A 57193-nucleotide genomic window follows, 5' to 3' on the forward strand; every position below is an offset into this window, starting at 1 on the left:
CGCCATGTGCTGCATCGTCACCGGGGCCGAGAACGTCAAACGTGCCCTGTTCACCGACGGGGACGTCTTCCGCGTCGGCTACCGCCGTCCCCTGCTCCTGACCGGTATCGACGTGGGAGTCATCCGGCCCGACCTCGCAGAACGGCTGTTGCCCCTGCGGCTGGAACGCCCCCGCGTCCGGCGCACCGAGGCGGAACTATGGTCGGACTTCGCAGAGGTGCTGCCCGTCATCCTCGGCTCGCTGCTGGATCTCACGGTGCAGGTGCGGGCGGCTGAGGCGGACATCCCGACCGACCTGCGTATGGCCGACTTCGCGCACCTGTGCGCGCAGCTCGACGCGGCCACCGGCCTGGGAGCGCTCGCCGCCTACCGGGCCAGCCTGGACGACCTCAACGACGACGTCATCGAGGGCGACCTGTTGGCACAGACCGTGCTCAAACACGCCGCCAGCATCACCCCGGGGACCGAGGAGCGGATGACGTCGGCCGAGTGGCTGCACTGCCTCACCGGCCTCTACAGCGGCGAGGACTTCCGTCCCCTGCCTAAAGGGTGGCCGACCACCGGCAAGGTGCTCTCAGACCGCCTCAAGCGACTTCAGCCGACCCTCGCAGCCCGGGGCGTCCTCATCGACTGGGGGCGCACCAAGACATCCCGCTACATCGAAATCGCGCGTCCGGCCATCGCACCGCCCCCGCCCGAGCAGGAAGCAGCCTTCTGACCGCGCGGCCCCACCGGCCGCACAAGCAAGAGGAGCACCCGCCCCCGCGTGCTCCTCTTGCTGTTCGGCGGCGGCGCCGCCCTACGAGCGGGCGCGCCGCGAAGCGGCCCGTTCTTCATTCTCTGAGCCCGCAACACACAACAGACACCCCCTCTCTGTCCGAAGTAGAAAGACGCTGCGTCACCTGCGTCACCTACACCCCGGAAGCGGCGCGTGACCTGCCGAAACAGCGGTGACGCAGACGGCCGATTCCTGCGTCACCCCGCGTCACCCGCGTCACCCGATGACGAAGGTCTGTGTCACCGGTGACACAACCTCCCGACCCTGCGTCACCCCGAAACCGCAGGTCAGAGCCGCGAATGACGCAGATGACGCGGGTGACGCAGAAATCCGCACCTCGGACAGACGTGGGCCCCGGCAACAGCACCCCGGCGCACGGAGGATCCGCCATGAGCACCGCACGTGAACAGCCAGACCCGCGCGCCACCCTCCGGGGTGCCTCCCCGACCGCTACCTCACCCCCGACGACATCGCCGAGGTCTTCGAGGTGCCTCTCGAAACCGTCTACCAGTGGCGCAAGAAACGGACCGGCCCGCCCGGCTTCCGCATCGGCAAGCACCTCCGCTACGACCCCTCCGACGTGCGCGCTTACGTCACCCAACGCAAGGCCGCGGACGCCGCCGCGTAAGCCAGCACCCACCCCACCCACGCAGCAGGGAGAGCCTCCACGCGGCTCTCCCTGCTGTGTGTCGAGAAAGGACTACTGCCAGATGGCAGGTCACATCCAAGACCGGTGGTACAAGACCGAACCCGACGCCGCAGGCAAGCCCCGGCGGATACGGACGGACCGCTACGGTCTGGGCCTGCGCTACCGCGCCCGCTACATCGGCCCGGACGGGACAGAGAAGAGCAAGTCATTCCCCGACGGACAGAAGCGACTGGCTGACCAGTGGCTTGCCCACATCGAGGCCGACATGTCGCGCGGTCAGTACGTCGACCCTGCGGCCAGCCGCGTTACGTTCCGGCAGTACGCCGAGAAGTGGCTGAAGACGCAGACGACCGAGATGACCACACGAGAGTCAGTCGAGTCCTCGATTCGCGGCCACGCGATTCCCTACCTCGGGTCACGACCGCTGGGTTCCTTCAAGCCGGAACACATCCGGGATTGGCTGAGCGAATTGGAGAGGGCCGTCCCTGCGTCGTCGTACCGGCGCGTGATCTACAACAACGTTTCGACGGTCCTCAATGCGGCTGTCGACGACGGTCACCTGTCGAAGAACCCTTGCCACGCGCAATCCGTGCGGCCTCCTGCGGCAGGAAATGGCCGCGTTGTGCCGTGGAGCGCAGAGCGGGTTTTCGCCGTACGGGCAGCTCTGCCGGAGCGCTTCCGCGCGACGGTCGACCTCGGGGGCGGATGTGGACTCCGCCAAGGGGAGATCTTCGGGCTTCCTGTCGACGAAATCGATTTCAACTCCGGATGGCTGCATGCACATCGCGAATCAGGTAAAGGTGACGAAGCAGGGTCTCGTGTTCTCCCCGCCGAAGCGGAACAAGGTCCGCGACGTTCCCTTGCCGGACCGCGTGGCTCACATCCTCAAGAGCCATATGGAGTCGTTCCCCCCAGTAGAGATCACCCTGCCGTGGCTCCGGCCGGACGGTCCGCTCATCACGAAGCGGCTGCTGTTCACCCGCCTCGATGGCGCGGGTGCGGTCCGGCGGACCGACTTCAACGACCGCGCTTGGAAGCCCGCTCTTGTCGCGGCTGGGGTGATCCCTCCGCCAAGGCCGGGCGAGCGGCACCAGGCCGCCCGCGAACACGGCATGCACGCCCTCAGGCACTTCTACGCCTCGGTGCTGCTGGACGCCGGCGAGAACGTCAAGGCGCTGAGTCACTACCTCGGGCACAACGATCCGGGGTTCACGCTCCGGGTCTACACGCACCTCATGCCGAGTAGTGAGGCGCGAGCTCGGAAGGCCGTGGACGGCTTGTACGAAGAAGTTCGGGCCCCTTGACCATTCAACTGATTCGCACGCCACAGGTCGGTTGAAATGCCCCGAATTGAGGTCTAGCCTTGAAGTACGCCAACCCTTTCAGCTCGACGTCCCACCGGTTGTGAAAGCCCTCAGAGTCGGCGTGGTGCGCCTGGCGTAGAACGTCGGCCTGACATCAATCGATGCCAGGCGAGCTAATGAGAGGGTGGTTAGGATGGCTAGGAAGAAGACCAAGGGCCAAGGTAAGGCAGATTTCAAGATAAGAGCAAGATTCAATTTCAGGTTCAATTACCGGATGCTTCTTGTTGTTATCTCTGTTCTTATTTTTGGTGGAATCCTTACAGTCTCCTAGTTAGGAAATCCGGGGATCCAGCCACGCCACGGCTGGATCCTTCCCTGGGGTGCTGCGGTCCAGTCCAGGTCGGTTAAAGCCGACCGCCCAGCTATGACCGTTCCGCCTCAGGCCGCCGACGATCCCTCCGGCTCCCAGCAGAGCCGGGAACGTCCCGGAGCAGCACATGCCTCAAGGTGACTCCGGCGCGGAGATCTGCCCGGACGGCCCAGAGACGGCCCAGACGCCGTTAGACACGAAGGGGCCAACGGTCCGCGACCGTTGGCCCCACCCGCCGAATCAGCGGGAAACCCGCCCTGAACTGCGCTTACAGCACCGGCAGGTTCTTCCGCAGCTCGAAGGCGGTGACCTCGGAGCGGTACTCCTCCCACTCGCTCTTCTTGTTGCGCAGGAAGAAGTCGAAGACGTGCTCGCCGAGGGTCTCGGCCACCAGGTCGCTGCGCTCCATCAGGGTCAGCGCCTCGCCGAGGTTCTGCGGGAGGGGCTCGATGCCCATCGCGCGGCGCTCGGCGTCGGAGAGGGCCCACACGTCGTCCTCGGCGCCCGGCGGCAGCTCGTAGCCCTCCTCGACGCCCTTGAGGCCGGCGGCGAGCAGCATGGCGTACGCCAGGTAGGGGTTGGCGCCGGAGTCCAGGGAGCGGACCTCGATGCGGGCCGAGCCGGTCTTGCCGGGCTTGTACATCGGGACGCGGACCAGCGCCGAGCGGTTGTTGTGGCCCCAGCAGATGTACGAGGGGGCCTCGCCGCCGGCGCCGGCGGTGCGCTCGGAGCCGCCCCAGATGCGCTTGTAGGAGTTGACCCACTGGTTGGTGACGGCCGAGATCTCCGCCGCGTGCTTGAGCAGGCCCGCGATGAAGGAACGGCCGACCTTGGAGAGCTGGTACTCGGAGCCCGACTCGTAGAACGCGTTGCGGTCGCCCTCGAAGAGGGAGAGGTGCGTGTGCATGCCGGAACCGGGGTGCTCGGAGAACGGCTTCGGCATGAAGGTCGCCTGGACGCCCTGCTCCAGCGCGACCTGCTTCATGACCAGGCGGAACGTCATGATGTTGTCGGCGGTGGAGAGTGCGTCGGCGTACCGCAGGTCGATCTCCTGCTGGCCGGGGGCGCCCTCGTGGTGGGAGAACTCGACCGAGATGCCCATGGACTCCAGCATGGTGATCGCCTGGCGGCGGAAGTCCATGCCGATGTTCTGCGGGGTGTGGTCGAAGTAGCCGGAGTTGTCGGCGGGGGTGGGGCGCGAGCCGTCGAGGGGGCGGTCCTTCAGCAGGAAGAACTCGATCTCGGGGTGGGTGTAGAAGGTGAAGCCCAGGTCGGAGGCGCGGGCGAGGGCGCGCTTGAGCACGTACCTCGGGTCGGCGAAGGAGGGCGAGCCGTCCGGCATGAGGATGTCGCAGAACATCCGGGCGGTGCCGGGGGCCTCCGCGCGCAGGGGAGGACCTGGAAGGTGGACGGGTCCGGCTTGGCGATCATGTCGGATTCGTACACCCGGGCGAAGCCCTCGATGGCGGAACCGTCGAAGCCGATGCCCTCGTCAAACGCCTGTTCGAGTTCCGCCGGGGCCACGGCGACGGACTTGAGGAAGCCCAGCACGTCCGTGAACCACAGGCGTACGAACCGGATGTCGCGCTCCTCCAACGTCCGGAGCACGAACTCCTGCTGCTTGTCCATCTTCCGCTTCCCCATCCTTGCTGGTCAGGCCGCCTGTCTCCCGCATCGCGGGAGGCGGTCGGGCACCTGAGCATCCCACCACAACACCATTTCATGCGCGTTGCGCACCTTGATCGTCCGGCCGACCTCAGGGTGAATGCCTCACGCACGACAGGTGTACCGCTCCCCGCCCATCTTGCCTGCTCGGACTGACATCCGTAATGCCCGGCCCCCTCCACCTCCCGATCCACCTCGCGACCGGTCCTCCGGCACCCCTCCGGCGTGCCGGTTGCCGGGCCGCGGGCTGTCCGCCGCGCTCGGCGCCGAACCCGGTGCCGAACCCGGTGCAGTCGCGCCGCCTCGGGACAACCAGCAGGACCCCGTCGCCGTCGTAAGGACGAACGAACCCGCCCGCCGGCCCCTTCCCCCGCGAACCCCTCGAGTCGTGTGCCCGAGAGACGAGGTGGATCCTCTCGTCGTGGTGGGCGCGGTCCGGCTCGAAGTCGTCCGGCCGTGAGGAAGCGGGCCGCCTCGTCGTGCCGGCGCACGGATGCGGCCCGCGAGGCCGTGTGGATCCCCGACCCCGCCGGTGGCCCCGTCAGACCCGCGCGGAGGTCGCCCGCAGCAGCGGCGTCCACCGCAGGGCGCCGCGCGGGCCGTAACCGGAGTGCGGTGGGCGAGAGGGGGGCACCCTCGCGGTCGACGACGTCGCCGTCGCCCCCGAAGGCGCGGACCACGGCGCCCACCCACGCCGTACGGCCCCTCTCCGTCAGGGCGAGGCCGCCGCCGCCCCGGCCGTGGCGGGCCTCCGGCGGACCCACGGGCTGACGTTCGGCGACGACCTTGGCAGCATGGGTGGGGTTACCTCCATGGCGACCGCCACGTCACGGGTCGTTCGCGTGGTCCCACCGCGCCTCCGCGCCAACCGCTCACGGCCTTGGCTGTGACCTGCCTACGAGTTCGCCCAGTTCCCCCATTACGATCAGCGGAACCGAACGACTCGAACAACCCGGGCACGACACGAGCACTGCACCGCCCCGCACGCCCCGCACGCCCCGACCGTTCCGCCCCCTTTCTCCAGAAGGACAGGCCCCATGGGTTCCGCCAAGAAGAACACCAGCGCGGCGCGCAAGGCGCGCATAGAGGAGATGCGTCGTGCGGAGCAGTCGCGCGAGCGGCGCGGCCGGATCCTGACGATCACGGCCAGCACCCTCGTGGTGGCCGCCCTCGTCGCCGGCACCGTGTTCCTGGTGCAGTCGCAGTCGGACGACGAACCCGCCGCCGACGCCAAGACCTCGGGCAGCTTCGTCACCGGCTCGGACGGCGTGAAGACATGGAAGGGCACCCTGGGGCGCACCCACGTCACCAAGTCGGTGGCCTACCCGATGGAGCCGCCGGTCGGCGGTGACCACCACCAGGCGTGGATGAACTGCAACGGCGACGTCTACACCAAGGCCCTCGACAACGTGAACGCGGTGCACTCGCTGGAGCACGGCGCGGTCTGGGTGACGTACAACAGCAAGGCGCCGAAGGCCGACGTGGACGCGCTGGCGGCGAAGGTGAAGAAGACGCCGTACACGCTGATGAGCCCGGACGACAAGCAGGCCGATCCGATCATGCTGACCGCGTGGGGGCACCAGCGGACGGTGACCGGGGCGAGCGACCCGAACATCGACACGTTCTTCGAGAAGTACGTGCAGGGCGAGCAGACGCCGGAGCCGGGCGCCGCGTGCACGGGCGGTCTGTCGAAGTGAGGTACGCGGGAGTCGCCGTGGCCGTGGCCGGTGTCCTGGTCGCGGCCGGCGCGATCAGCTACTCCGTCGCCGGGGACAACGGGTCCGACGTCCCCACCGTGAACTCCGCGGACGCCGGCTTCGCCCGGGACATGGCGGTGCACCACCAGCAGGCCGTCGAGATGTCGTACATCGTGCGCGACCGCACGAAGGACGAGGAAGTGCGGCGGCTCGCGTACGACATCGCGCAGACGCAGGCCAACCAGCGCGGCATGCTGATCGGCTGGCTCGACCTGTGGGGCCTGCCCAAGGTGTCCTCGGACGGGCCGATGTCCTGGATGGGCATGTCCGGCATGGCCTCCGGCGAGGACGGCGCGCTGATGCCGGGCATGGCCACCGACACCGAGATGAAGAAGCTCGGCACGCTGAACGGCAAGCAGGCCGAGATCTTCTACCTCCAGCTGATGACGGACCATCACAAGGGCGGCGTGCACATGGCCCAGGGCTGTGCCGACAAGTGCACGGTGGCCGTGGAGAAGCGGCTCGCGCAGGGCATGGTCGAGGCGCAGCAGTCGGAGATCCAGCTGATGGCGGACCTGCTCGAGTCGCGCGGCGCCACGCCGAGTACGTAGGCGCGGGGCCGCCTTCGCCTCTCATGCGTGCCACGCACACCGCCCTGCCGCAAGGCCCTGGGGGCGTCCTGGGGCCGTCCCTGGGGCCGTCCTGGGGGCAGGGTTCCTCCTGGCCACGGCCGGGGCGGACCGGAGCGCCACCCCGGACGGTGCCGGGGGCGGAGACCCACACCTCCCGCCCCCCCCATCGCGTCGCACTGACGATTACACTGCCCCTGTGAACTTCTCGTCGATCTACCAGCACGGTTTCGCACGCGTCGCCGCCTGCACGGGTCACACCGTCATCGCGGACCCGCACGCCAACGCCGAAGCGGTCCTGCGCCACGCCCGCCGGTGCGCCGAGGAGGGCGTCGCCGTCGCCGTGTTCCCGGAGATGGTGCTGTGCGGCTACTCGATCGAGGACCTGCTGCTCCAGGACGCGCTGCTCGACCAGGTCGAGGAGGCGCTCCAGGAGGTGGTGGCGGGGTCGTCCGAGCTGCTGCCGGTGCTGGTCGTCGGGGCCCCGCTGCGCCACCGCAACCGGGTCTACAACTGCGCGGTGATCGTGCACCGCGGCCGGGTCCTCGGTGTCGTGCCCAAGTCGTACCCTCCCAACTACCGTGAGTTCTACGAGCGTCGGCAGATCGCCGGGGGCGACGACGAGCGCGGCGGGACGATCGGGGTCGGCGGGGAGGCCGTACCGTTCGGCGTGGACCTGCTCTTCGAGGCGGTGGACGTCCCCGGGCTGGTACTGCACGCGGAGGTCTGCGAGGACATGTGGGTCCCGGTGCCGCCGAGCGCCGAGGCCGCCCTGGCGGGCGCGACCGTCCTCGTCAATCTCTCGGGCAGCCCGATCACGGTCGGCAGGGCCGAGGACCGCAAGCTGCTGTGCCGCTCCGCGTCCTCCCGCTGCCTCGCCGCGTACGTCTACGCGGCGGCCGGTCTCGGTGAGTCGACCACCGACCTGTCCTGGGACGGGCAGACCCTGATCTACGAGAACGGGGTGCTGCTGGCGGAGTCCGACCGCTTCCCGCTCGACGAGCAGTACGCGGTGGCCGACGTGGACCTCGACCTGCTGCGGCAGGAGCGGATGCGGATGGGCACGTTCGACGACAACCGCCGTACGCACGCCGCGCGGACCGGGGACTTTCGGACGGTGTCGTTCGCACTCGCCCCGCCGGTCGCCGACCTGGGGCTGCGCCGCCGCGTCGAGCGGTTCCCGTTCGTGCCCGCCGACCCCGAGCGGCTCGCCCTGGACTGTTACGAGGCGTACAACATCCAGGTCGCGGGGCTGCAGCAGCGGATGGCCTCGATCGGTGGGCCGAAGGTCGTCATCGGGGTGTCCGGGGGGCTGGACTCCACGCACGCGCTGATCGTCGCGGCGCGCGCGATGGACCGCGCGGGCCGTCCGCGCAGCGACATCCTGGCCTGGACCCTGCCCGGCTTCGCCACCAGCGACCACACCAAGGACAACGCGCACAAGCTGATGCGCGCCCTCGGCGTCACCGCGGCCGAGCTGGACATCACGCCGACCGCCCGGCTGATGCTGAAGGAGATGGGCCATCCGTTCGCCTCCGGTGAGCCGGTGTACGACGTCACCTTCGAGAACGTGCAGGCGGGGCTCCGCACCGACTACCTGTTCCGGCTCGCCAACCAGCGTGGCGGCATCGTGCTGGGCACCGGCGATCTGTCGGAGCTGGCGCTCGGCTGGTCCACGTACGGCGTGGGTGACCAGATGAGCCACTACAACGTCAACTCCGGTGTGCCGAAGACGCTCATCCAGCACCTGATCCGCTGGATCATCAGCAGCGGCCAGTTCGACGAGGAGACCGGCAGGATCCTCGCCGCGATCCTGGACACCGAGATCAGCCCGGAACTCGTACCGGGCGAGGAGATGCAGTCCACCGAGTCCAAAATCGGCCCGTACGCGCTGCACGACTTCACCCTCTTCCATGTGCTGCGCTACGGCTTCCGGCCGTCGAAGATCGCCTTCCTGGCCTGGCACGCCTGGCACGACGCGGAGAGCGGCGCCTGGCCGCCGAACTTCCCGGAGGCCAAGCGGGTGGCGTACGACCTGCCGGAGATCCGCCAGTGGCTGGAGGTGTTCTGCCGTCGCTTCTTCGCGTTCGCGCAGTTCAAGCGCTCGGCCATGCCGAACGGGCCGAAGGTCTCGGCCGGGGGCTCGCTCTCCCCGCGCGGCGACTGGCGCGCACCGTCCGACAGCACGGCCGAGGCATGGCTGCGGGATCTGGCCCGCATCGACGCGGCTGTGGCGGAACGCTGACCGCACCCCGGTGCGAGACCGGGACGCCAGGGGGACTCCCCAGGTGTGGGGCGAACCCGCCGTGCCGGGGCCCCGGGGGGACGGGGGACTCCCCAGGTATGGCACGAACCGGCCGTGCCGGAACCCCGGGGCCCCGGGGGCACTCCCCAGGTATGGCGCGAACCGGCCGTACCGGGGCGCCGGCCGGAGGCGCCGATCCAGGGCCCTGCCGAGACCGCGGCTCCGGTGGTGCCCGGGGGTTGCGGAATTGTGGCCTCCACCACGGCGGACGCGGGCTCGGCCTGGTGAGATCACCGGATGCTCGGTCTACTCCTGCGGGTTCTGCCCTTCTGGGTCCGCGAACCGCTCCTGATCGCCGTCGGGTCCGTCCTGGGCGCCCGCATCACCTACCTCGCCGTCCACGAGCACGACCGGGTCGCGGCCGTGCTCGGCGCGGTGTTCCTCGTGTTCACCGCGATACGCGTCCGCGTGGTGGTCCGGGCGTTGCGCGCGCGCCGTAGCCCGGGTCCGGCGGCCTCCGCGGACGGAGCGCCGAGCGAGGCCGTCGCCCGAGCCTGGGCACAGGCACAGGTAGCGGCACCGGCACCGGCACCGGCCGGAGCCGGCCTGGCTCCCGGTCCGGTCACCGCCGGGAAGGAGCCCAACCCGTGGGGCCAGGCCGTCGCGGCCGTGGCCGTGTTCGGAGCGATCGCGGCCGCGCTGTGGCTGGCCCCCGACGTGCTGCCGGCAGAAGACGACACCCCGCGGCCCGCCTCGTGTTCGGACACGGAGGACGAGGCGCTGCCGGCGGTCTACGAGAAGACGCCCCGCGCCGTGACCGGTGACGAGCTGTGCGAGGCGCTCAACCGGCCCGACCTGGCGCGGCTCCTCGGAACGCCCACGGAGATCGCGACCTCGGCTTCCGGCACCAGCAACACCGCCGCCCTGACCGACGGGAAGGTCGCCCAGCCGGAGGCCGAGGTCACGTTCGACACGTACACCGTGAATCTTTCGGCCACGTACGACGGGCTGTCGACCGCCCAGTACGTCGAGCTGGTGAAGATCGCGGGGAACGAGGGCGAGAAGAACCTCAGGACGCTCACGGTCCTCGGCCGGCCCGCGCTCCTCTCCTCGGAGCACACCATGAAGATCGAGATCAGTCTCGGGGGTGAGGGGTCGAGCGGGCCGGTGCAACAGGGCCCCCTGGCCAGGACGTTGTCCGTGGCGCTCGACAGCAGGGACCGGGGCGGCTTTTACGACATCACCGTGTGGAGCGAGTCCGGGGCCCTCCCGGACGACGGCGTCCTCCTCGGCATCGCCGAGAAGGTCCTTCCGACGGTCCCCGAACGGAGTGTCCGCTGAGACGTCTCGCCGCCGGCCTCGGCCGAGCCGGGTGAGGACGCGGCCGCGGAGAGGTCGAACGAGGGCCGGCGCCCGGACGTCACCTCGTCGCGCCTAGCGGACCGCCGTCCGATCGGTGGCCACCTCGAAGAGGCTCAGTGGTGCAGTACACCCGCCCGCTCAGGCGTGTGGGTGGCGACCACGTGGCCCGCGCCGGCGGACTCCCGTCGCCGGTCCACCGCGTACGCCACGGCGGCCACCCCGAGGCCCAGGGCCGCCAGCACCGCACCCGCCGACGCGGGCGACGTCACGCCGAGGCCCGTCGTGAGGGCCAGGCCGCCGGCCCAGGCACCGCCGGCGTTGGCCAGGTTGAACGCGGCCTGGTTGGCGGAGGAGGCCAGCGACGGGCCCGCCGCCGCCTTCTCCATCACCATCATGGTGAGCGGCGAGCCCGTCACGAACGCCGCCACGCCCAGCAGGAACACGGCCAGCGCACCGCCCCAAGCCGTCGTCATCAGCAGCGGAAACAGGGCCAGGACGGCCACCAGGGACGTCATGCCGCCGAACAGGGTCGGCCGCATCGCGTGGTCGGCGAGCCGCCCGCCCAGCAGGTTGCCGATCGTCGCGCCGACGCCGAACAGCGCCAGCAGCAGGGTCACGCTGGAGTCGGCGTACCCGGCGGCGTCCGTCAGCATGGGCGTGATGTAGCTGTAGGCGGAGAACAGCGCGCCGAACCCGGCGACCGTCGTGCCGAGCGCCAGCCACACCGGCAGTGAGCGCAGGGCGGCCAGTTCGCCGCGCAGACCGGTCGTGGGGGCGGCGGCCCGGTCGCGCGGGATCAGCAGGGCCAGCGACGCTATCGCCACCAGGCCGATCGCGCTCACGCCCAGGAAGGTCGCCCGCCAGCCGAGGCGCTGGCCCATGAGGGTGGCGACCGGGACGCCCGCGATGTTGGCCACCGTCAGGCCGAGGAACATCAGCGACACTGCGCGCGCCTTGCGCTCGGGCGCGACCATGCTCGTGGCGACCACCGCTCCCACGCCGAAGAAGGCGCCGTGCGGAAGGCCGCTGAGGAAGCGGGCGGCGAGCAGGGATTCGTTGCCGGGCGCGAACGCGGACAGCGCGTTGCCGGCCACGAACAGCACCATGAGGGAGATCAGGACCGTACGGCGGGGCATCCGCGAGGTGACGGCGGCGAGCAGTGGGGCGCCGATGACGACGCCGAGCGCGTACGCGGAGACCAGGTGTCCGGCGGCGGGGATGGAGATGTTCAGGTCGTCGGCGACTTCGGGCAGCAGGCCCATCATCACGAACTCGGTGGTGCCGATGCCGAAGGCACCCACGGCGAGGGCGAGCAGGGCCAGGGGCATGGTGGGACCTGTGCCTTTCGGAGAGAGTTCCGTCATCGTATGTTCAAGTACGGAACAAACTCTCTCCGGCCCGTTATTCCAGGAGGTTACGGTGTGGTGACCTTCACACGAGCCGCGACCGGCAGGTGGTCGCTGCTCGTCCGCGGCAGCGTCCACGAGGTGACCGGCTCCAGACCCGTCACCATGATCTGGTCGATCCGCGCCATCGGGAACGACGCCGGCCAGCTGAAGCCGAACCCGCTGCCCGCGGCGCCCTGCGCGGAACGCATCTGGGAGGTGACGGCGTTGAGCGAGCGGTCGTTCATCGTGCCGTTGAGGTCGCCGAGCAGGATCTTGCGGCTCAGCGGGTCGGCGGCGATCGCCTCGCCCAGCGCGTCGGCGCTCTTGTCGCGCTGATGGGCCGTGAACCCGGCCTGGAGCTTCACGCGGACCGAGGGCAGGTGGGCGACGTAGAAGCCGACCGGGCCCTGCGGGGTGGTCGCCGTGGCACGCATCGCGCGGACCCAGCCCAGCTTGATGTCGACCGCCGCGATGTCGGTCAGCGGGTACTTGCTCCACAGCCCGACCGTGCCCTGCACGGAGTGGTACCGGTACGTCGCCGCCAGCGCCTTCTCGTACACCGGCACCGCCGTCTCGGTCAGTTCTTCCAGGGCCAGGACGTCCGCGCCGGAGGCGGCCACGTCGTGCGCGGTGCCGGCAGGGTCGGCGTTGTCGGCGTTGACGTTGTGCGTGGCGACGGTGAGGTCGCCGCCGCCGCCGGTCTTGTCGCCGAGCAGTCCGCCGAAGAGGTTCAGCCAGACCACGGCCGGCAGCAGCAGGGCGATCAGCGCGGTCGCCGACCTGCGCACGAACGCCAGCACCAGGAAGACCGGGATGAGGACGCCGAGCCACGGCAGGAACGTCTCCATGAGGCTGCCGAGGTTGCCGAAGCGGTTGGGGATGCGCGCGTGCACCAGCATCACCAGCGCGAGCAGCAGCGCGAGCGCGGCGACGACGAGGCCGCGGCGCCAGATCCGCGGATCACCGCGCCAGCCGGCCGACAGGCGTCCGACCAGTCGTACGAGCAGGCTCCGGAGCCGGGTTCTGCGCGACTCGGGACCCGAGCCGCCGTTGTCCGTCTCCGTCACATACGCCTGCTGCGCCATACCGTCGCCTCACTACCTGCCGTGCATACCGTCTCTCCCCGTGCGTACGACCCTAGGGGATGATCGGCTCGAATCCCGCCGTCCCATGACGGCCCGACGGGCACGAGGACGAGCGGAGTGCCGCCGGGGGTTCCGATCGCGGACCGTCAGGGATGTTCTGTGACGGAACGCGCACATCCGGGCGGGCCCGCCGGGGAACTGACGGACCGTGGGGCGGCGGCCCCGCCGACGGGCCGCGCACCTGTGGGCCGCAGACCGTCGAGCAGGGTGTCCACGATCCGTTCCGCGAGGCCCTCGGTCAGGTCGGCGTCGGGCCGCAGGACGGCGCGGACCAGCATCGGGCCCATGAACAGGTCGTTGACCAGCTCGATGTCGAGGCCGGCGCGGAGTTCACCCTCGGCCTGTCCGCGCCGCAGGACCTCGATGCCCAACTTCCGCCGGGGGGCGATGACGGTGTGGTGGTACGCCTCCCAGATCCTGGGGCTGCTCTTCATCTGGGCGTGCGCGGTGCGCAGGATCGCCGAGGAGCGGCTGGCCAGTCCGCGTCGCGCTGCCACTCCAGCAGCGCCACGAGGTCGTCGCGCATGGAGGTGCCGGGGAGTTCGGGGTCGTCCGGCTCCACGGTGCGCAGGACGTCGACGAACAGTTCCTCCTTGCCCTTCCAGCGGCGGTAGATGGCGGCCTTGCCGACCCCGGCGGTGCGGGCGATCCGCTCGATCGACAGCTCACCGAGCGGCACCCCCTCTTCCAGCAGCTTCATCGTCCCCTCGACGATGGCCTGTTCCACGGCCTCGCTGCGGGGCCGCCCCCGGACGGGCTGCGCGGACCGCTCGGCGGCGGTCCCCCTGTCGGCAGAAGTCACGGCCGTCCTTTCGTCGCGCTCGGGGCATTCTCGCCCGGGGGCTGCCGAGGGCCGGCGGCGGCCGCCCCGGGTCTACGACTCGGTGTGCGCCAACTCCCCGTCCTGCGCGGTCTCCTCGGTCTCCTTCGGCCGGCCCGGCAGGAACAGGGCCACGACCACCGCGCCGACGAGGGCGACACCGGCCCCGCACAGGGCGGTGACGTGCATGGCGTGCAGGAACGCGTCGTCGGCCGCACCGACGAGGGAGTCGCCGCGCGGGCCGAGCTTCGCCGCGACGGCGAGCGTCGCCTCGATCGACTCCCCCGCCGTGTCGCGCAGCCCGGCCGGGACCGCCCCGAGCTTGTCCTCGATGCCCGTGCGGTACGCCGCCGACAGCACGGAGCCGAGTACGGCGATGCCGAGCGCGCCGCCGACCTGGCGGAAGGTGTTGCTGAGCGCGGACGCCGAGCCGGCCTTCTCGCGGGGCAGCGCCTGCATGATGACGACGCTGGTCGGGGTCATGATGTGGGCCATTCCGGCGCCCATGAAGAAGAAGACGACCTCCAGCACCCAGATCGGCGTGTTCTCGTCCAGCGTGGCGAACGCGACCAGCGTCGCCGTGATGACGAGCATGCCGCCCGTGGTCGTGGCCTTGTTGCCGAAACGGTCCACGACCAGCCGGGCGCGCGGCGCGAAGACGAGCTGGGCGACGGCCAGCGGCAGCATCAGCAGGCCGGTCTGGAGCGGCGAGTAGCCGCGCACGCTCTGGGTGTAGAAGACGGCGAAGAAGGTCACGCCCATCAGCGCGAAGAAGACCAGCGCGATGACGCCGATCGCGGCCGCGAACACCTTGTTCCGGAAGTGGCCGACGTCGATGGAGGGATGGTCGCTGCGCTTCTCGAACACCACGAACGCGGCCAGGACCACGAGTCCGCCGACGATCGTCGCCAGCACGGTCGGATCGGTGAAGTCGGCCAGTTCGCCGCCCTTGATGATGCCGTAGACGAGGAGGACCAGGCCGACGACGGAGAGGACGACGCCGATGGGGTCGATCCGGCCGGGGGCGGGGTCGCGCGAGTCCGGCACCAGCCACACCATCAGCACGATGGCGGTGATCACGATCGGCACGTTGACGAGGAAGACCGAGCCCCACCAGAAGTGGTCGAGGAGCAGGCCGCCGGTGATGGGCCCGATGGCGATGGCGAGTCCGACGCCGCCGGCCCAGATGCCGATCGCCTTGGGCTGCTCCTCGCGCTCGAAGACGTTCATCAGGACGGCGAGGGTCGCGGGCATCACGAACGCGGCGCCGAGGGCCATCAGCGCGCGGAACGCGATGAGCTGGGCGGGTGAGCCGGACTCGGCGGCGAGCGCGGAGCCGATGCCGAAGACCGCGAGGCCGCCGAGCAGGACCTTCTTGCGGCCGAGCCGGTCGCCCAGCAGTCCGGCGGAGAAGAGCAGGCCGGCGAAGACGAGGGTGTAGGAGTTGATGGCCCACTCCAGCTCGCTCTGGGTGGCGCCGAGGCCGACGGGGGCCGGGGTGGAGATGGTCTTGACGGCGACGTTCAGGATCGAGTTGTCGAGCACCACGATCAGCAGGCTCAGCATCAGCACGCCGAGGATCGCCCAGCGACGCCGGTGCACGGCTTCCGGTATGCGGGGGGTCGCGGGAGCGGCGGGAGTGGTCATGCTTCGAGCGTAGGGCTCATTTCGATACGGGACCGTCTCGTATCGATTCCCTTGCTGAGGTTTTACCCACAGGGGGTGCTCTGGCTCTCCCTGGCACGAGGTGCCACCATGGATGTGGTCCGGGGACGCCGTGAGGGCGCCTCGAGATGACGAAGGAGCCGTTGCAATGACGCAGCTTTCGGCTGCCCAGACGAAGTCCTCCGACGGCAGCAAGGCGCTGTACGGAGGCAAGGGCACACGCCGCATCACCGTCCGCGACATCGCCGCCGCCAAGGAGCGGGGCGAGAAGTGGCCCATGCTCACCGCGTACGACTCGATGACCGCGTCCGTCTTCGACGAGGCGGGGATCCCCGTGATGCTCGTCGGCGACTCGGCGGGCAACTGCCACCTCGGGTACGAGACCACCGTGCCCGTCACCCTCGACGAGATGACCATGCTCTCGGCGGCCGTCGTACGCGGCACCCAGCGTGCCCTCATCGTCGGCGACCTGCCCTTCGGGTCCTACCAGGAAGGTCCCGTGCAGGCCCTGCGCAGCGCGACCCGGCTGGTCAAGGAGGCCGGAGTGGGGGCCGTGAAGCTGGAGGGCGGCGAGCGGTCGCACCGGCAGATCGAACTGCTCGTCGAGTCCGGCATCCCGGTCATGGCCCACATCGGGCTCACCCCGCAGTCCGTGAACGCCATGGGGTACCGCGTGCAGGGGCGCGGCGAGGAGGCCGCCGCGCAGTTGCTGCGGGACGCGAAGGCCGTCCAGGACGCGGGGGCGTTCGCGGTCGTGCTGGAGCTGGTGCCGGCGGAGCTGGCGGCCGAGGTGACGCGCGTGCTGCACATTCCCACGGTCGGGATCGGGGCCGGGGCGGAGACCGACGCGCAGGTCCTGGTCTGGACCGACATGATGGGGCTGACCGGGGGGCGCATGCCCAAGTTCGTGAAGCAGTACGCGCAGCTCCGACAGGTCATGGGCGACGCGGCGAAGGCGTTCGCGGAGGACGTCGTCGGCGGAACGTTCCCCCAGGACGAGCACTCCGTCCACTAGAGCCATCTCGGCACCACGGGCAGCCCGCCGATCATCCCCCGTCGGCGGGCTGCCCCCTTTTTGCGCCTAGGGGCCTGTCGTTTGGATCAGGCCGCAGGAAATCCACGGTGCTGTTCAGCGCGGTGAGCGGGGCCTGGTGCGTGCAGCTGCAAGGCGGAGGAGGGAGTCGACGCGGAGCGTCGGCGAGTGACGACAACGCGGCAGATGCGCGTGCCGGGCCCCGCGTCTGCGGCGTGATCCAAACGACAGGCCCTGAACCGGCGCGCTTTCGCGGAGGTGGTTGTTCGCCGTCGTGGTACCTCGAGCGGTGGTCGCTGCGGTCGTCGGGGATCGACGGTGGTGTCGGTACGGCGTCGGCGGCTGTCGGTACTCCGTCGGCGGCTGTCGGTCGCGTGTAGGCCGTCTGTCGGTGGGGGGTGGCAGCGTCAGTGGCATGACACGCATCGACAACAACCCCGGCGGCGCGCCCCGCGCCGTCACCGTGCGGGGGCTGGTCAAGCACTACGGGGAGACCAAGGCGCTGGACGGGGTCGACCTCGACGTGCGGGAGGGCACCGTCATGGGGGTGCTCGGGCCGAACGGCGCCGGTAAGACCACCCTCGTGCGGATCCTGTCCACGCTCATCGTCCCCGACGCCGGCCGGGCGACCGTCGCCGGCCACGACGTCGTACGCGAGCCCCGCCGGCTCCGCCGCGTCATCGGCCTCACCGGCCAGTACGCCTCCGTCGACGAGAAGCTCGCCGGCTGGGAGAACCTGTACATCATCGGCCGGCTGCTCGACCTGCCCCGTAAGGCGTCCAGGGCGCGCGCCGACGAACTGCTGGAGCGGTTCTCGCTCACGGAGGCCGCCCGGCGTCCGGTGGGGACCTACTCCGGCGGTATGCGGCGACGGCTCGACCTCGCCGCGTCCATGATCGGCCGACCCGCCGTCCTCTTCCTCGACGAGCCGACCACCGGCCTCGACCCCCGCACCCGCAACGAGGTGTGGGACGAGGTGAAGTCGATGGTCGGCGAGGGAGTGACCGTCCTGCTGACCACCCAGTACATGGAGGAGGCCGAGCAGCTGGCCTCCGAGCTGACCGTCGTCGACCGGGGCAAGGTCATCGCCACGGGCGGCATCGAGGAGCTGAAGGCCCGCGTGGGCGGACGGGCCCTGCGGGTGCGCCCGGCCGACCCGGTGCAGTTGCGTCCGCTGGCCCACGCGCTGGACCAGCTGGGCATCACCGGCCTCGCCGGCACCGTCGTGGACACCGAGCGCCGCTCGGTGCTGGTGCCGGTACTGAGCGACGAGCAGCTCACCGCCGTGGTCGGCGCGGTCACCGCGCGCGGTATCACCCTCTCCTCCATCTCCACCGAACTGCCCAGCCTGGACGAGGTGTTCCTGTCCCTCACCGGCCACCGCGCCGGTGCGCCGCAGGACGCCGTCCCCACCGACCACACCCTCGAGGAGGTCGCCGTATGAGCGCCGCAACCGCCACCCTCACCCCGGCCGACCTCCAGGGCGCCGACGCGCCCATCCCGCTGCGGGCCCATCTGCGGCACACCGGCGCGCTGGTGCGCCGCAACCTGCTGTGGATCCGGCAGGACCCGGAGTCGATGTTCGACGCGATCCTGTTCCCGGTCGTCTTCACCCTGCTGTTCGTGTACGTCTTCGGCGGCTCCATCGGCCAGTCGCTGGGCGGCGGCCAGGAGGCGTACGTGCAGTACGTCGTGCCCGGTCTGCTGGCCATGACGGGGATGAACATGGCGCAGGGCGTGGGCACCGGGTTCAACCAGGACTTCAACTCCGGTGTCATGGACCGCTTCCGGTCGCTGCCGATCGGGCGCGGCTCGGTGCTGTTCGCGAAGATCGCGGTCGAGCTGATGCGGATGCTGTTCGCGACGGGCGTGCTGGTGATCGTCGCGGTGCTGGTCGGCTTCGACATAACGAGCTGGCCCGGTCTGCTGGCCTCCGTGGGGCTGTCCGCGGCGTTCGGGTTCGCGCTGATGTGGGTGTTCATCACGCTCGGCGTGACGATGAAGAGCGCGCAGTCCGTGCAGGCGATGGGCTTCCTGGTGCTGATGCCGCTCCAGTTCGGCTCGTCGATCTTCGCGCCGACCGCCTCGATGCCGGGCTGGCTGCGCGGCTTCACCGAGTTCAACCCGCTGTCGGCTCTCGCGGACGCGGCCCGCGGGCTGATGATCGGCGGTCCGGTCGCGCACGGTCTGTGGGTGACGCTGGCCTGGTCGGTGGGGCTCACCGCGGTGATGGCGCCGATCTCGATCCACAAGTTCCGCACCAAGAGCTGACCGGGTGCCTCACACCAGGGCGGCGGCCTCCTCGTAGGAGAGGCCGCGCCCTCGGCGTACGCGGCGGTGTACGCCGCCTCGCCGAGCGCGGCGCGGGCCCCGCCGGTGGCCCGCGCCCGGCACTCGGCCTCCAGGCGCGCCGAGATGTGCCGGGGCGGCAGGTGGGCGTCGGCGGCGCCCAGGCAGCGGGCGGCCGCCCCGGCACGGACGCCGTCCCCCGGTGTCGGTCCCGCTGAGGGCGACGGCGGCGATGGTCAGGTAGAAGGAGCGCAGGTGCGGGGCGATGGCCATGGACAGCGGGTCGCCGGCCTGTCGCAGGGCTTCCCGGATCGCCACCAGCGCCTGCGCGTGACGCTCTTCGACCGCGTCCAGCCACGCCTCCGCGCCGAGGATCATCGCGTCGAAGACGACGAAATGCGCGAGGCCGAACTCCTCACGCAGCAGCCTCAGTTGCTCGCGGCCCTCGGTGGCGCGGCCGGTCATGGCGAGATGACCGCAGAGGAAGATCCGGGCGCTGGGTACGGCCTCGTTGACGGCGCCGTCGACGCGGTCGATGACATCGCGCAGCAGGCGTTCGCCGCGCTCCTCCTCGCCGGCCTCCAGCAGCGCGCTGCCGAGCCGGGCCTGAAGGACCGCCGACTGGCTGCGGGCGTCGAGCCGTTCGGCGTACACCATGGCGGCCTCGTAGTCGGCCGCGGCCCTGCCGTAGGCGCCCACCCGCTCATGGGACTCGGCACGCGCGGCGAGGGCCTCGGCGGCGCCCCAGGCGTCGCCGAGGCGGCGGAAGATCTCCAGGGACTCGTCGGCGTCGCGGGTCGCGTCGCCGGCCCAGTCGGAGCGGTTGGCCAGCACGTTGGCGCGCATCTGGAGGCAGACGGCCAGCTCCCACTCGTAACCGGGGGTCTCGCGGGCGGTGCGGATGTTGGCGTCGATGATGACGCGGAGGCGTTCCATGTCGCCGGTGAGCATGACGGCGTAGAACCAGAGCAAACCGGGGCTGCGGCAGGTCTGCGGGAGGCCGGGGGCGTAGGTGTCGGTGATCGCCCGCAGTTTGGCCCGGGCGGCCGGGGTCTGCCAGGCGTCCAGCTCCGTGTCCATGCAGGCGAGGTGGGCGAGGTGGACGCCGCGCCGGGCCTCCGCGAGGACCTCGCCGGTCATCGGCGGCGGGGCGTCGGTGCAGGGTTCCACAGCGGGGGCGGCGGGGCGCACGGGCTCGGTGAAGGGGTCGGGGCCGAGGGACATCACCTCGCGGCACCAGCCGCGGGCCTCGATGCGCAGGTCGCGCATCTGCCAGTACGTGGTGAGGGAGAGGGCGAGGCAGAGCGCCTCCTGCTCGTCGCGCGCGGCGACGGCGCGGCGCAGCGCGGTGCGCAGGTTCTCGTACTCGAGCTGGAGCCGGTCGACGGCGGCGCGCTGTCCTCCGCCGCGCAGCGACGGCTCGGTGGTGCGGGCGAGTTCGCGGTAGTACGTCAGGTGCGCGCGCTCGGCCCGCGGGCGGTCGCCGGACTCGTCGAGGCGGGCGGCGGCGTACTCGGCGACGGTCTCCAGGAGCCGGTAGCGCATGGCCCCGTCGGGGGCGGGGGCGGCCACGACCAGGGACTTGTCGACGAGGGAGCCGAGCGCGTCGAGGGCGGCCGGACCGCACACGGCCTCGGCGGCGGCGAGGTCGCAGCCGCGGGCGAAGACCGACAGATGGCACAGGACCTCGCGTTCGTCCTCGTCGAGCAGCTCCCAGGACCAGTCGACGACGGCCCGCAGGGTCTGCTGGCGCGGCAGGACGGTACGGCTGCCGGAGGTCAGCAGCCGGAAGCGGTCGTCGAGCCGGTCCGCGATCTGTCGGGGGGTGAGCACGCGCAGGCGGGCGGCGGCCAGTTCGATGGCGAGCGGCAGGCCGTCCAGGCGGCGGCAGATCTCGGCGCAGGCCCCGGGGTCGTCGTCGACGCGGAAGCCGGGGCGGGCGGCGGCTCCGCGCTCGGCGAGCAGGCGCAGCGCGGCGGGTTCGGGCAGCGGCTCCACGGGGCGCAGCAACTCGCCCGGTACGCCGAGGGGTTCGCGGCTGGTGGCGAGGACCGTCAGTTCCGGGCAGCGCTTGAGCAGCTCCTCGACCAGGCGGGCGGCGCCCTCGACGACGTGCTCGCAGTTGTCCAGGACGATCAGCATCCGGCGGCGGGCGCAGTGCTCGACGAGGCGCTCCACGGGGTCGTCGAGCCGCTCGGCTACCGCCGCCCGCATCTCCTCCGCGCCGGCGCCGTAGAGCACGGTCTCGCGGGCTCCCACGGCGGTGAGGACGGCCTGCGGTACGGCGTCCGGGTCGGCGACCGGCGCCAGCTCGGCCAGCCACACCCCGTCCCGGGCGAGGTCCCCCGCGCTCTCGGCGGCCTCCTGCGACAGCCGCGTCTTCCCGGCCCCGCCGGGTCCGAGCAGCGTGACGAGCCGGGCACCGGCCAGGTCCCCCCCGGATGGCCTCGATGTCCCCTTCCCGCCCCGACGAAGGAGGTGAGCCGGGCGCGGAGGTTGCCGGGCGGCGGGGTGGACGGGCGGGGACCGCGGCGGTGGGGCTCAGGAGTTCCGCGTGGAGGGAGCGGAGTTCGGGGCCGGGATCCGAGCCGAGGCGGTCCGCGAGCAGGCGCCGTAGGGAGTCGTAGGCGGCCAGGGCCTCGGCGGTGCGGCCGGCGTCGCGCAGGGCACGCAGGCGCAGGGCCTGGAGGGGCTCGTCCAGGGGGTGGGCGTCGCACAGCGCGGTCAGCTCGGGCAGGGACTGCTCGGCGTGGCCGAGGGCGAGGGCGGCGGTGTGGCGGGCGCGTTCGGCGTCCAGGCGGCGGCCTCCCGGCGGGCCGCCTCGGCGGTGCGGTCGGGCAGGTCGGCGAGGGCCGGGCCCTGCCACAGGGCGAGGGCGTCGTCGAGGAGGACGGTCGCCCCGGCGGGGTCGCCGTCGGTGAGCGCGCGCAGACCGTCGGCGGTCAGCCGCTCGAAGCGGTGCAGGTCCACGGCGTCGGGCGGGGCGGTGAGCCGGTATCCGCCGTCCGCGGAGGCGATGGCGTCCGCGCCGACGGTCCGGCGCAGTCGGCCGACGAGTGCCTGCAGCGCGGCGGGCGCGTCGGCGGGCGGATCAGCGGCCCAGACCTCCTCCACCAGCAGTTCCACGGGCACGGTCCGCCCGGCCCGCAGCGCCAGCACGGTCAGCAGCGCGCGCAGCCGCGCCCCGCCGACGGCGACGGGGGTGCCGTCGCTCCGGAGTGCCTGGGTGGTGCCGAGGATGCGGTAGCGCACGGGGTCCATTCTCTCCGGTGGGAGCGGGAAGGGTCACAGGGTTCCGGCGGGGCGGCGTGGCAGGCCGGGTGGCGTGGCAGGCAGGCCGAACGGCGTGGGCAGGCAGGTCGGGCGGCGGGACGGCCGCCCCCCAAGGGATCGCCCCGCTCGCCCTGGAACCGATGACCGGCCGCGAGACGTTCTCCCCTCGCGCCCGGTACGGTCGGGCAGCCGGACACCCGGTCCGGACACCGCACCCCAGGAGCCTCCGCTGATGACCACCGCCCTCTCCCGCCACAGCGACCGGCGGATCAGCTCCGTCTTCCTCGGGATACTGGCCGTCACGGCGGTCACGGGCTGGGCCACCTGGACCGGCTTCGCCGAGCAGCCCGGTGTGGCCGTGTTCCTGTTCGTGACCGGCGCCTGGATCGTCTCCCTCTGTCTGCACGAGTACGCGCACGCGCGCACCGCCCTGCACAGCGGTGACATCTCGGTCGGCGCCAAGGGGTACCTGACGCTCAATCCCCTCAAGTACACGCACGCGCTGCTGAGCATCGTGCTGCCGGTGCTGTTCGTGATCATGGGCGGGATCGGTCTGCCGGGCGGCGCCGTCTTCATCGAGCGCGGCCGGATCCAGGGGCGCTGGCGGCACAGCCTGATCTCGGCGGCGGGTCCGCTGACGAACGTGCTGTTCGCCGTCGTGTGCACCGCCCCGTTCTGGCTGGACGCGCTGGACGGTGTGCCGGCCGACTTCCGGTTCGCACTCGCGTTCCTCGCCCTCCTCCAGGTCACGGCGGCGATCCTGAACTTCCTGCCGGTGCCCGGCCTGGACGGCTACGGCATCATCGAGCCCTGGCTGTCGTACGACGTGAAGCGGCAGGTCGAGCCGTTCGCGCCGTTCGGGCTGCTGTTCGTGTTCGCGCTGCTGTGGGTGCCGACGGTCAACGGCGCGTTCTTCGACGTGGTCGACTCGGCGCTGAGCGGTCTCGGCGTCGGTGACCTGGAGAGCTACTGCGGTCAGTCGCTGTACCGCTTCTGGCAGGACACGCCGGACATCTGCTCGATCAGCTCGTGACGGACCGGCGGATCTTCTCGCGCTTGAAGTAGTACCAGGTCATGTTGGACGACAGGCCCGCCAGCAGGACCCACACGACGCCCAGGAAGCTGCCCTGGACGAACGAGACGACCGCCGCCGCGACCGCGAGGACGCAGACGATCAGGGAGTAGACGGCGAGACGGGGCATGGCGCTGGCTCCTGTCGGGGGGACACTGCTGCACTGCTGGTACGTCCGGTCGCAGGTCTGGTCGTACGGCCGGTGCCGACCAGTGTCCCCCATCCGCTCAGACGTCGGTGACGCGGAGCCCGGCGTGCGCCTTGTAGCGGCGGTTGACGGAGATCAGGTTGGCGACCAGGGACTCGACCTGGTGGGCGTTGCGCAGCCGCCCGGCGAAGACGCCCCGCATGCCGGGGATGCGGCCGGCCAGGGCCTGCACGATCTCCACGTCGGCGCGCTGCTCGCCCAGCACCATCACATCGGTGTCGATCTCGTCGATCTCCGGGTCCTGGAGGAGGACGGCCGACAGGTGGTGGAAGGCGGCGGCGACGCGGGAGTCGGGCAGCAGGGCGGCGGCCTGTTCGGCGGCGCTGCCCTCCTCCGGCTTCAGCGCGTAGGCGCCCTGCTTGTCGAAGCCGAGCGGGTTGACGCAGTCGACGACGAGCTTGCCCGCCAGTTCCTCGCGCAGCGACTCCAGGGTCTTGCCGTGGCCGTCCCACGGCACGGCGACGATCACGATGTCGCTGCGGCGGGCGGTCTCGGCGTTGTCGGCGCCCTCGACGCCGTGCCCGAGTTCCTCGGCGGCGGCCTGCGCGCGGTCGGCGGCACGCGAGCCGATGATCACCTTCTGGCCGGCCTTGGCGAGGCGGTAGGAGAGGCCCTTGCCCTGCGGTCCGGTCCCGCCGAGGACGCCGACGACCAGCCCGGACACGTCGGGAAGGTCCCACGGGTCCTTGGCGGGGGCCTTGGCGGGAGCGTTGGGTGCACTGTCGGTAGAGGTCATGGGCCGACTTTACGTGCGCGGGGGCGGCCTCACCGGGCGGGGTGGCGGCCGTCACCGTCGCCCGGCGGGTACCCAGGTCGGGGGAATCGGCGGCGAACGCCGGGCCGGGGGCGCCCGGTTGGTGCAGGATGCGGTCGCATGGACGCCGTACGGGTCGCGCTGCTGCGGGAAGTGCTCGCCGGGACGGAGTGGCTCGGGGCCACCCGCCGGTTCGCCGGGGTGCTGCGTGGGTCGGTGGTGTCGCACGGGGGCGGGCTGCTGCTGGTGGGCACCGCGGCGTACGAACCGTGGCATCTGGCCGCCCATCTGGTGGACGAGGCCGCCTGGTCCGGTACGCCGGAGCTGGCGCCCACGCTCGTACGGCACGGCGCCCGCCCCTCGGACCCGGCGCACCTCGCGGTGGGCCTCGGCCGGATCGAGGCGGCCCGGCGGGGCGAGACCCTGCTGGTGGTGACGCCGGAAGGGGACCCGCCCCTGCTGGCACGGGTGTCGGACGCGCGGCGGGCCGGGGTGACCGTGCTGGCCCTCGGTCCGGGCGAGGGGGAGCTGACGGGCCTGGCCCACGAGACGCTGGCCGTGCCGGACGGCTCGGAGCTGGACCTGGACACCGTGCAGCACCTGGTCAGCGCGGCGGCGGGCGAGCAGGCGGTGCCCTCCCCGAGAGGCCGCCGCCGACTGCGCGACAGGCTGTCGAGGCTGGCGGAATCCCTGACGGCACCACCGCCGGCCCCTTGGTGAGGCGGACGGCGGCGATGCCGGGCCCTCACCGGGGCCGCGCGCACGGGCAACCTCCCGGCCGGACGAGACGGACGAAGCGCCGTCGCCGGTGACGTCGCACCGACCGACACGCACACGATGCCGCGGCCCCGAAGGCCCGCAGCCACGCCCCCGACGACGCCCGGCCCCCACCGCAGGCCGCACACACGGGCGGCTCCCGGCCGGACAGGATGGACGAAGCGCCGTCACCGGCCGCGTCACGCCAACCGACACGCACACACGACACGGCCCCGAAGGCCCGCAGCCACGCCCCCGACGACGCCCGGCCCCCACCGCAGGCCGCACACACGGGCAACCTCCCGGCCGGATGAGACGGACGAAGCGCGTCATCGGCCTCGTCCTCGTCACACCGACCGACACGCACCCAGCGCCACGGCCCCGCGAGCACGCCGCCGCGCCCGTGGGGGAAGGCCGGTCAGTCGTCGTTCTCCGTGGCGGACGCCGGGGCGTCGTGCCACTTGGGGTCGTTCTCCCACTGGAGGTTGCGCTCGCGGGCCGTCCGCATGGCGTCCTCGGCCTCGGCTCGCGTGGTGTAGGGGCCGAAACGGTCCTTGGCGGGGCACTCGGGCCCTTCCTCGACCTTCTTGTGTTCCAGGCAGTAGTACCACTCGCCCGGCTTGCCGACCGTGCGCTTCTTGAACAGGGCCATGACCAGCTCCTCTCGCCACCGTCATGTTCCCCCATGGCCGCTGGTTAGACTCGCTGGCATGTCTGGCCAGTCGCTGCTCGCGCCCGGGGAGCTGTCCCCCATCCGTTCCGTACCCGGAAACATCCGCCGTCCCGAGTACGTCGGCAAGCCCGCGCCGACCCCGTACACCGGGCCGGAGGTGCAGACGCCCGCGACGGTCGAGGCGATGCGCACCGCCGGGCGGATCGCCGCTCGGGCCATGGCGGAGGCGGCGAAGCTGATCGCGCCGGGCGTCACCACCGACGAGCTGGACAGGGTGGCGCACGAGTACATGTGCGACCACGGCGCCTACCCCTCGACGCTGGGCTACCGCGGTTTCCCCAAGTCCCTGTGCACGTCCGTCAACGAGGTGATCTGCCACGGCATCCCGGACTCGACGGTGCTGCGGGACGGCGACATCGTCAACCTGGACGTGACGGCGTACATCGGCGGAGTGCACGGCGACAACAACGCGACATACCTGGTGGGGGACGTCGACGAGGAGAGCCGACTGCTGGTGGAGCGGACCCGGGAGTCGCTGGAGCGTGCCATCAAGGCGGTCCGGCCGGGCCGGCAGATCAACGTCATCGGCCGGGTCATCGAGTCGTACGCCAAGCGGTTCGGGTACGGGGTGGTGCGGGACTTCACCGGTCACGGGATCAACTCGTCGTTCCACTCGGGGCTGATCATCCCGCACTACGACAGCCCGCACGCGACGACCCTGATCCAGCCCGGCATGACGTTCACGATCGAGCCGATGCTGACGCTCGGGACACACGAGTACGACATGTGGGACGACGGCTGGACGGTCGTGACGAAGGACCGCAGGCGGACGGCCCAGTTCGAGCACACGCTGGTGGTGACGGACACGGGCGCGGAGATCCTCACGCTGCCCTGAGCCCGCCCTGTCCCGTGGTCGAGCCCGCTCTCCTTTCCCGGAGGGCGGGTTTTTCGTCGTCCGGGTAGGTTTTTACCGACGCACTGTCGGAAAGGTTCCCGACAGCAGGTCGGCAAGACATTGACTTAGGTAACCCTAACCATAGAAACTCGGGTCATGGACTCCTTCTCGACAGTCATCCGCACCGCGTCCCACGAGCAGCACGTGGAGGCGGAGACCTCCACGTTCATGAGCGACCTGCTCGGCGGCCGGCTCGGCGTCGACGCGTACGCGCGCTACACCGAGCAGCTGTGGTTCGTGTACGAGGCACTGGAGGCCGGGGCCGGGCGGCTGGCGTCGGATCCGGTGGCGGGGCCGTTCATACGGCCGGAGCTGTTCCGGCTGAGCGCGCTGGAGCGGGACCTGGCGCATCTGCGGGGTGCCGGATGGCGGGCGGGGCTGTCCGCGCTGCCGGCGACGCGGGCGTACGCGGAGCGGGTGCGCGAGTGCGCGGAGTCCTGGCCTGCCGGGTACGTCGCGCACCACTACACGCGCTACCTCGGCGACCTCTCCGGCGGGCAGATCATCCGCGACCGGGCCGAGAAGGCGTGGGGCTTCGAGAAGAAGGGCGACGGCGTCCGCTTCTACGTCTTCGAGGAGGTCGGCAACCCGGCCGCCTTCAAGCGGGAGTACCGGGAGCTGCTGGACGCGGTGCGCGCGGACGACCTGGAGAAGCAGCGGGTCGTGGCGGAGTGCAAGAAGGCGTTCGCCCTGAACACGGGCGTGTTCCGGGCGCTGGGCGAGGAGTTCCCGCTCTCGGCGTGAGCGACGCCGGACAAAGGGGCGGGCCCGCCTCCTCGACCGCGAGGGAGGCAGGCCCGGGGACTGCTCAGTTGTCGTGGCCCACGGCGTGGCTGCGGCAGTCGGCACCGCCCCAGACCAGCCTGCTGGTGACCGTCTCGATGCCACCGAAGTACGGGCTGCAGACGTGGTCGTCCTTGCCGTCGGACCCGCGGTGGTGGTCGTCGGAGGCGGCGGCGCTCGTGGCACCGGCGGCGGCGAGGGCGACGCCCAGGACGGCTACGGCGAGGGCAGATCGAATGCGCATGATGGTCCTCTCATGGTGACTGAGTGGTCACGCCCACTGGTCCCCGCTCGTCACCGCACGCACACGCGGGTCCACCCGTACGGAGGCGGGATCGGCCTCGGACGCCCGCGGCCGGCGTTGCCGACGCACGCCCCGGCGGCCCGCGTCAGCGCTCCAGGAGGACCCGGCCGCCGATCTCGACCCAGCCGAACGGCTGCGGGGCGGTGAGGATCTGGGATCCCGCGCCCTGGGTGACGTTGAGGGCCCGGCCGAGCAGGTCGGTGAGGAGCAGGGCCGCCGCGCCGGTCGCCTCGTCCTCGTCGACGCCGTCGTCGCGGCCGGGGAAGCCCCGCGCACGGACGCGTCCCGCGGGCTCGTCCTCCCAGGCCCAGGCGTAGATCCACTCGCCGGGCGGCGGCACCGGCAGGTCGTCGACCTCGGCGGCGGAGGCGTACTGACGGAGCGTTCGCGGCGGCGCCCATTCGGCCCGCGCCTCGATCCAGCTGAACTCGCCGTCCAGACGGGCGCCCACCACCCCGGCGGGGGTGACGAGTTCGGGTACGTCGAGCAACCAGGCCGTGCCCACGCAGGGGTGGCCGGCGAACGGCAGCCGCAGGGTGGGCGTGTAGATGTCGATGACCCCGCGCTCGGGGTCGTCCACGAACACGGTCTCGCTGAAGCCGAGCTTCGCCGCGAGGGCCTGCCGGTCGTCGCGGTCGGGCAGCACCGATCCCTCGCGGACGACGCCGAGTTCATTGCCGTATCCGCCGTTCGGTGCGCAGAACACGCGGAGCACGTCGTAATCAGTCACCGGGGAATTGAAGCACTGACCCGGGCCGCGCCGACCGCCCTGACCAGGTAGCGGGCAAAGGTAAGGCTAACCTAAGCTTCGGGCATGACCGTCCTGGACAAGCCCGCCGAGCCCGCCGCGGAGGCAGCGGTCGCCGCCGACCCCCTCAGGAAGCGCGGCACCGCCTGGTTGTTGACGGCCGGGCTGGTCCTCGGGCTGCTCGTGCTCGTGCCGGTCGCCGCCGGGCTCGGGGCCTACCCGGTGCCGGTCGGCGACGTGTTGTCGTCCGTGCAGCACCGGATCGGCCTGGGCGGCACCGAGTTGGACCGGGTCGCCGAGTCGGTGCTGTGGAACGTACGGTTCCCGCGGATCGTGCTCGCGCTGCTCGTCGGGGCCTCGCTCGGCTGCGCGGGGGCGCTGATGCAGGGCGTGTTCGGCAACCCCCTCGCGGAGCCCGGTGTCATCGGGATCTCCTCGGGCGCGGCCGTCGGCGCGGTCGCCGCGATCGCGTTCGGGGTGGACCTCCTCGGCACCTGGACGGTGTCGGCGTTCGCCTTCGCCGCCGGCCTCGTCACCGCCTCGCTGGTGTACGCGTTGTCGCGCTCCGGGGGCCGTACGGAGGTGGTGACGCTGATCCTCACCGGCATCGCCGTGAACGCCTTCGCGGGGGCGCTGATCGGGCTGTTCCTGTTCTTCGCGGACACCGCGGCGATCCAGCAGATCACCTTCTGGCAGCTCGGCTCGCTCTCCCAGGCGACCTGGCCGAAGGTGCTCGCGGTGCTGCCGTGCGCCGCGACCGGGCTGGCGCTCGCACCCCTGTACTCCCGCCGTCTCGACCTGCTGGCGCTCGGCGAACGGCCCGCCCGCCACCTGGGCGTGGAGGTGGAACGGCTGCGGACGGTGCTGATCCTCGTCATCGCGCTGCTGACCGCCGCCGCGGTGAGCGTGTCCGGGATCATCAGCTTCGTCGGCCTGGTCGTGCCGCATCTACTGCGGATGGCGGCCGGTCCCGGGCACCGGTTCCTGGTGCCGGGCAGCGCCCTGCTCGGCGCGCTGGTGCTGCTCGCCGCCGATCTGGCGTCCCGCACGGTCGCGGTCCCGGCCGAACTCCCCCTCGGTGTCCTGACGGCGCTGCTCGGCAGCCCGTTCTTCTTCTGGCTGCTGCGCAGGACGCGGCGCAGGCAGGGCGGTTGGGCCTGAGACCCCTGCCGCGGCCGTCCCGAACCCCATCCGAGGAACCCGTATGAGACTCCTGCGCCACCGCCCGGCCCCGCCCGCTCCCGCCGCCCCCGGCGACCTGGTCGCCGAGGCCGACTCCCTGCACGTACGGCTCGGTGGCCGGGAGGTGCTGCGGGGTGTCGACGTGGTGGTCCGGGCCGGGGAGGTGCTGGCCCTCGTCGGCCCCAACGGGGCGGGCAAGTCGACCCTGCTGGGCGCGCTGGCCGCCGACCTGCCGGCCGCGGAGGGCGCCGTACGGATCCACGGCCGGCCGGTCGGGGAGTGGTCGGCGCCCGAACTGGCCCTGCGCCGGGCGGTGCTGCCCCAGGCGGCGGCGCTGTCCTTCCCGTTCGCCGTGGCGGACGTCGTGCGGATGGGCCGGGCACCGCACCCCTCCTCCCCCGCCGAGGACGACCTCGCGGTGGCCGCGGCGATGGCCGCGACCGAGGTGACCGCCTTCGCCGCCCGCCCGTTCTCCGCGCTGAGCGGCGGCGAGCGGGCGCGGGTCGCACTCGCCCGCGTCCTCGCCCAGGGCGCCCCGCTGCTGCTGCTCGACGAGCCGACCGCCGCCCTGGACCTCAGACACCAGGAGTTGGTGCTGCGGCTGTGCCGGGAGCGGGCGGCGGCGGGCGACGCGGTGGTGGTGGTCCTGCACGACCTGGGACTCGCCGCCGCCTACGCGCACCGGGTCGCGATCCTGCGGGCCGGCCGGGTCGCGGCGGACGGTCCGCCCGTCGAGGTCTTCACCGAGGGGCTGCTGTCGGAGGTCTACGACCAGCCGGTCGAGGTGCTGTCCCATCCCCGCACGGGCGCGGCCCTGGTGACCCCGCGCCGCGGCCTTTGAACTCCCTTTAGCTTCCCTGTGGATGGACTTGACCGGACCATGGGGTCCGTTTTGAGCCACCGTGATCGGGTCGTGCCCTTACAGCGTCCATGAGAGGTGAATCACGGTCCGGGAGGGTATTACGCAGGTAAGCCTTGGATAAGTTAGGCAAGCCTCACCGAGACCTGTGAACCCTGTCACGTAATTTTTCAGCCACGCTGGGAGCCCTCATGCGCGCCGCCAGACTCTCCGTCGCCACCGCCGCCGCTGCCGTCGCGGCCCTGACCACCGTCACGGGCTGCACCGAGAAGAGCGACGCCGGGGCCGGGGACCGGGTGATCGGCGTGACCGCGACCGACGACAAGTGCGAGACCACCACCAAGGAGATCGCGGCCGGACACGTCGAACTCGCCATCGAGAACAAGGGTTCCAAGGTCACCGAGGTCTACCTGCTCTTCCCCGACGACCGGGTGGTGACCGAGCGGGAGAACATAGGCCCCGGCACCAAGCAGCGGGTCACCGCCGAGGTGAAGGCCGGCAGTTACCTGATCGCCTGCAAGCCGGGCATGAAGGGCGACGGCATCCGCCAGGACCTCAAGGTCACCGGCGGCGGCGCGGCCGCCGCGCGCGACCCGCGCCTCGACAAGGCCGTGGCCGCCTACCGGGCCTACGCGCAAGCGCAGGCCGACGAGACCCTGCCCAAGGTCGAGGCCTTCGTGAAGGCGGTCAAGGCCGGCGATCCGGAGGCCGCGAAGAAGGCGTACGCGCCCTCGCGCATCGGCTGGGAGCGCACGGAGCCGGTCGCCGAGTCCTTCGGCGACATCGACCCGAAGGTCGACGTCCGCGAGGACGGCCTGGAGGACGGGCAGAAGTTCACCGGCTGGCACCGCCTGGAGAAGGCCCTCTGGCAGGACAAGAAGATCACCGCCGAGGAGAAGACCCTCGCCGACCAGCTCGTCACCGACCTGACCGACTGGCAGAAGCGGGTCGGCAAGGCCGAGATCAGCCCGACCTCGATGGCCAACGGCGCCAAGGAACTCCTCGACGAGGTCGCCACCGGCAAGGTCACCGGCGAGGAGGAGCGCTACTCGCACACCGACCTGGTCGACTTCAAGGCCAACGTCGAGGGCGCCGAGAAGGCCTTCGACCTGCTGGAGCCGGTCGCCAAGGAGAACGACCCGGCGCTGGTCACCGAGCTGGACAAGCAGTTCACCGCGCTGAACACGCTGCTCGACAAGTACCGCCCGAACACGACGTCCTACGAGTTCACCTCCTACGACAAGGTCGGCGCCGCCGGCCGCAAGGAGCTGTCGGACGCGGTGAACGCGCTCGCGGAGCCGCTCTCCAAGCTCGCCGCCGCCGTAGCCAAGTAGCGGGAAGGCTCAGCCGATATGACGGACAAGGACAGCACCCCACCCGCGCCCAGCCGGCGCGCGCTGATCGGCTGGGGCGGTGCGGGCCTCGCGCTCGGCGCCGCCGCGGCCGGCGGCGCGGCCGCGATGACCCGCACCGGCGACGACATGGACCCGGCCGCGCCGCGGCGGGCGGCGCGATCGCCTTCCACGGCGCCCGGCAGGCCGGCATCGCCACACCCGTCCAGGACCGGCTGCACTTCGCCGCGTTCGACGTGACGACCACCGACCGGGCCGAGTTCGTCGAGCTGTTGAAGGACTGGACGCGGGCCGCCCGGCAGATGACGGCGGGCAGGCCGGTGGGCGAGGGCGCCTACGGCGGTCTCGCCGAGGCGCCGCCGGACGACACCGGCGAGGCGCTGGGCCTCAAGCCGTCCCGGCTGACCCTGACGATCGGCTTCGGGCCGTCCCTGTTCGGCAAGTTCGGGCTCGCCGGGCAGCGGCCCGAGGCGCTGGTGGACCTGCCCAGGTTCGCCGGTGACAACCTGGACGCGAACCGCAGCGGCGGCGACCTGTGCGTGCAGGCCTGCGCGGACGACCCGCAGGTCGCGGTGCACGCGATCCGCAACCTGGCCCGGATCGGCATGGGCAAGGCCGTCATCCGCTGGTCGCAGCTCGGCTTCGGAAAGACCTCCTCCACCACACCCGACGCGCAGACCCCGCGCAACCTGATGGGCTTCAAGGACGGCACCCGCAACATCGCGGGCACCGAGACGGACCGGCTGGAGAAGTTCGTCTGGGTCGGGGAGAAGGACGGTCCTGCCTGGATGACCGGCGGCTCCTACCTCGTGGCCCGCCGCATCCGCATGCACATCGAGACCTGGGACCGCACCTCCCTCCAGGAGCAGGAGGACATCTTCGGCCGCGACAAGGGCGAGGGCGCCCCGGTCGGCAAGGCCAAGGAGCGCGACGAGCCGTTCCTGAAGGCCATGAAGCCGGACGCGCACGTACGGCTCGCGCACCCCGACTCCAACCACGGGGCGACACTCCTGCGCCGTGGCTACTCCTTCACCGACGGCACCGACGGTCTGGGCCGGCTGGACGCGGGCCTGTTCTTCCTCGCCTACCAGCGCGACGTACGCGAGGGCTTCATCCCCGTGCAGCGCAACCTCTCGACCGACGCGCTCAACGAGTACATCCAGCACGTGGGTTCGGCCGTCTTCGCGATCCCGCCCGGCGTCCGGGACGCGGACGACTGGTGGGGCCGCACCCTGTTCGCCGAGGAGGCCTAGCCCGTGTTCTCCAACTACCTCATCGGACTGCGCGAGGGCCTGGAGGCCAGTCTCGTCGTCTGCATCCTCATCGCCTACCTGGTCAAGACCGGCCGCCGCGACGCCCTGAAGCCGGTCTGGACGGGCATCGCCGTCGCGGTGCTGCTCTCGCTGGGCTTCGGCTCCGCCCTCGAATTCGGCTCCCAGGACCTGACGTTCGAGGCGAAGGAGGCGCTCGGCGGCTGCCTGTCGATCCTGGCCGTCGTCCTCGTGACGTGGATGGTGTTCTGGATGCGGCGCACCGCCCGGCACCTGAGGTCCGAGCTGCACGGCAAGCTGGACGCCGCCCTCGCCATGGGCACCGGCGCGCTGGTCGCCACCGCGTTCCTCGCCGTGGGCCGGGAGGGCCTGGAGACGGCCCTGTTCGTGTGGGCGTCGGTGCACGCGGCCGGTGACGGCACCCCGCGCCCGCTGATCGGCGTGGCCCTCGGCCTGGCCACGGCGGTCCTCCTGGGCTGGCTGTTCTACCGCGGCGCCCTGCGCATCGACCTGGCGAAGTTCTTCACCTGGACGGGCGGCATGCTGGTCGTCGTCGCGGCGGGCGTGCTGGCGTACGGCGTCCACGACCTCCAGGAGGCCGACTGGGTGCCGGGTCTGACGGAGAAGGCCTTCGACATCACCGGCACGATCCCGCCCGACAGTTGGTACGGCACTCTGCTGAAGGGCGTGTTCAACTTCCAGCCCGATCCCACCGTCGTCCAGGTCACGGTGTGGCTGCTCTACCTGGTGCCGACACTCGCGCTGTTCCTCGTCCCGGTAGGGTTCGCCTCCGGAAAGGGGAGGGTGAACGCACCTGATGACCAGGGAACGCAGCCTGACGACCGGCCGTCCGCGGCGCCGCGGACGTGACCGTGACGCACTGATCGCCGTCTCGCTCACCGCCGTCACGCTGACGGCGAGCGGATGTGTCGTGGTGCACGGGGAGCGCGAGGTGCTCCCCGCGGCCACGAAGGCCGAAGCCGCCAAGGCGGTCGAGCAGTTCACGTCCGCCTACAACAAGGCCGACGCGGCGTACGACCCTTCCCTCGACGCCGAGTACACCACCGGGGCGCTCGGCGCGATCGACGCGGCACGGCTGAGGGCGGGGCGTGTCAACAACCCGGACGGCAACCCGCAGCACACGCCGCTGACGCTGACCGACGTCAACTACACCATCCCCGAGAAGCCCGGCTGGCCCCGCTGGTTCGTCGCCGACGCGCAGGCCAACAAGGGCGGCGACGCGCGCTGGGTGCTGGTGTTCACCCGCGGCGGCCTGTCCGAGCGGTGGCAGGCGGCGTACCTCACGCTGGTGGCGCCGGGCGCGCTGCCGGAGTTCCCCAAGGACAAGGACGGCTGGGCCGAGGCCGTACCGGTCGACACCGCCGGACTGACGCGCTCGCCCGCCGGCTTGAGCGCCGACTACACGACGTACCTCAAGGACGGCGGGGACGCGTTCGCGGACGGTGCGTACACCAGTGAGCTGCGCTCCACACGGGCGAAGAACGCCAGCAAGCCGGGACTGGCCACGCAGTACATCGACGAGCCGCTGTCGGACGGCGACTTCGCGCCGCTGGCGCTGCGCACGGCGAACGGCGGGGCCGTGGTGTTCTTCGCCACGCACCACTATGTGAAGCAGACCGCGGCGGCGGGGGCGGCGGTGCCCACGCCCAACCGGAACGTCCGGGCGTTGACCACCGGGGAGATCAAGCAGTCCCTGACGATGGAGTTCGTCGCCAACGGCATGGCCGTGGTGCCGGCCGCCTCCGGCGCCGGCAAGGTGTCGATGACGAGCCGGCTGGAAGGGCTCACGGCGGCGAAGGGCGAGTAGGGGCGGGCCGCGGCGCGCCCCGGCTCAGTGGCGGGTGGGCCAGGTCTCCGTCGCCTGGTCCTCGCCGGCGTACTTGGCGCAGGCGTCCGTCAGGGGCTCCAGGAGCGTCAGGGGGTCCGGCAGGGGGTGTTCGAGGCCGCGGAACCAGTGCATGGCCTGGCCGTCGTCGCCGGGGAGGCGGGCCGGGGGGACCAGGACGTAGGAGCCCCGGCAGTGCCAGCGCAGACCGGGGTGCTCGTCCATCGTCTCGGGGTGGCAGTCCAGCTCACAGGGCCACCACTCGTCCTCGACCTCGGGCGTGCCGCGGGTGAGGGTGAAGAACAGCATGCGGCCGTCGTCGCTCTCGGCGACCGGGCCGACCTGGACACCGGCGGCGAGCAGCCGCTCCAGGGCCTCGCGGCCGGCCTCCAGGGGGACGTCGAGGACGTCGTGGGTCGTGCCGGTCGCGGTGATGAAGTTGGCCTGCGGCTGGTGCCTGGCCCAGCGCTCGATCTGGGCGCGGTCGGTGGTGGACTGCGTGTGCCAGGCGAAGGAGAGCGGGTGCCGGCCCGGCGTCGGACAGCCGACGCGGTCGCAGGAGCAGCGGTAGCCCGAGACCGGGTGGGCGGCGGGCGCGAGGGGCAGTCCCGCTTCGGCGGCGGCGAGGAGCAGGGCCTCACGGCCGTCGTCGCCGGCGGCTTCCTTGGGGCGGCGGCCCCGCAGCCACTGGGAGATTCTGCCCTGCTTGCCGGTCCGGTCGCCGAACTCCGCGCTCATCTATCCCCTCGCCTCGCTGTGGTGCGGACAGCATGCCCTATGGTCCCACCATCTGGCGCATCGGGGGTCCGGAGCCCCAAAAGGGGCAGGTGGGGGCGAGGGGTACCGATGTGCCCCATGACGTCGGTAGGGGTCAGCGGGGCGCGAGGCCGTACAGGGCGTAGTCGACGAGGGTGTCGGTGTACTCGTACGAGATCGGGCCCGTGTACTGGAGCCAGCGCTGGGCCAGCGGGGAGATGAAGAACTCCAGGGCGATGCGCGGGTCGACCTCGGGGCGGACCTGGCCGGCCCGCTGGGCGGCGCGCAGCCGGTCGACGTACAGCTGGAGGCTGGGTTCCATGAGCTGGGTCATGAAGCGGCGGCCGACCTCCTCGTTGACCACGCCCTCGGCGGCGAGGGCCCGGGAGGGCGCGTCGAAGCGCGGGTCGGTCAGCTGGTCGACGGTGGCCCGCAGCACGGCCTTGATGTCGGCGGCGAGGTCGCCGGTGTCCGGGATGGCGAAGTCCTCGCCCGCTTCGCGGGAGGCCTCATGGCTGAGGTCGAGGAAGGCCTCCAGCAGGACGTCGGCCTTCGAGCCCCACCAGCGGTAGATCGTCTGCTTGCCGACACCGGCGCGGGCGGCGATGCCCTCGATGGTGGTCCTCGGGTAGCCGACCTCCGCCACCAGGGCGAGCGCGGCGTCGTAGATCGCGCGCCGGGACCGCTCGCTGCGGCGGGTGGTGTCGGGGGCCGGCTTTCCGGACTGGGTGACCATGGGACGACCGTACCAAGAAGATGAGACGAGCCGTCTCGTCGGCCGGGTGGCCGGCCCCGTCGCCGGGGTCTACTCGCCCGGGTAGCGCACGCCGATCCGCTCCCGGACGGTGTCCAGCGTCCGCATGACGGCGAGGGTGCCGTCGAGCGGGACGAGCGGGGACTCGGTCTCCCCGGCCCGCAGCGCGCGCATCACCTCACGCGCCTCGTGCCGCATCGTCGTCCGGGGCCCGTCGGCCGGGTCGGCGGTGAACTCCTCCGGGTCGCGGCCGGCCCGGTGCAGGACGAGGCGGTCGGGGTGGAAGAAGCCCGACGGGATGTCGATACGGCCCCGCGTGCCGGTGACCGACGCGGTGACGCCCGTACCGCCGACGAGGGAGCAGTGCAGCGCGGCCAGCGCGCCGGAGTCCCAGGACAGGGCCGCCACCGTCTGGAGGTCGACGCCCTCGGCGGAGATCACGGCCTGCGCGGAGACGCCCGTGGGCTCGCCCAGCAGCAGGTGGGCGAAGGAGACCGGGTAGACGCCGAGGTCGAGGAGGGCGCCGCCGCCCTGGGCGGGGTCGCGCAGCCGGTGCGAGGGCGGGAAGGGGCCCTCCAGGCCGAAGTCGGCCTGCACGGTCCGCACCTCGCCGATCGCGCCGTCGTCGACGAGCGCCTTCAGGCGGCGGACGACGGGGTTGCAGTACATCCACATGGCTTCCATCAGGAAGCGGTCGTTGTCGCGGGCCAGCCCGACGAGTTCGGTGGCCTCGCGCGAGTTCAGCGTGAACGCCTTCTCGCACAGCACGTTCCGGCCGGCCTCCAGACAGAGCCCGGCGGCGGCGCGGTGGGCGGAGTGCGGGGTGGCGACGTAGACGACATCGATGTCCGCGTCCTTGGCCAGCGTCTCCCAGTCGCCGTACGCGCGGGGTATCCCGAAACGCTCGGCGAACGCCTGCGCCGACGTCTCGGTGCGTGACGCGACCGCCACCACCTCCGCGTCCGGCAGGTCGATCAGGTCCGCGGTGAACGCGGCGGCTATCCCGCCGGTCGCCAGAATCCCCCACCGCACCGTGTCCGTCGTCATGCGCCCACCCTCATGCCGTCCCAGCAGTCCGTACGATCCGTACGAGCTGAGAGCATAGGTGGCGCAGACGTCACCGAGGGAGGGGCCACATGGCGGAGGGTGGGGCGATACCGGACGTGTCGCAGGCGGCCGTGACCGGACGGGGGGCACCGCCGCGGGCAGCACGCCGGGCGGGGCTGCTGGTCACGCTCGTGCTGGGCGGGCTGACCGCCACTCCCCCGCTCGCCATGGACATGTACCTGCCGTCGCTGCCGGAGGTCACCGACGCACTGCACGCGCCCGCCACCACCGTCCAGCTCACGCTGACCGCGTGCCTGGCCGGAATGGCGCTGGGGCAGCTGCTGGTCGGCCCGATGAGCGACCGGTGGGGCCGCCGCCGTCCGCTGCTCGCCGGGCTCGCCGTGTACGTGGTGGCGACCGCGCTGTGCGCGCTGGCGCCGACCGTGGAGCTGCTGGTCGCCTTCCGGCTCGCCCAGGGCCTCGCGGGCGCCGCCGGGATCGTCATCGCGCGGGCCATGGTGCGCGACCTGTACGACGGCGTGGCCATGGCCCGCTTCTTCTCCACCCTGATGCTGATCTCGGGCGTCGCCCCGGTGGTCGCGCCGCTGATCGGCGGGCAGATCCTGCGGGTGACGGACTGGCGGGGCGTGTTCGTGGTCCTCACCGCGGTCGGCATCGCGCTGACCGGTGTCGTCGCGGCCAGGCTCCCCGAGACGCTGCCGCCGGCCGAGCGCCACTCGGGCGGCGTCGGGGAGGCCCTGCGCTCGATGCGCCGGCTGCTCGCCGACCCGCCCTTCACCGGCTATCTGCTGACCGGTGGCTTCGCCTTCGCCGCGCTGTTCGCGTACATCGCGGCATCGCCGTTCGTGATCCAGGAGATCTACGGTGCCTCGCCGCAGACGTTCAGTCTGCTGTTCGGCGTGAACTCCGTCGGGCTGGTCGTCGTCGGGCAGATCAACGGCAAGGTGCTGGTCGGACGGGTCAGACTGGACCGGGTCCTGGCGGCCGGCCTCGTGGTCGTCACGCTGGCCGCGACCGCGCTGCTGCTGATGGCGACGGGCGTGTTCGGCGAGGTCGGGCTGGTGCCGGTGTCGGCCGCCCTGTTCGTGCTGATGTCCGCGATGGGCGTCACCCTGCCCAACGCCCAGAGCCTCGCGCTGCTGCGGGTACGCCACTCCGCCGGGTCCGCCTCCGCGCTCCTCGGCACCACCTCCTTCGCGATCGGCGCGGTCGCCTCCCCGCTCGTCGGTGTCGCCGGCGAGGACACGGCGGTCCCTATGGCCGTCGTCCAACTGGTGGCCGCGATGGTGGCGCTGGCCTTCTTCGTGGGAATGTGCCGTCCCTGGAAGGACACGGGGGCGGCGGCCGAGGGTCCCGCCAAGGAGCTTTCCGGGCTTTCCGCTCGTACGACGCCGGAAGTGGGAGAGGACAGCTGAGCGCGCCGAGACTGCGGGTCGACACCCCGGAACGGGCCGGGCTCGACCCCGAGGAGATGCGTCACCTCGCGCGCGAGGTCCACGAACTGACCACCGGGGAACGCCCCTGGGCGGCCGGCGTCGTCGTGGTCGCGGGGCGCGGGCCCGTCATGGCCGTGCGGGAGGCGGCGGGCTGGGCGGTGCGGTACGCGCGCTACGACCCGGAGGCCGACGCCGGCGTGGAGCTGCCGGCCGCGTCCCGCGTCCCGATGACCGTCGATACGCCCTTCGACCTCGCGTCCCTCACCAAACTGTTCACGGCGGTGGCCGCGGTGCAGCAGATCGAGCGCGGCACGCTGGGGATCGACGCGCGCGTGGGCGCCTACCTGCCCGACTTCCGGGCGGCGTCCGCCCATGACATCACCGTGCGCGGGCTCCTCACCCACACCTCGGGGCTGCGGCCCGAACTCCCGCTGTACGACTGTGCCGACGGCGCCGGGCGGCTGGAGCTGCTGCGGGCGGAGGCGCCGGTGAGCGAGCCCGGGACGTACGTCTACTCGGACCTGAACATGCTGCTGCTCCAGCAGCTGCTGGAACGGCTCACCGGCCGCACGCTCGACGTCCTGATCCACGACGGGATCACCCGTCCCCTGGGCATGACCTCCACCGGCTTCGGGCCCTGTCCCGGTGCGGCCGCCACGGAGGACCAGCGGCGGCCGTGGGCGAAGGCGGACCGGGGGATGCTGCGGGGCGAGGTGCACGACGAGAACGCCTGGGCGCTGGGCGGGGTGGCCGGTCACGCGGGGCTGTTCTCGACCGGGCGGGACCTCGCGGTGTTCTGCCGGGCGTTGCTGGCGGGCGGCTCGTACGGTCCCGCGCGGATCCTCGGACCCGACTTCGTGGAGCTGCTGCTGACCCCGCCGGGGCTGGGCTTCTCGGTGGACCAGGCCTGGGTTCATGGGGGAGCTGGCGGGACGGGGGGCGGCCGGCCACACGGGGTTCACGGGCACGTCGCTGGTGATCGACCCGTCGACGGACACGTTCCTCGTCCTGCTGGGCAACACGGTGCATCCCCGGCGGCGGGGGGCGGGCAGCGCGCCCCGGGCGGCGGCGGGGACGCGGGTGAGACGGGCGGTCCGGTGAGGCCGCCCCGCCACCGGTGAGGCCGCCCCGCCGAGGGCTCCGCCTCTCGGCGGGATTCCAGGGGCGGCGCCCCGGGGTGGGGCCCCACGGGAGGGCCGCACGGGTGGGGTCCGGCGTTGTGGGGGCGCGTTTAGAATTCGTGGGTGAACGACCCCGTATCCCCGGCGGACGCCCTCCATCAGTTGCTCGACGGGCTTCCGGCCCGGCAGGCCGGTCAGGCCGTGGAGCGGCTCATCGCGAACTATCGCGGGGCGACCCCGACCGACACCCCGATCCTCCGCGACCGCGCGGACGTCGCCGCCTATGCCGCGTACCGCATGCCGGCCACCTTCGAGGCGGTCCGCTCGGCGCTCGAGGCGTTCGCGGACGCCGTCCCGCACTGGACGCCCGGCAGTCATGTCGACGTGGGCGGGGGAACGGGCGCGGCGACCTGGGCGGTCAGCGCGACCTGGCCGGGCCGCCGCCCGGTGACGGTGCTGGACTGGGCGGAGCCCGCCCTGGCCGTCGGCCGGGAGCTGGCCGCGTCGAACCCGGCCCTGGAGCAGGCGCGCTGGCAGCGTGCCCGGATCGGCTCGGCGCTCACCCTGGAGCCGACCGACCTGGTCACCGTCTCGTACGTGCTCAACGAACTGCCCGCCCCCGACCGCGCCACCCTCGTGGACGCGGCCGCCTCGGCCGCGCAGGCGGTGGTGATCGTCGAGCCGGGCACCCCGGACGGCTACGGCAGGATCATCGAGGCCCGCGACCGGCTGATCGCGGCCGGCTTCCGTATCGCCGCCCCCTGCCCGCACAGCGCCGCCTGTCCGATGGTGCCCGGCGAGGACTGGTGCCACTTCTCGGCGCGGGTGAGCCGTTCCTCCCTGCACCGGCAGGTCAAGGGCGGCTCCCTGCCGTACGAGGACGAGAAGTTCGGCTATGTGGCCGCCGCCCGCTTCCCCGTCGCCCCGGCCCCGTCCCGCGTGGTGCGGCGGCCCCAGATCCGCAAGGGACAGGTGCTCCTCGACCTGTGCGAGGCCGAGGAGCGGCTGGCGCGGACGACGGTGTCGAAGCGGCAGGGCGACCTGTACAGGGCGGCGCGGGACGCCGACTGGGGCGACTCCTGGCCGCCGCCGCCCGTCTCCTGACTCAGGCGGGCTTGAGTCCCTGGTCGCCGGCCTCGGTGACGAAGGACGCGGCGGTGGTGAGGGGGGCGCCCGGCCGGGTGACGTAGGGGACGGTCTTGAAGTCGGCGCGGGCGAGGTCGCGGCCGAGGGCGACGGTGACGTAGCCGCGGCGGCCGTTGTAGAACCGCAGGTGCGGGTTGGCGGTGGTGTAGGTGGTCCAGTTCGCGGGCTTGTCGGAGCCGTCCCGGCCGCTGCTGACCGACGTGGCGACGATCTCCGTGCCGAGGGTGCGGGAGGCCTGGTCGTCGAAGTCGTCCTTGATGTCGAAGGCGTATCCGACGTGCACGTCACCGGTGAGGACCATGAGGTTGTCGACGCCGGCGGCCCGCGCGCCGTCCAGGACGCGGCGGCGGGAGGCGCGGTAGCCGTCCCAGGCGTCCATGGAGAGCTTGGCGACCGGGTTGAGGTCGAGCTTCCGCTGGGAGAAGGTGACCTGCTGCGGGACGACGTTCCAGCGCGCGCGGGAGGCCTGCCAGCCGTCGAGCAGCCATCGTTCCTGCGTCGCGCCGGTCATGGTGCGGGTGGGGTCGTCGATGTCGGGGCCGGGGAGCTGCGCGCCGTCGCCGTAGGCCTGGTTCGAGCGGTACTGGCGGGTGTCGAGGATGTCGAACTGCGCGAGGTCGCCCCAGTGCAGGCGGCGGTACAGCCGCATGTCGGGGCCGTCGGGGCGCTGGGGGCGGCGCAGCGGCTGGTTCTCCCAGTAGGCGCGGTACGCGGAGGCGCGGCGCAGCAGGAACTCCTCCGGCGGGACGGTGTTCTCGGGGGTGTCGTCGGCGTAGTTGTTCTCGGTCTCGTGGTCGTCCCAGGTGACGACGAAGGGGTGGGCGGCGTGCGCGGCGATGAGGTCGGGGTCGGACTTGTAGAGGGCGTACCGCAGGCGGTAGTCCTCCAGGGTCACCGTCTCGCGGTTGAACAGGGCGGGCAGGGTGCGGTCGGTGTAGTTGCGGTGGTTGCCGACGGAGTCGACCGCGTACTCGTAGAGGTAGTCCCCGAGGTGGAGGACCACGTCGACGTCGTCCTGGGCGAGGTGGGCGTAGGGCGTGTAGTAGCCGTCGGCGTACGCCTGGCAGGAGACCGCGGCGAGCCTGAGCTGTGACACCCGGGCGCGGGAGACGGGCGCGGTGCGGGTGCGGCCCGCCCGGCTGGTCCAGTCGCCCACGCGGAAGCGGTAGTGGAAGACGCGGTCGGGGGCGAGGTGGGGGACCTCGACGTGGACGGTGTGGTGGAACTCGGGGTGGGCCGTGACGGTGCCGCGTCTGACGACGCGCCGGAAGTTCTCGTCGTGGGCCAACTCCCAGCGGACGGTGACGCGTTCGGCGGGCAGTCCGCCGTCGGGCTGGTAGGGGGCCGGGGCGAGCCGGGTCCACAGCAGGACGGAGTCGGGCAGGGGGTCGCCGGAGGCGACGCCGAGGGTGAAGGGGTCGTCGGTGATCCGGGCGGGGTCGAGTTCGGCGGCGGCCGCGGTGCCCGCGGTCGGCAGGTTCACGGCGAAGGCGAGGGCGGCTGCCGCGCCGGTGACGGTGAGGAAGCGGCGGCGGCCGAAGTGGCGGGCGGCCTCGCGGAGTTCGGGGGTGTGCTGGGACGGGTGGCCTGCGGGTGTCATCCGGTGCTCCCCTGACGGTGTGTGTAGGAGGCATTGGAGTGGCCGGGGACGACCCTGGAGCGACAGCGGTTCGGCGGGTACACAACAGTCGGATGGCGGACGGGGACGTTCCGGATGACAGGCCGCGCCCGGGGCCGCACGGCGGGCCGGCGGCACCGGCTCCCGTACGCTGCGGGGCCATGAAGCCCATGCGAACTGCCGAGAAGTCGGCGTCGGAGTCCCGGTCCGAGTCCGGGTCGAGGATCGCGGTGGTGACCGGTGCCGGTTCCGGCATCGGTCGCGCGGTCGCCGTGGAACTGCTGCGCACCGGCTGGTCGGTGGCCCTGGCCGGCCGCCGCACCGGGACCCTGGAGGAGACGGCCGCGCTGGTGCCGGACGCCGCGAGTCTCGCCGTACGGACGGACGTCTCACGTCCGGACGAGGTGGCGGCCCTGTTCGCAGCCGTGCGTGACCGGTTCGGCCGCCTCGACCTGCTGTTCAACAACGCGGGCACGTTCGGGCCGGGCGGGGTGCCGGTGGAGGAACTCCCCTACGACGCCTGGCGGCACGTGGTGGACACCAACCTGAACGGGGCGTTCCTGTGCGCGCAGGCGGCGTACCGGCAGATGAAGGAGCAGGAGCCGCAGGGCGGGCGGATCATCAACAACGGGTCGATCTCCGCGCACGCGCCCCGCCCGCACTCCGTCGCCTACACCGCCACCAAGCACGCCCTGACCGGCCTGACCAAGTCCCTGTCGCTGGACGGGCGGGCTTACGGCATCGCGGTCGGGCAGATCGACATCGGCAACGCGGCGACCGACATGACCGCGCGGATGCAGACGGGCGCGCTGCAGGCCGACGGCGGGATCGCGCCGGAGCCGGTGATGGACGTTGCCGATGTGGCGCGCACGGTGCGGCACATGGCGGAGCTGCCGTTGGAGGCGAACGTGCAGTTCGCGACGGTGCTGGCGACGGCGATGCCGTACGTGGGACGTGGCTGAACCGGCAACCTACACAAGCGGAATTGAGCATTCCGCACCATAAGGGCCGGTCGGGGGCTTATGCTCAACACCTCCTCCACAAATACTTCACAGTTGGAGGGCAGAGCTTCCGTCGACCGCACCGAGGGGGAGGACGGCAGCCGTTCCGCCGCACCGGATGGGGGTGGACCTCGCGTGAAGACCCGCGAGGTGCGCACCGGACCGCGGAACGGCTGCCGTGCACCACACACGCGCACCCGCGGGTGGCGGCGGCCCGGATGAGGATCCGGTCCCGGAGGCGTTTTCCCGGCCTGCGCACATCCCTTGCCCAGGGTCACTCAAGGGTTCCTCCCTGGTGCGAGGCCGCGGAGCGGCGCGAGCGGGTGGCGGAGGCGCTGCGCTCGGTCGGGCTCGGCGAGCGTCTCGGCCACGCGCCGGCCGAACTCTCCGGCCGGCAGCGGCAGCGCGTCGCGATCGCCCGCGCGCTGGTCAAGAAGCCGAGGGGGCTGCTCGCCGACGAGCCCACCGGCGACCTCGACGAGGGCACCCGCGGCGACATCATGGGCCTGCCGGAGGGCCTGTGGCAGGAGTACGGGCTGACGTTCGTCCTGGTCACCCATGAGTCGTCGATCGCCCGGCGGGCACCTCGGCCGGCCACGATCGACGCGGGGAGGATCACACTGACGGAACAGGCGGTGGCCGCGCCGCCCGTTGAGACCGGCCGGGCCGGCCGCGGCGCTCCGCCCTCCTACGCCTGACCGGTCTCGAAGCGGGAGATGCGGCCGTCGTCCTCGACGACGAAGCTCCACCTGGTGCGCATCTCACCCCATGTGTCGTTGCTGTAGCGGGCGAGGAGGGTCCGGCCGCCGTCCGACTCGTTGTCGACCTGCAGATGGCCGTGGGAGGAGAAGATCTCCCGGTCGACCCACTCGGTGAGATCGCGGTCGGAACCGTCGTCGGCCATGGTCGCGTCCGGGGTGAGGAGCTTCAGGAAGGCCTCCTGGTCATGGGAGTTGACCGCGGAGACGAAGGCCCGGACGGCCGGGTCGGTGAGTTTGCCGGCATGGATCGTCATACGCGTCAGCCTCACACCGCGCCCCCCGCCCCGCCACCCGAACGGCTTCCGGGGCGGGGCGGTCAGGTGTGAGGGGTGCGACGGTGGACACGCGGGGGGATCGTTCCTGTCGCCCTGTCCGCTCTCCGCCTGTCCGGCTGCTTCTCCGGGAGTCATCGTGACCTGTTACGACCGACGTGATCTGGGCCTGCTGCTGCTCCGGCTGGGAACGGGTGGGGTGCTGATGGCGCACGGCGCGCAGAAGCTGTTCGGCTGGTTCGGCGGCCACGGCCTGGAAGGAACCGGCCGGTTCATGGAGTCCGTCGGGTACGCGCCGGGCAGGGCGAGCGCCACGGCGGCGGGTCTGGCGGAGACCGGCGGCGGCGCACTGCTCGCGCTGGGACTGGCCACCCCGGCGGCGGGCGCCGCGGCGGCCGGTGCGATGGCGGGTGCCTCCGCGGTCCACGTACCCAACGGCTTCTTCGCGCAGAGCGGCGGCTACGAGTACGCCGCCTCCCTCGGTCTGACCGCCGCCGGCCTGGCCGTCACCGGCCCCGGCCGCCTCTCCCTGGACCACGCCCTCGGCCACACGGTCAACCGGAACTGGATGGTCCCGGCCGCCCTCGGCGCGACGGCGGCGGCCACGGCGGTCGTCGTCGGCCTGCGCACCAGGCGGCTGCGGCGGCGCGAGGAGGGGGAACAGGAGGCCCTGTTCGAGGAGTGAGGGGAGCGAGGGGTGCCGTTCAGCGAGGGGTGCCGTTCGGGGGGCGGCCACGGTGGGCAGGCTGCGCCCATGAACGACAGCCTCCCCGACGCCCCGCGGCACCCGCACTCTTCTTCCGCCGGGACCGATCTGTGGGAAACCGTGGACGCCCTGTCGGCCTGGCTCGACGCCGGTGAGCCGGTCGCCGGCCGGGAGGCCCTGCTGCTGCGGATGCTGAAACTGTCCGAGGAGGTCGGCGAGGTCGCCCAGGCGGTGATCGGCGCGACGGGCCAGAACCCCCGCAAGGGCGTCTCCCACTCCTGGGAGGACGTCGAGTCGGAGCTGTGCGACGTGGTCATCACGGCGCTGGTGGCACTACGGACGCTGACACCGCGGGCGCGGGAGGTGTTCGCGGGGCACCTGGCGCGGGTGGCGGAGCGGTCAGGGGGGATCCGGCCGGCTTCAGGACTGCTCCGCGGCCAGGGCACAGAGCTGTGAGCGGTTGGGCAGGCCGGTCTTGGCGATCAGGCTCGCGACGTGCTTCTCGACGGTGCGCGGCGATATGTAGAGCCGGGCGGCGATGTCCTTGTTGCTGGGGCGGTCGGCCAGCAGCCGGAAGATCTCGTACTCGCGGACCGTCATGCCCATCAGGCGCAGCTCCGGTGGAATCCGGTCACTGCCGGTACGGTGCTGGCGCACCGGCGCGCCGATCGCGCGCAGCAGGGTCCGGCAGGCGCCGACCACCGCGGTGGCGGAGGTCTCGCGGAAGTGGTGCTCGGCCTCCCGCAGCCATCTCTCCGGCTCGCCCCACCTCAGCGCGTGGGCCTCCTCCGCGATCAGCCGCTGCCCGAGGTGGCGGGCGGTGGGATAGGGCGCGCCCGTCTTCTGGGCGAGCAGTGCCGCGTGTCCGGCCGCCTCGGGCCGGCCCTCCCGGCCGAGCAGGACGGCCTCGGCGAGCAGGACGAAGTGGCGGTTCCAGCGCATCCGGCCCGCGGCGCTGGCGGCCAGCCGGTCGAGGTCACCGCGGTCGGCCCGGCCGTCCAGGAGGTCGAGCAGCAGACGCAGGCCGTGCCGTCCGCTCAGATGGAAGGTGGTCGGGTTCTCGGTCTCCAGCGCCTCGATGTCGGCCATGGTCCGGACCGCCTCGTCCCGGTTCTCCTCCAGGAGGGCGCAGAAGACCTGTGCCAGGCCGAGGGCCAGCGGCTCCTCGGGCGAGCGGCTCCCGCCCCAGCGTCCGAAGTCGGTCAGGGCCTCCTCCATGGCGGTCCGGTCGCCCTGGTGAGCCGCCAGCACCGAGCGGGCCATCAGCAGGTAGCGGGCGACCGAGGTCAGCTTCAGGCGGGCCGCCATGGTCAGCGTCTCGTCACCCCGCACCCGGGCGTCGGCGAACCGGCCGCGCAGCACGTCGTGCAGGGTGAGGATGCCGTCGATGCCGTAGAGGACGGTGACCGCCCCCAGCCGCCGGGCCTCCGCGCGCGCCTCGTCGAGGACGGCGGTGCTGCCGTCGTCCAGCCAACGGAGGCCGCCGAGCCGGGTGAGCGCGTACATCCGCTGGAGCGGCAGGCTGTGCCGTTCGGCGGTGCTTATCGCCTGTTCCAGGTAGGTGCCGGCCTCCGACAGGTCGCGTTCGCGGGCGACCACGCCGAGAAGTTCCCAGGCCTGGCAGGCGACCAGGGGCAGGCCCTGCCGCTCGGCGGTGGCGAGCGCGGCCCGCGCCAGCCGCTCGGCCCGCTGGGTGCGGTCCCGCCCCGGCGTGTCGAGGCACAGGTACGCCTCCACCACGTCGGTCATCGCGGTGTGCGCCTCGTCGGGCGCCGTCGCCAGCAGTGCGCGGGCCCGTTCGATCTGGACGTTGCCGTCGGCCCAGCGACCGGCCATGTACGCCACGTGCGCGAGGCGGGTGTGCAGGGCCGCCAGCCGGGTCGCGCCCAGGCCGGCTCCGACGAGTTCGCGCAGGCTGCCGGTGAGGCTGAGTGCCCGGGTCAGGTCCCCGGTGTCCGCGAGCGCGGGCAGCAGCGCCTCCAGTGCCTCGGCGCGGGCGGCGGAGTCGCCGCCTTCCGCCAGCAGCCGCTCGGCGCGGTCGAGCAACGCGACCGCGGATCCGACCGCGCCGTCGGCGAGGGCCCGGCGCCCGGCCTCGGTGAAAAGCCGGCCGGCCCGAACGGGGTCGCCGGCGTCGGCGCGCAGGGTCGCCACCAGTGGGCACCAGTCGCTCGGCAGACCGGGATTGAGCGTCTCGATCGCGTTCGCGGCCTGGTCGGACAGGGCGGCACGCGCGGTCGGGGTGAGCTGCGCGAGCAGCGCCTCTGCGGTCAGCGGATGCTGGAAGGAGTACCAGTCGGGGGCGGGTTCGTCCGGGGCGACCAGCCGGGCCGCCACGCTCGCGTGCAGGTGGCTGAGCAGGCTGCGGTCGTCGACGCCGGTCATCGACTGGAGCACCGACAGGGGGAAGCGCCGGCCCAGCACCGCGGCGGCTGTGAGCAGTGTCCGCCCCTGCGGGCCCAACTGGTCGATGCGGTGGATGGCGCCCTCCAGCAGCGCCCTGGGCATGTTGCGGCGGAGGTCGCCGACCACCCGCCAGGTGGTGCCCTCGCGGACCAGCGAGCCGCCCGCGACCGCGCCCTGGAGGAGTTCCTCGACCAGGAACGGGATGCCCCCGCTGTCCTGCCACATCTGGTCGAGCACCTCGGCGGGCAGCCGGCCGGGATCGGTGTCCAGGCAGGAGGCGATCATCCGGCCGACCTCGTCGGCGTCCAGCGGTGCCAGCCGGAACACCGTCGCGCTGCGACGGCGCCCGGCGGACACGGCCAGGCTCAGCGCCTCGCCGGGGTCGGACCGGAGGGTCACCGCCAGCATGAGCGGCTGCTGTTCGAGGTTGTCCACCAGGTACTCGACGACGGCGAGGGTCTCGGTGTCGGCGTCGTGCAGGTCCTCCAGAACCAGCAGGCAGCCGCTCTCGCGGCCGGCGTGGGCGAGCACCCGCAGGACCGCTTCGGCGAGCACCACCGTCGATCCCTGGTCGGGGGCGCCGGTGCTCCAGCCCGGGACGAGCCGGCCGAGCACCGGGCGGTACGGCCCGAGGCTCGCCTCGTCCGGTGTCACCCCGCCGCGGGAGAGCGGCATCAGTGCCTCGGTGAGGGGCCGGAGCGGCACCATCGGTCCGATGGTGCTGCTCCGGCCCTTCAGGACCCGGACGCCTGCGTCGAGCGCCGATCCGATCAACTCGGCGACCAGCCTCGACTTGCCGATTCCCCCCTCTCCGACCAGAAAGGCCGTGCCTCCGCGTAACCGGTTCAGTTCCCGCAACGATTCGTCGAGCTCGGTGACTTCGGCCTCACGGCCGATAAGATGAGCTGCCCGCAGACGCATACCTCCGGATAGTAGTCACTCGCTCACAAGAGCCGCACACCTGCGCGGACGCCGGCAAGGGCAGCGAACCGGGTGACGTCCTCCACGACGCCTGCGGGGCCGTTGGTGACGGAGGCTCAGGCGGGTACCGACACGGTCGTGAAGGCGGCGGAGCCGAGGCCGACCACCACGCCGCTGCCGAGGGTCAGTCCGGCCAGCGCCCGGGTCCGGGCGCATGCCCCGTTCCGGCGGACCAGCCGGATCTCGCCGGCCGGGTCCGTGACCTCGGCGGACGCGCCCTCGGGCTCGCCGTGGACGGTACCGCTCTGCGGGAAGCTGGACATGGGTCTTCCTTTCCATGGATGTCGATCCGATGAGGATCGCTCTGTGTATCGACTGGTCGTCATATCGACTGTTCGTCTTACCGAAAAGGTCGTCGTGGTGCCCGCGCCGCGGGCACCGGGCCGGACGGCGGTACGGAATCGTTCAGCCCCACCCGCCGTCCTGGGCGGAGCCGAGCAGCAGGACCGAGGGCACGGTGTCGGCGAAGCCCAGCCGCAGCAGGGCGTAGCCGATGCCCGACAGCCCGGTGAGCAGACCGGGCGTCGGCACCCGCCCGGGTGTCCCGCAGCGGGGCCCCCAGGCGTGGAGCAGTCCGAGGACCAGGCCGATCCGGCCGGTCAGGCCGCTTCGCGCCTCGGCGTGGCCATGCCGAGCCAGGGCGGCCACCGCTTCCGCGATGCCCAGCTCGCCGTGGCACGGACTGAGGTCGGCCACCGGCGGGTGCTCGGTGAGCCGGCGGCTCGCGTCCCGGGCCGGGTCGTTCGCCGGATGCGGACGGATTCCGGCGTCGGCCGCCGCCAGTACGACGCCGGTCGTGCCGGAGCACCAGCCCGCGTCGAGCCGGTCCGCCGCCGCGAGTGCGGAGGTCAGCCTGGCCCGGCCGGCCGCGTCGGCCCGCGCGCCCAGCGGGCCGCCGACGAACCGGGCGTGCCGGGCGAGCGCCCAGCCGATCCCGGCCTCGCCCGAGGCGAAGCCGAGGCTCTCCGGCGCCTCGTCGCCGGGCGGGCCGGCCGACGGAAGCTCCAGCAGCCGTTCGGCGATCCGGTCGGCGAGGTCGGCGGCCTGCGGCAGTCCGCGCTCGCGGTGCACCGCGTGCAGGGCGGCGAGCGCTCCGGCCAGGCCGGCCGACACGTCCGGTGGGGTGTCGTCGCCGAGCGCCGCCAGCGCCAAGGCGTCCAGCGCCGTCGGCAGCACTCGGCGAGGTCGTCGTCGACCAGGGTGGCCGCCCGTGCGAGGGCGTAGCAGATCCCGCCCAGGCCTTCGAAGCCGCCCGGGCCCACGGCCCGGCTCAGCGCCGGGTCGGCGGCCATCGCGGCGACGAGTTCGGGCACCGGGGCGAGCGCCGCCCGGGCCAGCTCGGTGTGCCGGGCGGAGCCGGTGAGTGCGCCGAGCTGGGCCAGGAACAGGGCCACTCCGCTGTATCCCTGGGCCAGTCCGGCGCCCATGGGCAGCACCGTCCAGTGGTCGTCGACCGCCTCCAGGCCGATCCAGTTGACCCGCCCGTGCCCGTGGACGGCCCGGCCGGCGATGTCGTCGGCGATCCCGGAGGCGGCAGCCAGCAGCGCGGAGGGTTCCGGCAGGGCGGCCGGAGCCGGGCGGGCCCGGCGGCTCACCCGGTGGCGGCGTCCGGCGGCGCCGGGCTCCGCGGACGCCAGGGTGGCCGAGATGATCCACTCCTGGGCGCGGCGGTCGACGGTGCGCATGGCGGCCAGCTTCGCCCGTGCGGAGGCGAGGCCGGAGGTGTCCAGAACGCCGTTCACCGGGCTCCCGTCCGAGGCGAAGACCTCCGGTGAGCCGGGCCGGTGGAAGAAGACGGGGACATCGCCGTCCCACAGGTCGGCGATCTCGTACTCGATCAGGGCCTGGCGGGCCGGGTCGCCGTCGGAATCGGCCCACAGCACCGCGAACATGGCGTCCCGGTCGAGCCCGTCGCGCAGCACCTGCGGATGGGTCGCCTCCTCCAGCAGGGTGGCGTACAGCATCGTCGGGCGCAGCACGAGCCGGCCGACCGCGTCCGCGCCGGCGGCCAAGGGTCCGGCCGGGCCGGCCAGTTCCTCGCGGTGCCGGACCACGGCGTCGTACCCGGTACGGAATCCCGCCAGGACCGCGGCCACCCGGTCGGCGCTCCTGGGCCCCGCCGCGGCGCTGTACGGCCGGTTCAGCGCGCCGGTGAACGGCACCGGGCGGCGCACCAGGCGCATCTCGTCCGTGCCGGCGGCCTCGCAGACCATCCGGGTGTTCGGGGACTGTCCGCCCGGTGCGCCGCCCAGCCCGGAGACGTCGACCGCGCCCACCTCGCCCACCAGGAGCTGCGGCAGCAGGCAGGTGCGGTGCACCGAGGAGGCGTGCGCCCGCGCGGCCGGATCCGGACGGGTGGTCCCGCCCTCCGGCAGGACGGGGTGCAGCAGAGTCTCGACGTCGACGAGCACGGGCTGGTCGCCGTGCGCGAGGACGTTCTCGTAGTGCAGGTCCACCCCTTCTAGGGTGTGGGCCAGCGCGATCAACGCGCCCTGGCGACGGTGGAACCGGTCGATCTCGGCCAGCGAACGACACGTCCGGTGGTCGATGTACTCCAGCCACCCGTAGCCGTCCCCGGCCACCCAGCGCGGGGTGCGCAGCCCCAGGCCCGGGGCTTCGGTGTCCAGCCAGCCGGCCATCCGGTCCAGCAGGGCGTGCTGGTCGACCGGCCGCGGCTTGTAGACGGCCCTGCCGCCGCCGGTGAACCGGAGCACCGCCACCGACCTGCCCCGCTGGTGCAGGTCCCCGAGTCCCAGCTCGACGGCGGCCAGCGGGCCCGGGTCCCGTCCGGCGAACAGCTCGTCGGCCAGCTCCTGCCGGTCGGCGGCGAGCCCGCGAGCAGCTCGGCGCCGGACCGGGCGGTGTGGCGGCAGGTCCGGGCCAGCAGACGGGCGAGCACCGGGTAGCCGGCGAACAGCCGGGCGAGACCCTCCCGGGTGCCGTCCGGGCGGCGAAGTCGGCGAACCGGGCCACCGCGGTGGCGCCGGACAGGTCGCCCGCGGTCCGCGCGGCGGCGAGTTCGACGACCAGGGTCCGGGCGGCCGCCTTGGCCAGTCGCCGTGCCAGCCAGCCCGCGTAGGCCCCGGCGAGGACGGCCGCCTCACCGGGGTCGACACCGTCCGCTCCGGCCTGTTCGACCAGCTCGGCGACGGCCGCCGTCACCAGCGGGCGCAGCACCGGTTCGAACACCACCGCTCCGTCCGCCGGATCGGCGGGCGCGGTCACCGCGGCCCCGCAGACCTCCGCGGGCGTCTCGGGGGGCCGCGGCGATCGCCGCTTCGACGAACACCGCCCACCGCGGCTTGGCGAGCCGGGCGGCCAGGCGGGCCGGAGGTTCGGCGGCGAGTGCCGCCATCAGCCGGGGGTCGGCGCCCAGTCGGGCCGAGCGGACGGAGTCGCAGGTCAGCTCGATCGGCGAGCGGGTGCGCAGCCCGGCGGCCGGACCCGCCGCCGGCGCCGCCGGCGGGTGCGGGGCCGACAGCCGTTCGCGCAGTGTCGCGGCCGGCGCCCACCAGGAGGGCGCCACCCCCGCGGCAGGACCGGCGGTGTCGGTTGTGGTCACGTCCTTCACCCTTCCAGCGGTGTCGCACGCCCGTACAGGGGAGCACCACCCCCATATTCCGCGGCGGACTACCCAGTCGACGCCACCGCCGAACCCCCCTTCCGCACCGCCGAAACCCCCCTTCCGCACCGCCGGACGGCCCGCGGGAGCGCCGGGCGGCCGCGACGCGCCGGGTCCGGGGGCGCGCGGGCCGCTGTGGTGGATTCGGCGGCCGGCGGTGCCCGCGTCGGGCGCCAGGCACTCGGACCAGCGCCGACCCGGCTCGCGGGCCGCCACCGCGCGGTCGGGTCCGCTCAGGTGGACGGCGCCAGGTGGTCACACGGGAACGCACGGTGCTGGGCCGGCATGTCGGGGGTCGTCGGGACGAGCGGGGGCCGCCGGCACCCGGCGCGGTCCGGCGGCGCCCGGCTGTGCGCGGTCCGGCCGGCGGCGCAGGCCCGAGACGGGCCGACGGGCCGGCGGGGTACGGCCCGAGACGGGCCGGCGGCGTACGGGAATGCGGGTAATCGCGCCCCATGCGGCGCGCCGCACCGGTTGCCGAGACTCCTCACCGAAAGGTTCGCCCCACGCTGACCGAGGAGTACACATGGGCAGTCCCCTGTCGTTGTGCGTCGTGGCCCTGGACCCGCTGCTCGAAGCCGGCGCCGTCAGCGCCCTGTCCGGCAGCCCGGACATCGCACTGGTCCAGCCGGAGGCGACGGCCGACGTGGCCGTCGTGATCGTCGACCGGGTGGACCGCCGGGAACTCGACCTGGTGGCCGCGACCGGTGACGGCCCGCACGGGCCCGCCGTCATCGTGATCGCCTCCGACATGTCCCCGGCCGAGGCGGCGGAGGCCATCAACGCCGGTGCCCGCGGTCTCCTGCGCCGGCACGAGGTCGACGCCGACCGGCTGGCGCGCACCGTACGGGCCGTGGCCGGCGGCGACTGCACCGTGCCCCCCGACCTGATCGACGGCCTGCTCGACCAGAACACCGAGATGGACACGTATCCCGGCGTGCGGGGCCACGGAGCCGACCGGGGTCTGGACGAGCGGGAACGCGCGGTCCTGCGGATGGTGGCCGACGGCCGGGAGACCGATGAGATCGCCAGGGAACTCTGCTACTCCCCGCGGACGGTGACCACCGTGGTCCGCGACATCACCCAGCGATTCCGGCTGCGCAACCGCGCCCACGCGGTGGCCTACGCCCTGCGGACGGGCCTGCTGTGACCGGCCTCGTCCTCGAAGCGGCACCGGACGCCGGGCGGGACGTCGACGCACTGCGGGTGCACCTCGGCCCGGCGGGCGGAGCGGCCCGCGAGACGGTGGCCGCCAGCCTGCGCCGGGCGGCATCGAGCTGACGACGGCCGGAAGCGGCGACGGGGCCGTCCGGGTGGCCGCCGGCCGGACGCCCGGCGCGGCGCTCGACGGCTGGCCGGAACCCGGCGGCGGCCCCCTCCTGCTGGTCGCCGACACCTTCACCGCCGCCGGAGTGCGGCTGGCCGTGCGGGCCGGGGTGGTGGCCATCCTGCAGTCCGCCGAGGCCACCCCGGAGCGCCTGCTCACCGCCGTCCGCGCGGCCCGGTGCGGCGAGGGCCGGATGTCCTACGGCGTCCTGGTCCGCCTCCTCGGCGAGGCGGGCGGCGGCGACGCGGAGCACCGGCGCCCCGCCCCCGACTCGCCGCTCACGGCCCGGCAGAAGACGGTGCTCGCCCTGGTCGCCGAGGGGCACGGCAACGCGGCCATCGCCCGTGAACTCTCCTGCTCCCAGCACACCGTGAAGAACGTCATGTACGACCTGATGACCCGCCTCCAGGTCCGCAACCGGGCCCACGCGGTGGCCCACGGCGTCCGCACCGGGCTGATCTGACCCGGTCCCGGTCCCGACCAGAGACATTGACGCAGCAAAAGCCGCGACGGGCGCTGCCGCTCCTTCCCTACTGCGCCGCCACGCCCGAACGGCAAGCTCCGGACGTGCCCCGACCACCCGAGGCGCGCGACGACCTACCCGACTCCTCGGAGGTGAGCCGGTGGACCACTGTGGCAGCCGGACGACGTCCTTCTCGCAGCAACGGCTGTGGTTCCTCGACCAACTGCGACCCGGCACGGCGGACCATCTGCTTCCGCTGGCGCTGCGCCTGCGCGGCGGCCTCGACACCGAGGCCCTCGCCGCCGCCCTGGCCGACGTGATCGACCGGCACGAGGTGCTGCGCACCCGGTACGCGGCCGCCGACGGTGAGCCGGTGGCCCACGTGGGCCCGCGGACCGGGGTTCCCCTGGACACGGTCGACGCGCCCGCAGCCGGAGCGGCCGGCGTCGCCGCGGTTCTCGACCGCGCGCTGCGCGGACCGGTCGACCTGTCGGCCGGTCCGCCGCTGCGGGCCACCCTGGCGCGGCTCGCGCCCGACGACCACCTGCTGGTCGTCGTGGTGCACCACATCGCCTTCGACTTCTCCTCCTGGAGCATCCTCACCCGCGACCTGGCCGCGGCCTACCGCGCCAGGATTACCGGTGTCCCCCACGAACTGCCGGAACTCCCCCTGCAGTACGCCGACCTCGCCGCCCGGCAGCGCGAGCGGTGGGCCGGCCCCCGGCTCGCCCGGGGCCTCGACCACTGGCGTTCGCGGCTGGCGGGCCTGCCGACGCTGGACCTGCCGACCGACCGGCCCCGCCCCGCCGAGTTCGACGGTGCTGCCGCCGTGGCCCGGTTCACCCTCCCGGCCGATCTGGTGGACCGGGCCGACCGGCTGGCCCGGTCCCACCGCGCCACCCGGTTCATGGTGCTGCTCGCGGCATTCCAGGCCCAGCTGGGCCGCTACAGCGGGCAGAGCGACTTCGCCGTCGGCACCCCGGTCGCCGGCCGCGGCCAAGCCGCCGCCAGGGACCTCATCGGCCCCTTCGTCAACACGGTGGTGCTGCGCGCCGACCTGTCCGGCCGACCGAACTTCGGCGAGCTGGTGGACCGGGTCCGGACCGCCTCCCTGGCGGACCTCACCCACGCCGACATCCCGTTCGAACGCGTGGTCGGCGCGCTGGCCCCGCCCCGAGACCTCAGCCGCAACCCCCTCTTCCAGGTCTCCTTCCTGACCCTCGACTCCGAGGCCCAGCCACCCGACCTGCCCGGCCTGTCGGTCGAGCTGGTGTCCACCCCGGTCGCCGGGACACCGTTCGACCTGGCACTCGACCTGCTCGGCCGCCCCGACGGCAGCCTCGGGCTGCGCCTGCAGTACGCCACCGCGCTGTTCACGCCCGAGACGGCCGCCCGCATCACCGAGGACTACGTCCGGGTCCTGCGCGCACTGCTCGCCGCCCCGGACGAGCCGCTGGCCCACGCCACCTCCGCACTGCGACCGCTGCCCGGCGGCGAGCGCCGCCGCCGGCTCGCGCTCGGCGCCGGCAGCTCCCGCGCCGTGCCCCCGCACACCGTCACCGACCTGTTCGAGCAGCAGGCGCGCCGTACCCCGCACGCCACCGCCGTCCTCTCCCGGGACGGCGAGCTGAGCTACGCCGGACTCGACGAGCGGGCCGACGAGCTGGCGCACCGGCTGCGTGGCCTCGGCGTCGGCCGCGGCACCCGGGTGGGCGTTCTGCTGGAGCGCGGCACCGGGCTCCTCGTCGCCCTGCTCGGCGTCCTCAAGGCGGACGCCGCCTACGTCCCGCTCGACCCCCTGCACCCCGCGCGGCGTATCGGCCACCTGATCGAGGACACCAGGGCCGCCGTGGTCGTCACCAGCGGCCCGCTGGCCGGGCGGGTGGCCGGCACGGAGGCGAGGACCCTCCTGCTCGACGGTGCCCCGCCATCGGCCGGCCCGACGCACCGGCACGAGCGGACCACCGGCCCGCACGACCTGGCGTACGTCTTCCACACCTCCGGCTCGACCGGCACTCCCAAGGGCGTGCAGATCCCGCACGGTGCCCTGACCAACTTCCTGCACGCGATGGCCGCCCGGATGGAGCTGGGTCCGGCGGCCACCGTCCTCGGCGTCACCACCGCCTCCTTCGACCCCTCGATGCTGGAGCTGTGCCTGCCGCTGCTGACCGGCGCCCGGCTGGTGCTCGCCGACTCCGAGCAGGCCCGCGACCCCGAGCGCCTGATCCGGCTCATCGACGAGGCCCGTCCGGATCTGGTCCAGGCCACTCCGTCGATGCTGCGGATGCTGGTCGACACGGGCTGGTCCCCCGGCCCCGGCCTCACCGTGCTGTCCGGCGGCGAGAAACTGCACACCGACCTGGCCGCGGCGCTCGCCGCCGGCGGCGCGCCGGTCCTGGACCTCTACGGGCCGACCGAGGCCACGATCTGGACCAGCGTGGCCTCACACGGCGCCGACGGACGGGTACGGCAGTGGGCCGCGGTGGACAACACCACCGTCCGGGTGCTCGACGACCGGCTGGAGCCGGTGGCCGAGGGCGTCACCGGGCACGTCTGCATCGGCGGCGACGGCCTCGCCTGGGGGTACCGGGGGCGGCCCGCCCAGACCGCCGGCGTCTTCCTCCCCGACCCGCACGCCACCGGGCCCGGCGGCCGGCTCTACTCCACCGGCGACCTCGGC

General features: G+C 72.7%; 43 protein-coding genes and 10 pseudogenes (1 of these 53 cut by a window edge). 32 read left to right on the top strand and 21 right to left on the bottom strand.

Annotated features, from left to right (window positions below; translation table 11 throughout):
• The 3 pseudogenes from BM536_RS23495 to BM536_RS23505 form a co-directional block, all read left to right on the top strand.
• Nucleotides 1–718 (top strand): annotated as a pseudogene (locus tag BM536_RS23495) (ATP-binding protein); the annotation flags it as partial.
• 449 nt (nt 719–1167) lie between these two features.
• A pseudogene (locus tag BM536_RS23500) lies at nt 1168–1406 on the top strand (helix-turn-helix transcriptional regulator).
• 82 nt (nt 1407–1488) lie between these two features.
• A pseudogene (locus BM536_RS23505) lies at nt 1489–2731 on the top strand (tyrosine-type recombinase/integrase).
• Between the two features lie 638 nt (nt 2732–3369).
• On the opposite strand, the pseudogene BM536_RS23510 reads toward BM536_RS23505, so the two are convergent.
• Nucleotides 3370–4730: pseudogene (locus BM536_RS23510) on the bottom strand (glutamine synthetase family protein).
• A gap of 1073 nt (nt 4731–5803) precedes the next feature.
• Here BM536_RS23510 and BM536_RS23520 point away from each other — a divergent pair.
• The 4 genes from BM536_RS23520 (at nt 5804) to BM536_RS23535 (ending at nt 10678) form a co-directional block, all read left to right on the top strand.
• Complete coding sequence (locus BM536_RS23520) at nt 5804–6463, top strand: thioredoxin-like domain-containing protein (protein WP_073492944.1); 660 nt, start codon at nt 5804–5806, stop codon at nt 6461–6463.
• The gene (locus BM536_RS23525; RefSeq protein WP_073492942.1) at nt 6460–7074 is read left to right on the top strand and encodes a DUF305 domain-containing protein; all 615 of its coding nucleotides are present in this window, start codon (nt 6460–6462) and stop codon (nt 7072–7074) included. Before BM536_RS23520 ends, BM536_RS23525 begins: the two co-directional genes overlap by 4 nt.
• Nucleotides 7075–7291: 217 nt before the next feature.
• Entirely contained in the window at nt 7292–9337 is a 2046-nt protein-coding gene (locus BM536_RS23530) for an NAD(+) synthase (protein ID WP_073492941.1), read from the top strand.
• Between the two features lie 297 nt (nt 9338–9634).
• Nucleotides 9635–10678, top strand: a complete 1044-nt coding sequence (locus BM536_RS23535; protein ID WP_073492939.1) for a DUF6215 domain-containing protein — start codon at nt 9635–9637, stop codon at nt 10676–10678.
• Nucleotides 10679–10812: 134 nt separating this feature from the next.
• On the opposite strand, the gene BM536_RS23540 is transcribed toward BM536_RS23535, so the two are convergent.
• From BM536_RS23540 to BM536_RS23555, 4 genes and pseudogenes are all read right to left on the bottom strand, one after another.
• Nucleotides 10813–12027, bottom strand: a complete 1215-nt coding sequence (locus BM536_RS23540) for an MFS transporter (RefSeq protein ID WP_073492938.1) — start codon at nt 12025–12027, stop codon at nt 10813–10815.
• 86 nt (nt 12028–12113) lie between these two features.
• Nucleotides 12114–13172: an endonuclease/exonuclease/phosphatase family protein gene (locus BM536_RS23545; RefSeq protein WP_079274986.1), complete on the bottom strand. Its 1059-nt coding sequence runs from the start codon at nt 13170–13172 to the stop codon at nt 12114–12116.
• Nucleotides 13173–13318: 146 nt separating this feature from the next.
• Nucleotides 13319–13932 (bottom strand): annotated as a pseudogene (locus BM536_RS23550) (TetR/AcrR family transcriptional regulator).
• A gap of 174 nt (nt 13933–14106) precedes the next feature.
• Nucleotides 14107–15699 carry an MFS transporter gene (locus tag BM536_RS23555; protein ID WP_094103424.1) on the bottom strand — a complete coding sequence of 531 codons (1593 nt, stop codon included), beginning with the start codon at nt 15697–15699 and terminating at the stop codon, nt 14107–14109.
• 166 nt (nt 15700–15865) lie between these two features.
• Between BM536_RS23555 and panB the strand changes: the two genes are divergently transcribed.
• The 3 genes from panB to BM536_RS23570 all read left to right on the top strand — a co-directional run bounded on the left by panB (nt 15866) and on the right by BM536_RS23570 (nt 19021).
• Nucleotides 15866–16732 (top strand): 3-methyl-2-oxobutanoate hydroxymethyltransferase, encoded by an 867-nt coding sequence (panB, locus tag BM536_RS23560; protein WP_073492936.1) that lies wholly within the window; start codon nt 15866–15868, stop codon nt 16730–16732.
• A gap of 433 nt (nt 16733–17165) precedes the next feature.
• Nucleotides 17166–18194 (top strand): ATP-binding cassette domain-containing protein, encoded by a 1029-nt coding sequence (locus BM536_RS23565; protein WP_073499912.1) that lies wholly within the window; start codon nt 17166–17168, stop codon nt 18192–18194.
• Entirely contained in the window at nt 18191–19021 is an 831-nt protein-coding gene (locus BM536_RS23570; RefSeq protein WP_073499914.1) for an ABC transporter permease, read from the top strand. The genes BM536_RS23565 and BM536_RS23570 overlap by 4 nt, the downstream gene beginning before the upstream one ends.
• A gap of 9 nt (nt 19022–19030) precedes the next feature.
• On the opposite strand, the pseudogene BM536_RS23575 reads toward BM536_RS23570, so the two are convergent.
• Nucleotides 19031–22300, bottom strand: a pseudogene (locus BM536_RS23575) (ATP-binding protein).
• A gap of 244 nt (nt 22301–22544) precedes the next feature.
• On the opposite strand from BM536_RS23575, the gene BM536_RS23580 reads away from it, so the two are divergent.
• Entirely contained in the window at nt 22545–23345 is an 801-nt protein-coding gene (locus BM536_RS23580; RefSeq protein WP_073494739.1) for a site-2 protease family protein, read from the top strand.
• Here BM536_RS23580 and BM536_RS23585 read toward each other — a convergent pair.
• Nucleotides 23335–23514 (bottom strand): hypothetical protein, encoded by a 180-nt coding sequence (locus BM536_RS23585; RefSeq protein WP_073494741.1) that lies wholly within the window; start codon nt 23512–23514, stop codon nt 23335–23337. The two genes, BM536_RS23580 and BM536_RS23585, sit on opposite strands and share 11 nt — an antisense overlap.
• Before the next feature lie 97 nt (nt 23515–23611).
• Entirely contained in the window at nt 23612–24328 is a 717-nt protein-coding gene (gene npdG, locus BM536_RS23590; RefSeq protein ID WP_094103426.1) for an NADPH-dependent F420 reductase, read from the bottom strand.
• 138 nt (nt 24329–24466) lie between these two features.
• Between npdG and BM536_RS23595 the strand changes: the two genes are divergently transcribed.
• Complete coding sequence (locus BM536_RS23595; protein ID WP_073494743.1) at nt 24467–25066, top strand: hypothetical protein; 600 nt, start codon at nt 24467–24469, stop codon at nt 25064–25066.
• Nucleotides 25067–25520: 454 nt separating this feature from the next.
• Here BM536_RS23595 and BM536_RS23600 read toward each other — a convergent pair whose 3' ends face one another.
• The gene (locus BM536_RS23600) at nt 25521–25754 is read right to left on the bottom strand and encodes a hypothetical protein (RefSeq protein ID WP_073494745.1); all 234 of its coding nucleotides are present in this window, start codon (nt 25752–25754) and stop codon (nt 25521–25523) included.
• A 58-nt stretch (nt 25755–25812) separates the two neighbouring features.
• Here BM536_RS23600 and map point away from each other — a divergent pair, with 58 nt between their 5' ends.
• Nucleotides 25813–26670: a type I methionyl aminopeptidase gene (map, locus tag BM536_RS23605; protein ID WP_073494747.1), complete on the top strand. Its 858-nt coding sequence runs from the start codon at nt 25813–25815 to the stop codon at nt 26668–26670.
• A 156-nt stretch (nt 26671–26826) separates the two neighbouring features.
• A complete protein-coding gene (locus BM536_RS23610) occupies nt 26827–27474 on the top strand; it encodes a biliverdin-producing heme oxygenase (RefSeq protein WP_073494749.1) in 648 nt (215 codons plus the stop codon).
• Between the two features lie 64 nt (nt 27475–27538).
• On the opposite strand, the gene BM536_RS23615 is transcribed toward BM536_RS23610, so the two are convergent.
• A complete protein-coding gene (locus BM536_RS23615) occupies nt 27539–27757 on the bottom strand; it encodes a hypothetical protein (RefSeq protein WP_073494751.1) in 219 nt (72 codons plus the stop codon).
• Between the two features lie 145 nt (nt 27758–27902).
• On the bottom strand, nt 27903–28547 hold the full coding sequence (locus BM536_RS23620) for a PhzF family phenazine biosynthesis protein (RefSeq protein ID WP_073494753.1): 645 nt from the start codon (nt 28545–28547) through the stop codon (nt 27903–27905).
• Nucleotides 28548–28631: 84 nt separating this feature from the next.
• Between BM536_RS23620 and BM536_RS23625 the strand changes: the two genes are divergently transcribed.
• From BM536_RS23625 to BM536_RS23650, 6 genes and pseudogenes are all read left to right on the top strand, one after another.
• Nucleotides 28632–29726, top strand: coding sequence for a FecCD family ABC transporter permease (locus BM536_RS23625; RefSeq protein WP_073494755.1), 1095 nt, complete (start codon nt 28632–28634; stop codon nt 29724–29726).
• Between the two features lie 43 nt (nt 29727–29769).
• On the top strand, nt 29770–30588 hold the full coding sequence (locus BM536_RS23630; protein WP_170109944.1) for a heme ABC transporter ATP-binding protein: 819 nt from the start codon (nt 29770–29772) through the stop codon (nt 30586–30588).
• Between the two features lie 209 nt (nt 30589–30797).
• Nucleotides 30798–31940 carry an iron uptake system protein EfeO gene (efeO, locus tag BM536_RS23635; RefSeq protein ID WP_073494756.1) on the top strand — a complete coding sequence of 381 codons (1143 nt, stop codon included), beginning with the start codon at nt 30798–30800 and terminating at the stop codon, nt 31938–31940.
• A gap of 18 nt (nt 31941–31958) precedes the next feature.
• Nucleotides 31959–33211 (top strand): annotated as a pseudogene (gene efeB / locus BM536_RS23640) (iron uptake transporter deferrochelatase/peroxidase subunit).
• A gap of 3 nt (nt 33212–33214) precedes the next feature.
• Nucleotides 33215–34099 (top strand): iron uptake transporter permease EfeU, encoded by an 885-nt coding sequence (efeU, locus tag BM536_RS23645; protein ID WP_073494758.1) that lies wholly within the window; start codon nt 33215–33217, stop codon nt 34097–34099.
• Nucleotides 34047–35057: an SCO2278 family lipoprotein gene (locus BM536_RS23650; protein ID WP_073494760.1), complete on the top strand. Its 1011-nt coding sequence runs from the start codon at nt 34047–34049 to the stop codon at nt 35055–35057. The genes efeU and BM536_RS23650 overlap by 53 nt, the downstream gene beginning before the upstream one ends.
• 24 nt (nt 35058–35081) lie before the next feature.
• Here the strand turns inward: BM536_RS23650 and BM536_RS23655 are convergent, their stop codons facing one another.
• The 3 genes from BM536_RS23655 to BM536_RS23665 form a co-directional block, all read right to left on the bottom strand.
• Entirely contained in the window at nt 35082–35813 is a 732-nt protein-coding gene (locus BM536_RS23655) for a bifunctional DNA primase/polymerase (protein ID WP_073494762.1), read from the bottom strand.
• 133 nt (nt 35814–35946) lie between these two features.
• Complete coding sequence (locus BM536_RS23660) at nt 35947–36567, bottom strand: TetR/AcrR family transcriptional regulator (protein ID WP_073494764.1); 621 nt, start codon at nt 36565–36567, stop codon at nt 35947–35949.
• A 69-nt stretch (nt 36568–36636) separates the two neighbouring features.
• Nucleotides 36637–37632: a Gfo/Idh/MocA family protein gene (locus tag BM536_RS23665; RefSeq protein WP_073494766.1), complete on the bottom strand. Its 996-nt coding sequence runs from the start codon at nt 37630–37632 to the stop codon at nt 36637–36639.
• Nucleotides 37633–37721: 89 nt separating this feature from the next.
• Here BM536_RS23665 and BM536_RS23670 point away from each other — a divergent pair, with 89 nt between their 5' ends.
• The 3 genes and pseudogenes from BM536_RS23670 (at nt 37722) to BM536_RS23680 (ending at nt 41314) form a co-directional block, all read left to right on the top strand.
• Nucleotides 37722–39068: a multidrug effflux MFS transporter gene (locus BM536_RS23670; RefSeq protein WP_094103428.1), complete on the top strand. Its 1347-nt coding sequence runs from the start codon at nt 37722–37724 to the stop codon at nt 39066–39068.
• Nucleotides 39069–39124: 56 nt separating this feature from the next.
• Nucleotides 39125–40190: pseudogene (locus BM536_RS23675) on the top strand (serine hydrolase domain-containing protein).
• Nucleotides 40191–40333: 143 nt separating this feature from the next.
• Nucleotides 40334–41314: a small ribosomal subunit Rsm22 family protein gene (locus tag BM536_RS23680; RefSeq protein ID WP_094103429.1), complete on the top strand. Its 981-nt coding sequence runs from the start codon at nt 40334–40336 to the stop codon at nt 41312–41314.
• A 1-nt stretch (nt 41315) separates the two neighbouring features.
• On the opposite strand, the gene BM536_RS23685 is transcribed toward BM536_RS23680, so the two are convergent.
• Nucleotides 41316–42956: an alkaline phosphatase D family protein gene (locus BM536_RS23685; RefSeq protein ID WP_073494768.1), complete on the bottom strand. Its 1641-nt coding sequence runs from the start codon at nt 42954–42956 to the stop codon at nt 41316–41318.
• Between the two features lie 188 nt (nt 42957–43144).
• Here BM536_RS23685 and BM536_RS23690 point away from each other — a divergent pair, with 188 nt between their 5' ends.
• Both BM536_RS23690 and BM536_RS23695 read left to right on the top strand, forming a co-directional pair.
• Nucleotides 43145–43936: an SDR family oxidoreductase gene (locus tag BM536_RS23690; protein WP_073494770.1), complete on the top strand. Its 792-nt coding sequence runs from the start codon at nt 43145–43147 to the stop codon at nt 43934–43936.
• A 257-nt stretch (nt 43937–44193) separates the two neighbouring features.
• A complete protein-coding gene (locus tag BM536_RS23695) occupies nt 44194–44673 on the top strand; it encodes an ATP-binding cassette domain-containing protein (RefSeq protein ID WP_425444661.1) in 480 nt (159 codons plus the stop codon).
• Here the strand turns inward: BM536_RS23695 and BM536_RS23700 are convergent.
• The gene (locus tag BM536_RS23700; protein WP_073494772.1) at nt 44664–44990 is read right to left on the bottom strand and encodes a hypothetical protein; all 327 of its coding nucleotides are present in this window, start codon (nt 44988–44990) and stop codon (nt 44664–44666) included. The two genes, BM536_RS23695 and BM536_RS23700, sit on opposite strands and share 10 nt — an antisense overlap.
• Before the next feature lie 157 nt (nt 44991–45147).
• Between BM536_RS23700 and BM536_RS23705 the strand changes: the two genes are divergently transcribed.
• Together BM536_RS23705 and BM536_RS23710 are read left to right on the top strand one after the other, a co-directional pair.
• Complete coding sequence (locus BM536_RS23705; RefSeq protein ID WP_094103430.1) at nt 45148–45693, top strand: DoxX family protein; 546 nt, start codon at nt 45148–45150, stop codon at nt 45691–45693.
• A gap of 69 nt (nt 45694–45762) precedes the next feature.
• On the top strand, nt 45763–46170 hold the full coding sequence (locus tag BM536_RS23710; protein WP_073494774.1) for a MazG-like family protein: 408 nt from the start codon (nt 45763–45765) through the stop codon (nt 46168–46170).
• Here the strand turns inward: BM536_RS23710 and BM536_RS23715 are convergent.
• From BM536_RS23715 to BM536_RS43105, 4 genes and pseudogenes are all read right to left on the bottom strand, one after another.
• Nucleotides 46135–49041, bottom strand: coding sequence for a helix-turn-helix transcriptional regulator (locus BM536_RS23715; protein ID WP_094103431.1), 2907 nt, complete (start codon nt 49039–49041; stop codon nt 46135–46137). The genes BM536_RS23710 and BM536_RS23715 overlap by 36 nt on opposite strands.
• Before the next feature lie 116 nt (nt 49042–49157).
• On the bottom strand, nt 49158–49364 hold the full coding sequence (locus tag BM536_RS23720; protein ID WP_073494776.1) for a hypothetical protein: 207 nt from the start codon (nt 49362–49364) through the stop codon (nt 49158–49160).
• Between the two features lie 142 nt (nt 49365–49506).
• Complete coding sequence (locus tag BM536_RS43100; RefSeq protein WP_245873717.1) at nt 49507–50172, bottom strand: lanthionine synthetase LanC family protein; 666 nt, start codon at nt 50170–50172, stop codon at nt 49507–49509.
• 155 nt (nt 50173–50327) lie between these two features.
• Nucleotides 50328–51911: pseudogene (locus BM536_RS43105) on the bottom strand (type 2 lanthipeptide synthetase LanM family protein); the annotation flags it as partial.
• Between BM536_RS43105 and BM536_RS43110 the strand changes: the two are divergent.
• Nucleotides 51837–52007 (top strand): hypothetical protein, encoded by a 171-nt coding sequence (locus BM536_RS43110; protein WP_245873752.1) that lies wholly within the window; start codon nt 51837–51839, stop codon nt 52005–52007. The pseudogene BM536_RS43105 and the gene BM536_RS43110 sit on opposite strands and share 75 nt — an antisense overlap.
• 194 nt (nt 52008–52201) lie before the next feature.
• On the opposite strand, the gene BM536_RS43115 is transcribed toward BM536_RS43110, so the two are convergent.
• Entirely contained in the window at nt 52202–52663 is a 462-nt protein-coding gene (locus BM536_RS43115) for a hypothetical protein (protein WP_245873719.1), read from the bottom strand.
• 586 nt (nt 52664–53249) lie between these two features.
• Here BM536_RS43115 and BM536_RS23730 point away from each other — a divergent pair.
• From BM536_RS23730 to BM536_RS23740, 4 genes and pseudogenes are all read left to right on the top strand, one after another.
• Nucleotides 53250–53873 carry a response regulator transcription factor gene (locus BM536_RS23730; protein WP_073498075.1) on the top strand — a complete coding sequence of 208 codons (624 nt, stop codon included), beginning with the start codon at nt 53250–53252 and terminating at the stop codon, nt 53871–53873.
• Nucleotides 53870–54004 (top strand): hypothetical protein, encoded by a 135-nt coding sequence (locus BM536_RS44035; protein ID WP_281258587.1) that lies wholly within the window; start codon nt 53870–53872, stop codon nt 54002–54004. The genes BM536_RS23730 and BM536_RS44035 overlap by 4 nt, the downstream gene beginning before the upstream one ends.
• A gap of 32 nt (nt 54005–54036) precedes the next feature.
• Nucleotides 54037–54513 carry a helix-turn-helix transcriptional regulator gene (locus BM536_RS23735; protein WP_211362934.1) on the top strand — a complete coding sequence of 159 codons (477 nt, stop codon included), beginning with the start codon at nt 54037–54039 and terminating at the stop codon, nt 54511–54513.
• Nucleotides 54514–54673: 160 nt separating this feature from the next.
• Nucleotides 54674–57193: pseudogene (locus BM536_RS23740) on the top strand (non-ribosomal peptide synthetase) (its annotated part continues 75 nt past the right edge of the window); the annotation flags it as partial.

It is taken from the genome of Streptomyces phaeoluteigriseus, assembly GCF_001896135.2.
Lineage (GTDB): Bacteria > Actinomycetota > Actinomycetes > Streptomycetales > Streptomycetaceae > Streptomyces > Streptomyces phaeoluteigriseus.

What these genes read in the sequence shown, in the direction of transcription:
- BM536_RS23520 (WP_073492944.1), top strand. Translation starts at nt 5,804, where the DNA reads ATGGGTTCCGCCAAGAAGAACACCAGCGCGGCGCGCAAGGCGCGCATA.
- BM536_RS23535 (WP_073492939.1), top strand. Translation starts at nt 9,635, where the DNA reads ATGCTCGGTCTACTCCTGCGGGTTCTGCCCTTCTGGGTCCGCGAACCG.
- BM536_RS23540 (WP_073492938.1), bottom strand. Translation starts at nt 12,027, where the DNA reads ATGCCCCTGGCCCTGCTCGCCCTCGCCGTGGGTGCCTTCGGCATCGGC.
- BM536_RS23545 (WP_079274986.1), bottom strand. Translation starts at nt 13,172, where the DNA reads ATGGCGCAGCAGGCGTATGTGACGGAGACGGACAACGGCGGCTCGGGT.
- BM536_RS23555 (WP_094103424.1), bottom strand. Translation starts at nt 15,699, where the DNA reads ATGACCACTCCCGCCGCTCCCGCGACCCCCCGCATACCGGAAGCCGTG.
- panB (WP_073492936.1), top strand. Translation starts at nt 15,866, where the DNA reads ATGACGCAGCTTTCGGCTGCCCAGACGAAGTCCTCCGACGGCAGCAAG.
- BM536_RS23565 (WP_073499912.1), top strand. Translation starts at nt 17,166, where the DNA reads ATGACACGCATCGACAACAACCCCGGCGGCGCGCCCCGCGCCGTCACC.
- BM536_RS23570 (WP_073499914.1), top strand. Translation starts at nt 18,191, where the DNA reads ATGAGCGCCGCAACCGCCACCCTCACCCCGGCCGACCTCCAGGGCGCC.
- BM536_RS23580 (WP_073494739.1), top strand. Translation starts at nt 22,545, where the DNA reads ATGACCACCGCCCTCTCCCGCCACAGCGACCGGCGGATCAGCTCCGTC.
- BM536_RS23585 (WP_073494741.1), bottom strand. Translation starts at nt 23,514, where the DNA reads ATGCCCCGTCTCGCCGTCTACTCCCTGATCGTCTGCGTCCTCGCGGTC.
- npdG (WP_094103426.1), bottom strand. Translation starts at nt 24,328, where the DNA reads ATGACCTCTACCGACAGTGCACCCAACGCTCCCGCCAAGGCCCCCGCC.
- BM536_RS23595 (WP_073494743.1), top strand. Translation starts at nt 24,467, where the DNA reads ATGGACGCCGTACGGGTCGCGCTGCTGCGGGAAGTGCTCGCCGGGACG.
- BM536_RS23600 (WP_073494745.1), bottom strand. Translation starts at nt 25,754, where the DNA reads ATGGCCCTGTTCAAGAAGCGCACGGTCGGCAAGCCGGGCGAGTGGTAC.
- map (WP_073494747.1), top strand. Translation starts at nt 25,813, where the DNA reads ATGTCTGGCCAGTCGCTGCTCGCGCCCGGGGAGCTGTCCCCCATCCGT.
- BM536_RS23610 (WP_073494749.1), top strand. Translation starts at nt 26,827, where the DNA reads ATGGACTCCTTCTCGACAGTCATCCGCACCGCGTCCCACGAGCAGCAC.
- BM536_RS23615 (WP_073494751.1), bottom strand. Translation starts at nt 27,757, where the DNA reads ATGCGCATTCGATCTGCCCTCGCCGTAGCCGTCCTGGGCGTCGCCCTC.
- BM536_RS23625 (WP_073494755.1), top strand. Translation starts at nt 28,632, where the DNA reads ATGACCGTCCTGGACAAGCCCGCCGAGCCCGCCGCGGAGGCAGCGGTC.
- BM536_RS23630 (WP_170109944.1), top strand. Translation starts at nt 29,770, where the DNA reads ATGAGACTCCTGCGCCACCGCCCGGCCCCGCCCGCTCCCGCCGCCCCC.
- efeO (WP_073494756.1), top strand. Translation starts at nt 30,798, where the DNA reads ATGCGCGCCGCCAGACTCTCCGTCGCCACCGCCGCCGCTGCCGTCGCG.
- BM536_RS23650 (WP_073494760.1), top strand. Translation starts at nt 34,047, where the DNA reads ATGACCAGGGAACGCAGCCTGACGACCGGCCGTCCGCGGCGCCGCGGA.
- BM536_RS23655 (WP_073494762.1), bottom strand. Translation starts at nt 35,813, where the DNA reads ATGAGCGCGGAGTTCGGCGACCGGACCGGCAAGCAGGGCAGAATCTCC.
- BM536_RS23660 (WP_073494764.1), bottom strand. Translation starts at nt 36,567, where the DNA reads ATGGTCACCCAGTCCGGAAAGCCGGCCCCCGACACCACCCGCCGCAGC.
- BM536_RS23665 (WP_073494766.1), bottom strand. Translation starts at nt 37,632, where the DNA reads ATGACGACGGACACGGTGCGGTGGGGGATTCTGGCGACCGGCGGGATA.
- BM536_RS23670 (WP_094103428.1), top strand. Translation starts at nt 37,722, where the DNA reads ATGGCGGAGGGTGGGGCGATACCGGACGTGTCGCAGGCGGCCGTGACC.
- BM536_RS23685 (WP_073494768.1), bottom strand. Translation starts at nt 42,956, where the DNA reads ATGACACCCGCAGGCCACCCGTCCCAGCACACCCCCGAACTCCGCGAG.
- BM536_RS23690 (WP_073494770.1), top strand. Translation starts at nt 43,145, where the DNA reads ATGCGAACTGCCGAGAAGTCGGCGTCGGAGTCCCGGTCCGAGTCCGGG.
- BM536_RS23695 (WP_425444661.1), top strand. Translation starts at nt 44,194, where the DNA reads ATGAGGATCCGGTCCCGGAGGCGTTTTCCCGGCCTGCGCACATCCCTT.
- BM536_RS23700 (WP_073494772.1), bottom strand. Translation starts at nt 44,990, where the DNA reads ATGACGATCCATGCCGGCAAACTCACCGACCCGGCCGTCCGGGCCTTC.
- BM536_RS23710 (WP_073494774.1), top strand. Translation starts at nt 45,763, where the DNA reads ATGAACGACAGCCTCCCCGACGCCCCGCGGCACCCGCACTCTTCTTCC.
- BM536_RS23715 (WP_094103431.1), bottom strand. Translation starts at nt 49,041, where the DNA reads ATGCGTCTGCGGGCAGCTCATCTTATCGGCCGTGAGGCCGAAGTCACC.
- BM536_RS23720 (WP_073494776.1), bottom strand. Translation starts at nt 49,364, where the DNA reads ATGTCCAGCTTCCCGCAGAGCGGTACCGTCCACGGCGAGCCCGAGGGC.
- BM536_RS23730 (WP_073498075.1), top strand. Translation starts at nt 53,250, where the DNA reads ATGGGCAGTCCCCTGTCGTTGTGCGTCGTGGCCCTGGACCCGCTGCTC.